This is a genomic window from Maricaulis maris (assembly GCF_003634045.1).
GTDB classification, from domain to species: domain Bacteria; phylum Pseudomonadota; class Alphaproteobacteria; order Caulobacterales; family Maricaulaceae; genus Maricaulis; species Maricaulis maris.
In genome coordinates this window covers 566,467-621,359 of sequence record NZ_RBIM01000001.1, presented here as the reverse complement: position 1 = coordinate 621,359, position 54,893 = coordinate 566,467, and the positions used below count along the sequence as shown (strand labels likewise).

The 54,893-nt window shown below is 63.9% G+C and carries 61 protein-coding genes (2 of these 61 only partly in view); 32 read left to right on the top strand and 29 right to left on the bottom strand.

The window, feature by feature from the left end; translation table 11 throughout:
- From C7435_RS03035 to nadC, 5 genes are all read left to right on the top strand, one after another.
- Positions 1-456, top strand: the 3' portion of a protein-coding gene (locus tag C7435_RS03035) for an RluA family pseudouridine synthase (RefSeq protein ID WP_121209963.1). The gene continues 216 nt to the left of window position 1, outside the view; the window shows 456 of its 672 coding nt (coding positions 217-672); its start codon lies beyond the left edge, outside the window; it ends in the stop codon at positions 454-456.
- 82 nt (positions 457-538) lie between these two features.
- On the top strand, positions 539-790 hold the full coding sequence (locus C7435_RS03030; protein WP_147422615.1) for a hypothetical protein: 252 nt from the start codon (positions 539-541) through the stop codon (positions 788-790).
- Positions 791-907: 117 nt separating this feature from the next.
- Positions 908-2,047: a quinolinate synthase NadA gene (gene nadA, locus C7435_RS03025; protein ID WP_170150323.1), complete on the top strand. Its 1,140-nt coding sequence runs from the start codon at positions 908-910 to the stop codon at positions 2,045-2,047.
- A gap of 4 nt (positions 2,048-2,051) precedes the next feature.
- Positions 2,052-3,689 (top strand): L-aspartate oxidase, encoded by a 1,638-nt coding sequence (locus tag C7435_RS03020; protein WP_121209961.1) that lies wholly within the window; start codon positions 2,052-2,054, stop codon positions 3,687-3,689.
- Positions 3,690-3,699: 10 nt separating this feature from the next.
- Positions 3,700-4,551, top strand: a complete 852-nt coding sequence (gene nadC / locus C7435_RS03015; protein WP_121209960.1) for a carboxylating nicotinate-nucleotide diphosphorylase — start codon at positions 3,700-3,702, stop codon at positions 4,549-4,551.
- Between the two features lie 21 nt (positions 4,552-4,572).
- On the opposite strand, the gene C7435_RS03010 is transcribed toward nadC, so the two are convergent.
- Together C7435_RS03010 and C7435_RS03005 are read right to left on the bottom strand one after the other, a co-directional pair.
- Positions 4,573-4,986 (bottom strand): hypothetical protein, encoded by a 414-nt coding sequence (locus tag C7435_RS03010; protein WP_147422614.1) that lies wholly within the window; start codon positions 4,984-4,986, stop codon positions 4,573-4,575.
- Positions 4,987-4,992: 6 nt separating this feature from the next.
- Positions 4,993-5,574, bottom strand: coding sequence for a phosphoribosyltransferase (locus tag C7435_RS03005; protein WP_075189250.1), 582 nt, complete (start codon positions 5,572-5,574; stop codon positions 4,993-4,995).
- Between the two features lie 94 nt (positions 5,575-5,668).
- Between C7435_RS03005 and C7435_RS03000 the strand changes: the two genes are divergently transcribed.
- Entirely contained in the window at positions 5,669-6,685 is a 1,017-nt protein-coding gene (locus C7435_RS03000; RefSeq protein WP_121209958.1) for an alpha/beta hydrolase, read from the top strand.
- 12 nt (positions 6,686-6,697) lie between these two features.
- On the opposite strand, the gene C7435_RS02995 is transcribed toward C7435_RS03000, so the two are convergent.
- The 7 genes from C7435_RS02995 to C7435_RS02965 all read right to left on the bottom strand — a co-directional run bounded on the left by C7435_RS02995 (position 6,698) and on the right by C7435_RS02965 (position 13,085).
- Entirely contained in the window at positions 6,698-7,189 is a 492-nt protein-coding gene (locus C7435_RS02995; protein ID WP_121209957.1) for a hypothetical protein, read from the bottom strand.
- A gap of 114 nt (positions 7,190-7,303) precedes the next feature.
- Positions 7,304-7,966, bottom strand: coding sequence for a hypothetical protein (locus C7435_RS02990; protein ID WP_075189247.1), 663 nt, complete (start codon positions 7,964-7,966; stop codon positions 7,304-7,306).
- 148 nt (positions 7,967-8,114) lie between these two features.
- The gene (locus C7435_RS02985) at positions 8,115-8,453 is read right to left on the bottom strand and encodes a hypothetical protein (RefSeq protein WP_121209956.1); all 339 of its coding nucleotides are present in this window, start codon (positions 8,451-8,453) and stop codon (positions 8,115-8,117) included.
- Between the two features lie 98 nt (positions 8,454-8,551).
- Positions 8,552-9,031 carry a response regulator gene (locus C7435_RS02980; RefSeq protein WP_075189245.1) on the bottom strand — a complete coding sequence of 160 codons (480 nt, stop codon included), beginning with the start codon at positions 9,029-9,031 and terminating at the stop codon, positions 8,552-8,554.
- A 46-nt stretch (positions 9,032-9,077) separates the two neighbouring features.
- Positions 9,078-9,986, bottom strand: coding sequence for a sensor histidine kinase (locus C7435_RS02975; protein ID WP_170150322.1), 909 nt, complete (start codon positions 9,984-9,986; stop codon positions 9,078-9,080).
- A gap of 48 nt (positions 9,987-10,034) precedes the next feature.
- A complete protein-coding gene (locus tag C7435_RS02970) occupies positions 10,035-12,362 on the bottom strand; it encodes a sensor histidine kinase (protein ID WP_121209954.1) in 2,328 nt (775 codons plus the stop codon).
- Positions 12,363-12,614: 252 nt separating this feature from the next.
- Positions 12,615-13,085 carry an NUDIX domain-containing protein gene (locus tag C7435_RS02965; protein WP_121209953.1) on the bottom strand — a complete coding sequence of 157 codons (471 nt, stop codon included), beginning with the start codon at positions 13,083-13,085 and terminating at the stop codon, positions 12,615-12,617.
- A 186-nt stretch (positions 13,086-13,271) separates the two neighbouring features.
- Between C7435_RS02965 and C7435_RS02960 the strand changes: the two genes are divergently transcribed.
- On the top strand, positions 13,272-14,261 hold the full coding sequence (locus tag C7435_RS02960; protein WP_121209952.1) for a calcium/sodium antiporter: 990 nt from the start codon (positions 13,272-13,274) through the stop codon (positions 14,259-14,261).
- Here the strand turns inward: C7435_RS02960 and C7435_RS02955 are convergent.
- Positions 14,258-14,971, bottom strand: a complete 714-nt coding sequence (locus tag C7435_RS02955) for a DUF4197 domain-containing protein (RefSeq protein WP_158025556.1) — start codon at positions 14,969-14,971, stop codon at positions 14,258-14,260. The genes C7435_RS02960 and C7435_RS02955 overlap by 4 nt on opposite strands.
- A 168-nt stretch (positions 14,972-15,139) precedes the next feature.
- On the opposite strand from C7435_RS02955, the gene C7435_RS02950 reads away from it, so the two are divergent.
- The gene (locus C7435_RS02950; protein WP_121209950.1) at positions 15,140-16,342 is read left to right on the top strand and encodes a DUF418 domain-containing protein; all 1,203 of its coding nucleotides are present in this window, start codon (positions 15,140-15,142) and stop codon (positions 16,340-16,342) included.
- A 94-nt stretch (positions 16,343-16,436) separates the two neighbouring features.
- On the opposite strand, the gene C7435_RS02945 is transcribed toward C7435_RS02950, so the two are convergent.
- Positions 16,437-17,348, bottom strand: a complete 912-nt coding sequence (locus C7435_RS02945) for a LysR family transcriptional regulator (protein WP_121209949.1) — start codon at positions 17,346-17,348, stop codon at positions 16,437-16,439.
- 88 nt (positions 17,349-17,436) lie between these two features.
- On the opposite strand from C7435_RS02945, the gene C7435_RS02940 reads away from it, so the two are divergent.
- The gene (locus C7435_RS02940; protein ID WP_121209948.1) at positions 17,437-18,033 is read left to right on the top strand and encodes a LysE family translocator; all 597 of its coding nucleotides are present in this window, start codon (positions 17,437-17,439) and stop codon (positions 18,031-18,033) included.
- A gap of 512 nt (positions 18,034-18,545) precedes the next feature.
- Here the strand turns inward: C7435_RS02940 and C7435_RS02935 are convergent.
- Both C7435_RS02935 and C7435_RS02930 read right to left on the bottom strand, forming a co-directional pair.
- The gene (locus C7435_RS02935) at positions 18,546-18,947 is read right to left on the bottom strand and encodes a dihydroneopterin aldolase (RefSeq protein ID WP_121209947.1); all 402 of its coding nucleotides are present in this window, start codon (positions 18,945-18,947) and stop codon (positions 18,546-18,548) included.
- Positions 18,944-19,711, bottom strand: a complete 768-nt coding sequence (locus tag C7435_RS02930) for an SDR family oxidoreductase (RefSeq protein ID WP_121209946.1) — start codon at positions 19,709-19,711, stop codon at positions 18,944-18,946. The genes C7435_RS02935 and C7435_RS02930 overlap by 4 nt, the downstream gene beginning before the upstream one ends.
- Here C7435_RS02930 and uvrC point away from each other — a divergent pair.
- The 8 genes from uvrC (at position 19,710) to C7435_RS02890 (ending at position 27,242) form a co-directional block, all read left to right on the top strand.
- The gene (gene uvrC, locus C7435_RS02925; protein WP_121209945.1) at positions 19,710-21,611 is read left to right on the top strand and encodes an excinuclease ABC subunit UvrC; all 1,902 of its coding nucleotides are present in this window, start codon (positions 19,710-19,712) and stop codon (positions 21,609-21,611) included. The two genes, C7435_RS02930 and uvrC, sit on opposite strands and share 2 nt — an antisense overlap.
- 13 nt (positions 21,612-21,624) lie before the next feature.
- Positions 21,625-22,176: a hypothetical protein gene (locus C7435_RS02920; RefSeq protein WP_121209944.1), complete on the top strand. Its 552-nt coding sequence runs from the start codon at positions 21,625-21,627 to the stop codon at positions 22,174-22,176.
- A gap of 61 nt (positions 22,177-22,237) precedes the next feature.
- Positions 22,238-23,041 (top strand): hypothetical protein, encoded by an 804-nt coding sequence (locus C7435_RS02915; protein WP_147422613.1) that lies wholly within the window; start codon positions 22,238-22,240, stop codon positions 23,039-23,041.
- Positions 23,034-23,816 (top strand): HAD-IIB family hydrolase, encoded by a 783-nt coding sequence (locus tag C7435_RS02910; RefSeq protein ID WP_158025555.1) that lies wholly within the window; start codon positions 23,034-23,036, stop codon positions 23,814-23,816. The genes C7435_RS02915 and C7435_RS02910 overlap by 8 nt, the downstream gene beginning before the upstream one ends.
- A complete protein-coding gene (pgsA, locus tag C7435_RS02905; protein WP_121209942.1) occupies positions 23,813-24,373 on the top strand; it encodes a CDP-diacylglycerol--glycerol-3-phosphate 3-phosphatidyltransferase in 561 nt (186 codons plus the stop codon). Before C7435_RS02910 ends, pgsA begins: the two co-directional genes overlap by 4 nt.
- A 7-nt stretch (positions 24,374-24,380) precedes the next feature.
- On the top strand, positions 24,381-25,166 hold the full coding sequence (locus C7435_RS02900; protein ID WP_121209941.1) for a PI-PLC domain-containing protein: 786 nt from the start codon (positions 24,381-24,383) through the stop codon (positions 25,164-25,166).
- Between the two features lie 51 nt (positions 25,167-25,217).
- Positions 25,218-25,919, top strand: a complete 702-nt coding sequence (locus tag C7435_RS02895; RefSeq protein WP_121209940.1) for a response regulator transcription factor — start codon at positions 25,218-25,220, stop codon at positions 25,917-25,919.
- Positions 25,920-25,925: 6 nt separating this feature from the next.
- Positions 25,926-27,242: an ATP-binding protein gene (locus tag C7435_RS02890; RefSeq protein ID WP_121209939.1), complete on the top strand. Its 1,317-nt coding sequence runs from the start codon at positions 25,926-25,928 to the stop codon at positions 27,240-27,242.
- Positions 27,243-27,398: 156 nt separating this feature from the next.
- Here C7435_RS02890 and proC read toward each other — a convergent pair whose 3' ends face one another.
- From proC to C7435_RS02875, 3 genes are all read right to left on the bottom strand, one after another.
- Entirely contained in the window at positions 27,399-28,241 is an 843-nt protein-coding gene (gene proC / locus C7435_RS02885; protein WP_121209938.1) for a pyrroline-5-carboxylate reductase, read from the bottom strand.
- Between the two features lie 8 nt (positions 28,242-28,249).
- A complete protein-coding gene (locus C7435_RS02880) occupies positions 28,250-28,753 on the bottom strand; it encodes a type III secretion system chaperone family protein (protein ID WP_075189224.1) in 504 nt (167 codons plus the stop codon).
- Positions 28,754-28,857: 104 nt separating this feature from the next.
- Positions 28,858-29,163 carry an accessory factor UbiK family protein gene (locus tag C7435_RS02875; protein ID WP_121209937.1) on the bottom strand — a complete coding sequence of 102 codons (306 nt, stop codon included), beginning with the start codon at positions 29,161-29,163 and terminating at the stop codon, positions 28,858-28,860.
- Between the two features lie 112 nt (positions 29,164-29,275).
- Here C7435_RS02875 and lgt point away from each other — a divergent pair, with 112 nt between their 5' ends.
- From lgt to C7435_RS02825, 10 genes are all read left to right on the top strand, one after another.
- Positions 29,276-30,157 carry a prolipoprotein diacylglyceryl transferase gene (gene lgt, locus C7435_RS02870; RefSeq protein WP_121209936.1) on the top strand — a complete coding sequence of 294 codons (882 nt, stop codon included), beginning with the start codon at positions 29,276-29,278 and terminating at the stop codon, positions 30,155-30,157.
- Entirely contained in the window at positions 30,154-31,248 is a 1,095-nt protein-coding gene (locus tag C7435_RS02865; protein WP_121209935.1) for a class I SAM-dependent methyltransferase, read from the top strand. Before lgt ends, C7435_RS02865 begins: the two co-directional genes overlap by 4 nt.
- A gap of 73 nt (positions 31,249-31,321) precedes the next feature.
- Complete coding sequence (locus C7435_RS02860) at positions 31,322-32,254, top strand: ribose-phosphate pyrophosphokinase (RefSeq protein ID WP_075189220.1); 933 nt, start codon at positions 31,322-31,324, stop codon at positions 32,252-32,254.
- A 184-nt stretch (positions 32,255-32,438) separates the two neighbouring features.
- Positions 32,439-33,086: a 50S ribosomal protein L25/general stress protein Ctc gene (locus C7435_RS02855; RefSeq protein ID WP_075189219.1), complete on the top strand. Its 648-nt coding sequence runs from the start codon at positions 32,439-32,441 to the stop codon at positions 33,084-33,086.
- A gap of 97 nt (positions 33,087-33,183) precedes the next feature.
- On the top strand, positions 33,184-33,786 hold the full coding sequence (gene pth / locus C7435_RS02850; RefSeq protein WP_121209934.1) for an aminoacyl-tRNA hydrolase: 603 nt from the start codon (positions 33,184-33,186) through the stop codon (positions 33,784-33,786).
- An 81-nt stretch (positions 33,787-33,867) separates the two neighbouring features.
- Positions 33,868-34,965, top strand: coding sequence for a redox-regulated ATPase YchF (gene ychF / locus C7435_RS02845; RefSeq protein ID WP_121209933.1), 1,098 nt, complete (start codon positions 33,868-33,870; stop codon positions 34,963-34,965).
- 74 nt (positions 34,966-35,039) lie between these two features.
- Positions 35,040-35,483 (top strand): group III truncated hemoglobin, encoded by a 444-nt coding sequence (locus tag C7435_RS02840; protein WP_121209932.1) that lies wholly within the window; start codon positions 35,040-35,042, stop codon positions 35,481-35,483.
- A gap of 91 nt (positions 35,484-35,574) precedes the next feature.
- Positions 35,575-36,810, top strand: coding sequence for a multidrug effflux MFS transporter (locus C7435_RS02835; protein WP_121209931.1), 1,236 nt, complete (start codon positions 35,575-35,577; stop codon positions 36,808-36,810).
- Between the two features lie 110 nt (positions 36,811-36,920).
- Positions 36,921-37,802 (top strand): crotonase/enoyl-CoA hydratase family protein, encoded by an 882-nt coding sequence (locus C7435_RS02830; protein WP_121209930.1) that lies wholly within the window; start codon positions 36,921-36,923, stop codon positions 37,800-37,802.
- A 47-nt stretch (positions 37,803-37,849) separates the two neighbouring features.
- Positions 37,850-39,328: an esterase/lipase family protein gene (locus tag C7435_RS02825; protein WP_121209929.1), complete on the top strand. Its 1,479-nt coding sequence runs from the start codon at positions 37,850-37,852 to the stop codon at positions 39,326-39,328.
- Here the strand turns inward: C7435_RS02825 and C7435_RS02820 are convergent.
- The 4 genes from C7435_RS02820 to C7435_RS02805 all read right to left on the bottom strand — a co-directional run bounded on the left by C7435_RS02820 (position 39,325) and on the right by C7435_RS02805 (position 43,185).
- Complete coding sequence (locus tag C7435_RS02820) at positions 39,325-40,245, bottom strand: PhzF family protein (RefSeq protein WP_121209928.1); 921 nt, start codon at positions 40,243-40,245, stop codon at positions 39,325-39,327. The two genes, C7435_RS02825 and C7435_RS02820, sit on opposite strands and share 4 nt — an antisense overlap.
- Before the next feature lie 10 nt (positions 40,246-40,255).
- A complete protein-coding gene (locus tag C7435_RS02815; protein WP_121209927.1) occupies positions 40,256-41,017 on the bottom strand; it encodes an ABC transporter permease in 762 nt (253 codons plus the stop codon).
- Positions 41,014-41,970 (bottom strand): ABC transporter ATP-binding protein, encoded by a 957-nt coding sequence (locus C7435_RS02810; protein ID WP_121209926.1) that lies wholly within the window; start codon positions 41,968-41,970, stop codon positions 41,014-41,016. Before C7435_RS02810 ends, C7435_RS02815 begins: the two co-directional genes overlap by 4 nt.
- Positions 41,971-42,255: 285 nt before the next feature.
- Positions 42,256-43,185, bottom strand: coding sequence for a 23S rRNA (adenine(2030)-N(6))-methyltransferase RlmJ (locus C7435_RS02805; RefSeq protein ID WP_233128256.1), 930 nt, complete (start codon positions 43,183-43,185; stop codon positions 42,256-42,258).
- Positions 43,186-43,265: 80 nt separating this feature from the next.
- Here C7435_RS02805 and C7435_RS02800 point away from each other — a divergent pair, with 80 nt between their 5' ends.
- Entirely contained in the window at positions 43,266-44,048 is a 783-nt protein-coding gene (locus C7435_RS02800) for a hypothetical protein (RefSeq protein WP_121209925.1), read from the top strand.
- A gap of 101 nt (positions 44,049-44,149) precedes the next feature.
- The gene (locus C7435_RS02795; RefSeq protein ID WP_075189368.1) at positions 44,150-45,628 is read left to right on the top strand and encodes a S10 family peptidase; all 1,479 of its coding nucleotides are present in this window, start codon (positions 44,150-44,152) and stop codon (positions 45,626-45,628) included.
- Between the two features lie 82 nt (positions 45,629-45,710).
- On the opposite strand, the gene C7435_RS02790 is transcribed toward C7435_RS02795, so the two are convergent.
- From C7435_RS02790 to petA, 9 genes are all read right to left on the bottom strand, one after another.
- Positions 45,711-46,367, bottom strand: coding sequence for a metal-dependent hydrolase (locus C7435_RS02790; RefSeq protein ID WP_121209924.1), 657 nt, complete (start codon positions 46,365-46,367; stop codon positions 45,711-45,713).
- A 29-nt stretch (positions 46,368-46,396) separates the two neighbouring features.
- On the bottom strand, positions 46,397-46,924 hold the full coding sequence (locus tag C7435_RS02785; protein WP_075189366.1) for an adenine phosphoribosyltransferase: 528 nt from the start codon (positions 46,922-46,924) through the stop codon (positions 46,397-46,399).
- Positions 46,925-46,945: 21 nt separating this feature from the next.
- Complete coding sequence (locus C7435_RS02780) at positions 46,946-47,584, bottom strand: glutathione S-transferase family protein (protein WP_075189365.1); 639 nt, start codon at positions 47,582-47,584, stop codon at positions 46,946-46,948.
- Positions 47,585-47,588: 4 nt separating this feature from the next.
- On the bottom strand, positions 47,589-47,987 hold the full coding sequence (locus C7435_RS02775) for a lysozyme inhibitor LprI family protein (RefSeq protein ID WP_121209923.1): 399 nt from the start codon (positions 47,985-47,987) through the stop codon (positions 47,589-47,591).
- Between the two features lie 63 nt (positions 47,988-48,050).
- A complete protein-coding gene (locus C7435_RS02770; RefSeq protein ID WP_075189363.1) occupies positions 48,051-48,794 on the bottom strand; it encodes a trypsin-like serine peptidase in 744 nt (247 codons plus the stop codon).
- Between the two features lie 59 nt (positions 48,795-48,853).
- Complete coding sequence (locus tag C7435_RS02765) at positions 48,854-49,726, bottom strand: S-methyl-5'-thioadenosine phosphorylase (protein ID WP_121209922.1); 873 nt, start codon at positions 49,724-49,726, stop codon at positions 48,854-48,856.
- A 162-nt stretch (positions 49,727-49,888) separates the two neighbouring features.
- The gene (locus tag C7435_RS02760) at positions 49,889-50,698 is read right to left on the bottom strand and encodes a cytochrome c1 (protein WP_121209921.1); all 810 of its coding nucleotides are present in this window, start codon (positions 50,696-50,698) and stop codon (positions 49,889-49,891) included.
- A gap of 14 nt (positions 50,699-50,712) precedes the next feature.
- Positions 50,713-51,987, bottom strand: a complete 1,275-nt coding sequence (locus C7435_RS02755) for a cytochrome b (RefSeq protein ID WP_075189360.1) — start codon at positions 51,985-51,987, stop codon at positions 50,713-50,715.
- A complete protein-coding gene (petA, locus tag C7435_RS02750; protein ID WP_075189359.1) occupies positions 51,984-52,607 on the bottom strand; it encodes a ubiquinol-cytochrome c reductase iron-sulfur subunit in 624 nt (207 codons plus the stop codon). Before petA ends, C7435_RS02755 begins: the two co-directional genes overlap by 4 nt.
- A gap of 188 nt (positions 52,608-52,795) precedes the next feature.
- Here petA and C7435_RS02745 point away from each other — a divergent pair, with 188 nt between their 5' ends.
- The 3 genes from C7435_RS02745 to C7435_RS02735 form a co-directional block, all read left to right on the top strand.
- The gene (locus C7435_RS02745) at positions 52,796-53,248 is read left to right on the top strand and encodes a tRNA (cytidine(34)-2'-O)-methyltransferase (protein ID WP_075189358.1); all 453 of its coding nucleotides are present in this window, start codon (positions 52,796-52,798) and stop codon (positions 53,246-53,248) included.
- Between the two features lie 458 nt (positions 53,249-53,706).
- Positions 53,707-54,606 (top strand): oxygen-dependent coproporphyrinogen oxidase, encoded by a 900-nt coding sequence (gene hemF / locus C7435_RS02740; protein ID WP_121209920.1) that lies wholly within the window; start codon positions 53,707-53,709, stop codon positions 54,604-54,606.
- 163 nt (positions 54,607-54,769) lie between these two features.
- A protein-coding gene (locus tag C7435_RS02735) for a hypothetical protein (protein WP_121209919.1) crosses the window boundary here: on the top strand, positions 54,770-54,893 show its beginning. It continues 329 nt past the right edge of the window; only the first 124 of its 453 coding nucleotides appear in the window; it begins with the start codon at positions 54,770-54,772; its stop codon lies off the right edge, out of view.

Sequence of the window (54,893 nt, the reverse complement as noted above, 5' to 3'; positions counted from 1 at the left end):
TCTGGCGTCATCGTCCTGGCCCTGACCGCACACGCCCAGGCGCATATCGGCAAGCAGTTCGAGAAGCGTCAGACAAGCAAGTCGTACATCGCGCGGGTCCAGGGCGAGATGACGCAGTCATCCGGTCGCGTCGACCAGCCGCTCATTACCGATTGGCCCAACCGTCCACGGCAGATGATCTGCCATGAGCGCGGGCGCCGTGCGGTGACCGATTGGGAGGTGCTGGACATTGCCGATGGCGTCAGCCGGGTTCGCCTCAGCCCGCTGACCGGACGCAGCCACCAGCTGCGCGTCCACATGCTGCATCTGGGCCATCCGATCCTGGGCGACAATCTCTACGCGCCACCCGAGGCACTGGCCGCCAGCGACCGCCTGTGCCTGCACGCGCAGGAGCTGGGCTTTCGCCACCCGGACGGGGGTGCGCCGGTCAGTTTCGAGAGCCGGCCCCCGTTCTGATCTCCACATCAGATATTGTCGCTTGAGGTGTGGTGATATATCTGACCATCTGTGATTGGAGCTTGTGTTGTTGGGGGACAACGTGTCTGAGCGTTTGAGTTTTTCAGATTTTGTTCGCGCAGCCGCCCTGTGCACCGTGGTCGCGCTCGCCCTCCTGGCCATCAAATTTTCAGTGTTCGGCTGGATGGGGGCCGTTGCGGCCATACTGCTCATGGTCACCCTGTTCAGTGCCGGCCAACAGCGGGTACGTTGGCGCCTGATTGTTCCGGCCCTTGCACTTGGTGCCGCCGGTTACAGCGCTGCCTCGGCCACTGTTGCGACCAGTTTGCTCTGACCCCTTGCGCAATGCTCACTGTGAGCATATATCTCACTCACGGTTAAGCTCATTTCGAGCATAAGCCGCGTTTCCGGTGATGGCCCTTCAGCCATCGCCTCTTTTCAGACCCCAGATATGCTCGAATTGAGCAAAAGTGAGGGAAAAATGGACCGGATGAACATGGACGGCACGCTTGCGGGCTTTGATCAGGATCGGCCCGAACTCGCCTATACGGACGAGGTCAAAGCCGCGACGGACCATCTTTACGCCAAGGTCAGCCATGTCGTGACACCGATGGAATGGCCTGCCAAGGCCCCCCTCATCCACGCCATCAACCAGCTGAAAAAAGAAAAGAACGCGGTCATCCTCGCGCACAATTACATGACGGCGGACATTTTCCACTGCGTCGGCGACCTGATGGGCGACAGCCTCGCCCTCGCCCGCATGGCGGCGGAAAGCGAAGCCGATATCATCGTCCAGGCTGGCGTCCACTTCATGGCCGAGACCGCCAAGGTGCTCGCCCCGGAAAAGACCGTCCTCATCCCCGACACCCGCGCCGGCTGTTCGCTGGCCTCATCGATCACGGGCGAGGATGTGCGCCGCATCAAGGCCGCCTATCCCGGCATCCCGGTCGTAACCTATGTGAACACCTCGGCGGACGTCAAAGCCGAGTGCGATATCTGCTGCACCAGCTCCAACGCGGTGCAAGTGGTCGAGAGCCTTGGCAGCGATACCGTCATCCTCCTGCCCGACCAGTATCTCGCCAAGAATGTCGCCGCCCAGACCGATGTCAAAATCCTGACCTGGGCGGGGGCTTGTGAAGTCCACGAGCAATTCACGGCGCAGGACATCCAGGACCTGCGCGATGCCCATCCCGGCGTGGTCATCATCACCCATCCGGAAAGCCCGCTGGAGGTGGTCCAAGCCGCCGATTTCGCCGGCTCGACCGCCGCCATGGCCGACTGGGCCAAGGATTCAGGCGCCAAGAAGGCCGTCCTCCTCACCGAATGCTCAATGAGCGACAATGTCGCCGCCGACGTGCCGGAGGTCGAGTTCATCCGCCCCTGCAATCTGTGCCCGCACATGAAGCGGATCACGCTGGAAAACATCTATGACTGCCTGCGTCTGGGACAGCATGAAGTGACCGTCCCCGACGCCGTCATCGAAGGCGCCCGCCGTTCGGTCCAGGCCATGCTCGACCTGCCCAAGCCGGCCAAGCCCGCCAGCTTTGATCCGACCAAGCCGGAGAAGCGTGTGGATCTGGTTGTGATTTGATCCCATGACCCGCCCCACCCTTATTTGCGGCGCTGGCATCGCCGGACTCTGGGCGGCGTTGAAGCTCGCGCCGCGGCCGGTGATCCTTCTTACCGGCGCACCGCTGGGTGACGGAGCCGCGTCCGGCTGGGCGCAGGGCGGAGTGTCGGCGGCACTGGCCGCGAATGACAGTGCGGCGCTGCATGCCCGCGACACGGTCGCGGCGGGTGCCGGTCTGGTTGATCAAGACGCGGCCTTTGCCCTTGCCGAGGGCGCGGCGGCGGAAGTTGCGGCACTGGCGGCACTCGGTGCGCCGTTTGAGCGCGAGGGCGAGGGCTGGTCCCTCTCCCGCGAAGCGGCGCATTCGCGGCCGCGGGTCGCAAGGGTGAAGGGCGATGGGGCCGGCGCGGCGATCATGGCAACCCTGATCGAGGCGGTTCGCGCGGCCGCTCATATCGAGATCCGCGATGGCTGGAGAGCGGTCTCCCTGCTGGGTGACGCGAACGCCTGCAGGGGTGCCATTGCGCAAGGCCCGAACGGCGAGATCGAGGCCCTTGACGCCGACACAACCCTGCTTGCCATGGGCGGCGCAGGTGGCCTGTTCGCGCTGACCACCACTCCGGCGATCGCCCAGGGCCAGGCCATGGCCATGGCAGCCCGTCTGGGTGCGGAAATCCGTGACCCGGAATTCGTGCAATTCCACCCGACCGCGCTCAATGCCGGCCTCGATCCGGCGCCCCTGTGCACCGAAGCCCTGCGCGGTGAGGGGGCGATCCTGGTCGACCAGACCGGTCACCGCTTCATGAAGGCGATCCACGACGATGCGGAGCTGGCTCCGCGCGATGTCGTCGCCCGCGCCGTGCACCGCCAGAATGCATCGGGAAAAGGCGCTTTCCTCGATTGCCGTGAGGCTGTCGGCGAGGCGTTCCCGGAGCGATTCCCGGCGGTCTTCGCAGCCTGCCAGCGCGCCGGCATCGATCCGCGTATCGAGCCGATCCCGGTTGCCCCGACGGCGCATTACCATATGGGCGGTGTTGCCACCGATATCGACGGACGAACCTCGGTCCCCGGCCTGTTTGCGATCGGCGAATGCGCCGCCACCGGCCTGCACGGCGCCAATCGCCTGGCCTCGAATTCGCTGGCCGAGGGGCTGGTGTCAGCGGCGCGGTTTGCGCGTGTAGCGGCGTTTCTTCCCCACACCGTGGGGAAGTGGGCCGCGGCAAAGCCGCGGGTCGATGGAGCCGCGGCCGCAGGCCGCCGTGAGCCACTTGGGATCGACATCGGCGTGCTTGCGCACACCGACCCCTCCACCGCTTCGCGATCCCCCTCCCCAGCAAGCTGGGGAGGAAACCTCCCTCCCCTCGCCCTCCTGCGACTGCGTCAGGCCATGTCGCGCCATTGCGGGGTCGAGCGTAGCGAGGCCGGGCTGAGTGAACTGGCGGCGCTGATCGATGCGATGCGATCCGAGCATGGCGAGGCGGATGCGCTGATCGCAGCGCGCTTCATCGTGACGGGCGCGCTGAACCGGCGTGAAAGCCGGGGTGGTCATTTCCGCACTGATTGCCCACAAACACTCAAGGAGGCGCGCCATAGCGCGCTGCGCCTCGACGATCTTGCCGCGCCGGAACTGGCGCCCGCGGCCCTCAACGGTCCGGCTGAATAGGACGACCGCCATGCCCGCCATCCTGCCCCTGCCCCGCCAAGTCGTCCGCGATGCGGTCGCCCGCGCCATTGCCGAGGACCAGGGCGGTCGCGGTGATGTCACCTCCCTGGCCTGCATTCCAGCCAAGGCCGAAGCAAAATTCTACGTCAATGCGCGCGAGGCCGGCGTGGTCTGTGGTTTCCAGCCGGCGCTGGAAGCGATCTGGCAATGTGATCCGGAAGCCCTGGTCAGCCCGCAAATGGAAGACGGCGATAAGGTGAAACCCGGCGATGTGCTGATCTCGGTGACCGGACGCGCCCGCGGCCTGTTGGCAGCCGAACGGATCCTCTTGAACTTCATGGGACGGATGAGCGGGATTGCGACCTTCACGCGGGCTTATGTCGATGCGGTCAAGGGCACCGGCGCCCGGATCGCCCACACCCGCAAGACCACACCGGGTTTCCGCGCCTTCGAGCTGCAGGCCGTCCAGGCCGGCGGCGGGGCGCTGCACCGTTTCGGGCTCGATGACGCCATCCTGATCAAGGACAATCATGTCGCTGTCTGCGGCGGGGTCGCCGAGGCTGTCAAAGCCGCGCGCTCAAACGCCGGTCACATGACCCGCATTGCCGTCGAAGTGGACCGGCTCGACCAGCTCGACGCTGCGATCTCCGCTGGCGCGGAGAGCGTACTGCTGGACAATTTTTCGCTGGATGACCTCAATGCCGCCGTCGCGGCGGCCAAGGGCAAGGTGACGCTGGAAGCCTCTGGGGGGGTCAATCTGACGACCGTGCGCGGCATTGCCGAAACCGGCGTCGATGTGATCTCGGTCGGGGCGCTGACCCATTCAGCGCCCAATTTTGATATTGGCTTGGACGAGGGCTGAGATGTTGCTGGGTCCGCGCGGTCAATCCAGTTTTCCCAGGAATGACAACCACACCAACACCCCCATCACGACTGTCTGATAGATGAGGCTGACATAGCCGTTCAGGGCAAAAAGCTCGACACCGTTGAAGCCGGAGATCAACCAGTCGGCCTTGGTCAGGAAAACACCCGCAGCATAGGTTGCCAACACCCAGATCGAGCGCTGCAGCATCAGGTAAACGCTGACACAGGTCGCCGCCACGGCTGAAAAGAAGACCAGTTCCTGCAGCCAGCTGACGGACAGGATGAACGCCACCTCGGCCGGATTCATATAGGCGTGGCTGCCCGGCAGGAAACGGATGATCAGATCCTTGCCAGCGTTGAAGAGCGCATAGCCCGCTTCCAGGATGATCAGGCCGAAGGCCAACCAGAAAATTCGCGGTGTTTGTGACGTCATGCGCGCCTACGCTCCGTCCTTGGTCACCACATCGTTCGGCGGAAGCAGGTCTGCCGGCAGACCTTTCGCGGCCAGCTCATCAGCGCCCAAACCGCAAATCTCGTGCGGGAAGACAAGCCAGTCGTCGCTTTCATGGACGAAATAATCCGGCGTCAACTCGGTCGTGTTGCGCAGCGGCTTGTAATAGACGGTCGCGATCCGGGCTTCGGCCGGGAAGTTGCGACGACATTTGGCGCGAAGCGTCTCCAGCACTGCGGCAATCGACCGACCGCTGTCATAGACATCATCGACAATCAGCAGCCGGTCCTCGGCCTCCAGCGTGTCGACGAGATACCCCTCGCCATAGACGCGGACATTGCGGTCCTGCTGGTCGATCCCGGTATAGGAGGCGGTGCGGATGGCGATATGATCCGTTTCCAGCCCGCAATGGGCCAGCCATTCCTGGACCGCAATGCCAACCGGCGCGCCGCCACGCCAGACACCGACGATATGAGTTGGCCGGTAGTCGCTGTCGAGAATCTGCCGGGCGAGGCGAAAACTGTCCTCCAGCAAGGCATTGGCGGTGATGTAGTGTTTGGTGCTGCTCATGCAGAAGACTTGCCCGCTTTGTCGCCGCAGCTCAACCATTTGCGCTGGCGACGGCGCAGCCTAGTGTGCCGTGACCACAACCGGGGGAAAGATCATGCGCCGCGACCACAGCCTGCCGGAGGGCCGGATCCACACGCTTTTCATCGACAGCCAGGCCGTGGCCTGCAACCGGCTCGGCGACCCGACCCGGCGCCGCGTCGATGTCTATGTGCCGCATGGTCATGACGGGACGGACCTGCCGCTGCTGGTCGACCTGGCCGGTTTTACCGGCTCGGGTCTGGGCCATGTGAACTGGAAAAACTTCGGCGAGAATGTTCCCGAACGCGCTGACCGCCTGATCGCCAGCGGCGTCATGAAGCCGGCCGTGATCGCCTTTCCCGACTGCTTTACCCGGTTGGGCGGCAACCAGTATGTCAACTCGCCGGCCATGGGGATGTGGGAGGATTTCCTGATCGCCGAAATGCTGCCGGTGATCGAAGGCAAGTTCGGCTGCGGCGGCACCGGCAAGCGGGCCGTGTTCGGCAAATCGTCAGGCGGTTATGGCGCCATGGTACATGCCCTCAAATATCCCGATGTCTGGGCCGGGGCGGTGTGCCATTCCGGCGATATGGGCTTCGAGCTGGCATTCGCGACCGATTTCGCCCTGGCCCTGCGGCGTATCGGCAAGCATGGCGGCACGATCACCAGCTTTATCGAGGCTTTCGAAGCCGCCCTGAAACCGGCCGGCGAAGACATGCATACGCTGATGACCCTGGCCATGGCGGCCACCTATGACCCTGACCCCGATCCGAGCGTGCTGATGGGCATCCGCCTGCCGGTGACGATGGACACTTGCGAGCTGATCCCGGAGCGCTGGGCTGAATGGATGAAATGGGACCCGCTGGAACTGGTCGACAGCCATGGCGAAGGACTGAAACAGCTCAAGGCGCTGATGATCGATTGCGGCGATATCGACCAGTACAACCTGCTCTACGGCGCCCGCCGCATGACCCGAAAGCTGGCCGCCCTGGGCGTCAAGCACCGCTATGAGGAATTCCCCGACACCCATTCCTCGATCGATTACCGGATGGACGTCTCCCTGCCCTTCCTCGCCGAAGCACTGAGCGCGTGATAGCCACCTGGATCAGGCGATGAGGCGATCGCAGCGGGCCCGCTCGGGACCCTGCTCGTTTTCCACGACCAGTATCCGGTCAGGACGGGTCAGACGCATCTGGGTCTGGTGATAGACGTGAACGACCACGCCATCAGCGTCACGAACCTGGATCGGAACCTGTCGGACCGCCCCAAAGACCAGCACACGCCGCCCCAGATAATGGTCCACCGGATCCTGGCCGTTAAGCGCGGCCAGCGCTGAACGAAGTGCCGGCACCAGCTCGACATTCAGGGAGCGCGGGTCGCGGTAATTGTCATAGCTGTTGAGAAAGGCGCTGCCGTTGGCCGCGCCGGACCCGCAAACATCCAGGCGGACCCACATGTCCTCAAGTGGCCGGAACGGTTGCGCGCGCGAGGCCGCGACCACGTCATCCGCGCTCGCCGCCTCTTGGGCCTGGGCCGACGCCATGCTGACCAGACACCAGGCCAGCAAGCCCGGCAGTATTGCTCGATTGCCCCACATGACACCCACTCCCGCTGCTGGGCGCTTGATGCCGAAGCGGGCGGTGGCACGCAACACAAGCTTTCATGTCAGGACTGACCGGGCCGACGGCTGACCAGACACGCCTGGGAACCGTCAGCTGTTGGCGTTGGCCTTCGCCTTCGGCGCAATGATCTCCGGCTTGTCGCCGCCACCAACCGCGCGCGTAACGGCCGTCGCGACCAGCGCGATCAACAGGCGGGCGATGATGGTGAAGAACAAAAGCACGATCTTGTCGTCGGAGACCGCAAAGCGGACCCCGGCGCGCCAGCGTCCGCCGATCGGCAGATGGGCAATCTGGTCTTCGACCCAGTCGGCGGCGTCCAGCAGGCTGTGCAAGACGCCTTCCGCCGCGATCGAGATCACCGCCAGCATGATGATGGCCACGATGAAGGACAGGAAAAGCGTCGCCATCATCGACGAAACCTGGCTGATCAGCCCCGGTTCCTTGACCCTGTAGCGATCATGGCCACCGGTCAGGGCGGTAAAACTGCTGCCGACGAGGGCCAGCAGGATGCGGGCGATGATGGTGAAGATCAAAAGCACGATCTTGTCGTCGCTCGCGAAGAGGCGGACGAAATTATTGTAGCGGTCTTCCAGCGGGATGGAGGCGATCATGTCCTCGATCAGGTCGGCGCCGTCCTGCACCCAGCTCAGCCAGTCGGCGGCGTAATACCACAGGCCGACCAGCATGATCATGGCCAGGATCATCGACACGAAGAGCGTGGCGGAAATCTTCGACAGACGCGCTAACAACATGATCTTCCCCTTGCCGCCGGAACTGGCCAGCGTGCCCGATCCGGATACTAGCGCCTATCTGTGGCGCCGTCCCGCCTGGACACGCGCGGCGCGAAAGCGTGACGGGCACACACCGCACAAGGCGACCGGCGCCCGTCACGAGATCGTATCAGCCGGCGATGATTTGAACGGTCAGCTGCGAGCCGTCAGCCGACCAGCCATCCGTCACCCAGCTTTCACCCGGCGCCAGGGTTTCATTCCAGGGCCCGCAGTTTTCGTCGGGACCGGCTTCGGTGGTGACCTGGATGCAGAGCTGGCCCTCATAGGTCCAGGTCCCGGTGAGACCACGACTGTCACTATAGCGGCCATCGGCACTGAACCAGGCGTCGAAGCTTTGCTCGCCCATGCTGACACGCACGGCATTCCCGAACGCATTCGACATGCCCTCGGCCAAGGCCGGCGTGGCCAGACAAGCAGCGGCCAAGCCGGCCGCAATCAGATGTTTCATGAGTTACTCCCCGATAAGCAGACCCCACGGGTCCGCAAGCGCCCCCTTGCGCGAGGGGAGGCTAGCAAACTCGCCTGATCGGGGAAACCGGAATCGGATCAGATATCGTCGACCGGTTCGGCTTCGCTCTCGGTCGACGGCACTTCGACGATCTGGACCCAGTATTCGCCGATCGAATTGACCACCCGCATCAGACGATCCAGCGAGATCGGCTTGACGATATAGGAAGACGCGCCCAGCCCGTAGGAGGAAAGAATGTCGTCCTCGTCCTTGGACGTGGTCAGCACAATGATCGGGATGTGCCGCAGCTGGGCATCAGCCTTGATCTCCTCAAGCGCCTCGCGGCCATCCTTGAGCGGCATGTTGAGATCAAGCAGGATGATGCCCGGAAAGGGCGTTCCGTCGAGATCGGCATATTGCCCGCGGCGTTTGAGATAATCGACCAGCTGTTCGCCATTCTCGAGGAAATCGAGCGGATTGCGCAGCCGCACTTCCTCACACGCTTCCTTGAACAGCAGCCGGTCGTCCGGATCATCGTCGACCATCAGAATGGTGAAAAGCCGGTTTTCGTCGCTCATGATGACAGCCTCAACCCGGTTAGAGCCTTGATTTGGGTTCGTCTTGTTACAAACTCGCCTTTTGGCGCGGCAAGATCAAGGTGAAGACGGCGCCAATTCCCATTTCTCCACGCGCCAGCAGTTGTCCGCCGTGTCGTTCCGCGATTTTGCGGGCGGTGGCGAGGCCGATTCCGGTGCCTGGATAGGCGTCCCGCGCATGCAGTCGCTCAAAAGGCAGGAAGATGCGTTCCGCCTTGTCGTCATCAAAGCCGATCCCGTTGTCGGCGAAGCGGATGACGACGCCCCCGTCGGCAGCGACCTCGCCGGCAACCGACACGACCAGCGGGCGTCCGTCAGACGCATACTGGATGGCATTTGCCAGCAAGATTTCGAACAGGATCTTGCATTGACGGCGGTCGGCGTGAATATCGGGCAATTCACCAAGTTCGACCCGGCCGCCGCACGCCGCCAATGGTTCGCTCGCACCGGCAACAAGCGGCTCCAGGACCTCGCGCACAGCGACAGGCTCCATCGTCGTACTGGTGTCATTGACGCCCGCCCAGATCGTCAATTCATCGAGCAGGCCCCGCATGCGCCCGGCCGCATCGGACATCCGCTCCGCATAGCGCGCCACTTGCGGATCGTCTGGCAGCGGACCGAGCCGTTCGGTCAGCCGGTCACCAAATGCGATGATCTTGCGCAGCGGCTCACGCAGGTCATGGCGCGCGGCGCTGGCGAATATCCCGACGTCCTCGACACGGCGCCGCAGGGCCTCGGCCTCGCGCCGGGCCAGACCCGCCTGCCGCAGGCCGTGCCCCGCCAGCCAAGCCAGTCCGGCAGCGGCGACCGCGCCCAGCGTGATCAGAACGGTCTCGGCGGCGCCTGGCCACGGCCGAGACAGGAAGGGCAGGGCCAAGACGAGGGCCAACACGCCAACCGCGGCGCCGATGAAGATCGGCGCAAATCGATGCAGCACTTGCCCAGCTTGCCTCATGCCTGTCCTTCGCCCTGCGCGTTAAGCGGGCTACATCACATTGCCCTGCCGGACCGGCAGGAGCAGTGTGAAGACTGCGCCGGCATCGGGTTCGCCCCAGGCTGTCAACTCGCCGGCATGCCGCTCGGCGATCTTGCGGCACGTGGCCAGGCCAACGCCGGTCCCGTCAAACTCGTCACGCCCGTGCAGACGCTCGAACATGCCGAAAATTCGCTCCGCATGACGCGGCTCGAAACCGACGCCATTGTCGGCCACGGCAATGCGCGCCATGGCACCGTTCTCGCCCACCTCGACACTGCCCTCGATGGAAATCGACGGCTGGACACCAGGACGGCGGAATTTCAAGGCGTTGGCCAACAGGTTGAGGAAGAGCTGGTGCATCTGCCCCGGATCGGCTTCGATCGCCGGCAATTCGCCGACCCGGATCTTGGCATCCTCGGCATTGATGCGCGGCTCCAGATCAGACAGGACATCCGCCACCACTGCCGACATGTCGACCGGCAGGAAGCTGGTGGTTTTGGAATTGACCCGCGAATAGCTCAGCAAGTCGTCAATCAGGCGCCGCATCCGGGTCGAGGCGTCGACCATGCGCTCGAGATAATGGCGACCGGTGTCATCGAGCGCGTCATAACATTTATTGTTCAGGCGCTCACCGAATGCCTGGATCTTGCGCAAGGGTTCCTGCAAGTCATGCGAGGCCGCGTAGGCGAATTCCTGCAATTCCGAGTTCGAGCGCTTGAGCTCCTGGGCATAGCGGCGCAGGGCCAACTCGTCGCGTTTGCGGTTGGTGACATCGCGGAAGGTGACCACCGCCCCCACCGACTTGTCGAGCGGGTCGATCGGCGACGATGCGGACTCGATCGGAATCGGTTGGCCGTTCTTGGTCCAGAACACGTCGCCATCCGGCGATTCCGCCGGTACGCCGGCACAATGGATCGGACATTCCTCGCGCGGATAGATCGAGCCGTCGCGCCGCGAATGGTGCACCACGGCGTGCATGTTTTTGCCGATCAGCTCATCCTCGTGATAGCCCAGCATCGCGCAAGCGCGCGGATTGATGAAGGTGACAACACCATCGCCATCAATGCCGTAAATCCCCTCGGCCGCTGTCATCAGGATCTGCGACAGACGCTGATTGGCCTCATGGGTCGCCTGGGCGCGGCGACGGGTGATCGAACGGTGGGCCGAGAAGAGGACCGCCAGCAGGATGAAAGACAGCGCCATCGCCACGGCAAAGACACGCAGCACGGCACGGGCATTGTTGGCGCCCGCCATCGCCTCGCCAAGCTCGACCTCGGTGATGATGCCGATATCGCGGGCCGGATCCCAGTCCCAAGCCCCCATCACCAGTACGCCGCGAACATCGCGATAGCCTTGCAAGTTATGCCCCTGCCCGTCGGCAATCACACCGCGCGCGGCTTCGGTGAGCGGCCACTCGGCATAGGGCCGCGAAGGGATGCCGCCCATGGTCACATCGACACCCGGGTCGCGCACTTCGACATGCAGGATCGAGGGATGCCCCTCGACCAACAGATCCGCCGCCACCAATTCTTCGCCATAACGGGTCTCGGTCAGCAGGCGACCGTCACGATCAATCGCAAAAGTCTCGCCGGACACCCCGGTCCGGCCGACCCGGAATGTCGCCGTATATTCAGACAGCGGGTCGATCCGCAGCGCGAGATAGCCCAGTAATTCACCACCGTCGCGAATGGCCGCGACCGCGTACATCAGGATTTCCTCGTCGACCGAATCAACGCCGTTGGCATCAGTGATGTCCACGAGATCGACGATATGCGGCCGGGTCAGCACGACACCCGTGGTGGCGAGCCGATCAGCATTCACCAAGTCGAGCACGAGCGAGGGCTGTCCCAGATCATTGTCGCGCATCGCCCCCAGCGTGGTGCCGTTCGGCGCCAGCAACAAGAATCCGCGATAGCCGTATTCAGTCAGCCACGGCCCCAGCGTCTCGCGCAGCCATTGCTGTTCCGGCGAGGATGCCAGCGCCGCCGGAACCGGCATGTCGACCAGCCCCTCAACCGCGGCCTGCAAACGGCTGTTTTCGGCCCAGACGCGGGCATCATTCTCACGCGATTGCGCCCATAATTCGAAACGCTGACGGGTGTTGCTGCGAACGGTTTCTAGCGTGCGAAGATTGGTTTCACGCGCCGAGGACATCAGCCTCCCCTCGCCGGCCATGACCGCGAGCGCGACGATGAAAATACAGGTGACCGCAACCAGTCCGGGCAGGACCTGACCGATCCAGCCATCGGTGTCGGTCAGCCGCTGGAGCGCTGATTTCGGTTCGTCGGCGTCCGAGGACGTCCGCAAATAGGTATCGCCGCTCGGCGTCGTGGACATTCGAATCGATCCCGATCCATCACCGCATCTGAGGCCATCCTAGTGATTTTGCCGCACTTGTCCCCACTTGAAGCCACATTCAGGGCAAAAATGGGTCATCGCCTGTCAGCTCGGGTTCAGACCGGCCCGCCTAATGTCGTCAGCGTGCGCCCCGCGGTGTACCGGATGGGTTGGCCCGATATCCCTCGCTTCGTGTCAGCTTCGTCCGGTACACCGCAACTTCCCAGGAGCGGTTTCTTGCCGCCGGCAAGCCTACCAAAGGTCGGACACCGGCGACCGGCCGAGGAACTCCGTAATCCGCGCCCGCGTCGCATCCGTGGTACCATCGGGCAGATGTTCCGGATCGAACCAGTCCACCGCCTCGATCTCGCCAGCCGCACCGCGTTCACAAGGTTGCCAGTCGCGAACCACACACACCACGACATGATCACCGCGAAAGCGTCGGTGATTGGCATGCACGCCCTGGACAGGTGTCTCGCCGCTGATATCGACACCGGCCTCGTCACGCAATTCATGGGCAAGGGCATCCCGCACGGTCTCGCCTTTTTCAACGCCGCCGCCGGGCAAATGCCAACCGCCAACATAGGTGTGGCGCACCAGAACGATGTGTCCGTCGGCGCGTATGACGATGCCGCGAACACCCAGCGTCGTACCCCGTGAGAGGCGCCAGAATGCCTGCAGGAGCGGCCGGACAAGCGGTTCGACACTTTGCCGCCAGTTCATGCCGCATCCCCGGCTAGCCAGTGCCGCGCGGGCAGGTTATGTACGGGCGAATTGTACGCCGTTTTGGGGATATCTCTCATGTACGCTCTGGTTGCCATCGGCTCGGTTGCCGTCATTTTCGGGCTTCTCAATCTCATCGAATACCGCCGCCTCGACTAGTCCGCAAACCATCCGGACGGCCCTGAAATGGCAGCTCCCGCCTATATCGCCCTGATTCTTGTCGGCATTATCATCCTGCTGTTCGGCGGGGATTTGCTGGTGCGTGGCGGCGCCGCCCTGGCCAAAGTCTGGCGCCTTCCCCCGTTGCTGGTCGGCCTGACGATCATTGCGTTTGGAACGTCGGCACCGGAACTCGTGGTCTCGATCCAGTCGGCCCTGACCGGCGCGCCGGGCCTCGCCCTGGGCAATATCGTCGGTTCGAACACCGCCAATTTCCTCCTGATTCTCGGCCTTCCGGCCGTTTTCGGTGCCATCGCGACGACCACGCCAGGCGTGCGTCGCAATGCCATCTTCGCCTTGGGCGCGGCGGTCATCCTCATCGCCGTGAGCTGGGACCGGCTGATCTCGCCGGTCGAGAGCTATGTCCTGTTCGCGCTGATCATCGCCTATGTGCTGCTGCTGGCTTTCCTGGCGCGCGGCAAGACCGACGACCCGTCGATTGCCGAGCTGACCGATCTCGAGCACATGGACGGCCTGCCCAAATCCATGCCCACCATCCTCGGCGCGCTGCTGATTGGTCTCGTCGGCCTTCCGATCGGCGCCCACATGATCGTCACCGGCGGTACGGCTGCTGCTGCAGACCTGGGTGTTGACGATGCCCTGATCGGTCTGACCGCCGTCGCTTTCGGCACGTCGCTGCCGGAGCTGGCAACCGTCGTCATGGCGTCGGTCCGGCGACAGGCGGAACTCGCCATCGGCAATGTGCTTGGCTCCAACATCTTCAACGTCTTTGCCGTCGGCGGTGCCACCGGCTTGGCAGCCTCGGCGATCGGTGTCGACCTGCCGGTTCCGGAGTCCTTCTTCGGTCTCGACCTGTGGGTCATGCTCGGCGCCAGCATCATCATCGCCGGCGTCATCATGGCCAAACAGCCGATCAGCCGCCTTCTCGGCGGCCTGCTCTTCGCCAGCTATATCGGCTATATCGTCATTCTGGCCCGCAGCGCGGTCGGCGGCTAGCCAAACACCCGGCGCAAGATGTCGGTGGTCCGGTTAACCGGGTCGCGGCGGATCGCCCGCTCCTCCTCACCGACATAGTGGAAGACGCCGGCCATGGCCCGGCGCGAGGCGTCGTCAGTCAGTTGGTCCTGCAGGGACCCGCCGCTGGAACGACCGCGCAGGAACCGGCCCAGCATGCCGCCCTGATTGTTCAGCCGCTGTTCGATCGGCTGCAGTGTGCGATAGGCACCGGACGCTTCCAGCGTGCTCGCCATGCGTGGCCGGATCAGCGCGAAAAGCGGGTCGGATGTCCGCCGTTCGAGATAATCCGTGGCCGAGCGGTCGCCACCACGGACAATGCCGACTGCATCTTCCAGCGTGATCGAGCGAACCGCGTTGACGAAAATGGTCTGCACCGCCGGCATCGCCGCTTCGGCGGCCCGATTGAGCTGGCGTTCGAGATCGTCGAGCTGTTGCGACATCCCCACCCGACGGAGCATCGACTGGACGTCGCGGACCCGCGAAGGCAGCGGAATGCGAACCTGCGGATCACCATAAAAGCCGTTGGTTTGACCAAGCCGGGTGGTCGCCAGTCGGGCTGCCTGGCTGAGCGCCGAGCGGATACCGTCGCGGGCCTGGTTTTCGGACAGACCAAACTGGACAGCCGAGACCGGTGCGGTGATGGCCAGGGCGCTGGCGCCAAGGCCGAGCATGACAGAACGACGGTGCATGGAAGTCTCCGGACAATGATTTCCTGAGTTTCGCACAAGCCACCGCGCACGGACACACCTGATCACCCCGGTCAACATCAAAAGGGGGAATTGGCGACGGCAATGTCCCGGCGACATTCCGTTCCGGCATGCCTATAGTTTCGCCGGACGACAATTGGGGGGAGCACCATGTCTGCACCAAGGACCGATCGCCTGGTCTCGATCGACGCGCTGCGCGGCATCGCCGTGCTGGGCATTTTGATGATGAATGTCCAAGGCTTCGCGATGACGCCGATGGCCTATGACAATCCGACCATGCAGATCGAGGCGGGTGCGGCAGGCCTGTCAGTCTGGGCTTTCGCCCACACCTTCTTCGCCTACAAATTCATCACGATTTTCTCGACCCTGTTCGGGGCCGGCATCGTCCTCATGGCGGGAGACGGGCCGGACAAGGGACCGCACACCCGGCGCATGCTGTGGCTGCTCGCGATCGGCGCCATCCACGCCTACCTCTTCTGGTGGGGTGACATCCTGGTTCACTACGCCCTGCTCGGACTGATCGTGGTCGGGGCGCGGCGATGGTCGGTGCCACGCCTGGTGTTGACCGCCCTTCCCCTGCTCGCGCTCGGCGCACTGTTGTGGGTCGGCGGCAAATATATGGGCGCCGCCTTCGCGAGCCCGGAGAGCGCGGCCCAGGAAGCCGAGATGATGGCCGGATTGATGACCGGCATGACCGAGGCCTACCGGGCCGGCTTCCTCAACCACATTCCCTGGAATGCCGGCTTCGCCGTCTTCGGCCAGGTTTTCAGCTTCCTCATGCTCGGACCGCGGACGGCCGGCCTGATGCTGCTTGGCATGGCGCTCTACAAGAGTGGCTTCCTGTCCGCCAGTTGGGGCCATCTGCGCTACGCCATTCTCGCCGTCATCGGCATCGGGCTGGGCTATTATCTCTGCCAAGCCTCAACCAATACGCTGATTGCCGGCGAGTTCGAACCGGGCGCGCTGGCTGACGGCAATGCCTACATGTATGGCGGCAGCATCCTCATGTCCTTCGGCTACGCCTCGGCCGTGATGTTGCTCTCGAAGATCGGCCTCTTCAGCCTGATCATCAAACTCTTCGCCGCAACCGGGCGGATGGCCTTCACGAATTATCTCAGCCAGACCCTGATCATGACCTTCATCTTTGTCGGCGCGCCGGGCCTCGGCCTGTTCGGCACGGTGGAACGGGTCGACCAGGCCAAGCTGGTGGTGATGGTCTGGGCCATCCAGCTGATCTGGTCACCGATCTGGCTCCACTTCTTCCGCTTCGGCCCGCTGGAATGGGTCTGGCGTTCGCTGACCTATGGCAAGGCGCAGCCGCTGCTCAAGGGCAAGCCAGCCGAGGCGGCGTAGCAGGACGAAACAACGGATCGGCGATTGCGCGTTGCAGACCGCAATCATCGATCCGGCCTGCTGACGCTTGCGATCGACCCGCCCTGTACCGCCTCTATCGTGCTCGAGCCGGGCCATTGAGTGTCGGCGCCCACACGTCCAGCAAGTGATCCACAAAGGCCCGCCGCAGCGGTGAGTCGGTGCGTGATGCCGGCCAGACCGCCTGCAATTCGATCGGCGGCGCCTGCCAGCCCGGTGCGAGCTCGACCAAGGCACCGGTCGCGAGATGGGCACCGACCAGATGCGCCGGCGGCGTTGCCACGCCCATACCGGCCAGGGCGAGTTCGATCATCGCCTCGATACTGCCGACCTCGGCATGGGTCGGCGTCGCCAGTTCGACCATGTCGCCATCGGGTGCCACCAGCTGCCGTCGCGACGACATGCTGGACAGGCGTATCCAGCGCAACCCGACCAGGTCATTGGCATCGCGGATCGGCCCATCCGACTGAAGCAATGTCGGTGCACAGACCAGGGCACGGCGGATGGCGCCAATCCGGCGACGCTTCATGGCGCTGTCTGCAAACCGGCCGGCGCGAATGCCCAGATCGAAACGGCCGGAGATCAGGTCGGCGGCGGAGTCGGAAACATCAAGACGCAGTGTGATGTCCGCATGGCGGCGGGTGAACAGGGCGACGACCTCGCCAAAACCGGCACCGATGACGGCGGATGTACAGGTCACGGACAACAAGCCGCGCAGCAGTCCGGTCTGTTCATCCACCAGTCGCAATGCGCCATCGACCGAGGCGAGCATGGCTTCAGCCTGGATACCCAGCGTCTCGCCCAGGGATGTGGGAGAGAGCCGCCGTGTCGAGCGGTTCAGGAGTGGGGCGCCAATGAATTCCTCAAGCACTGTCACGTGATAGCTGACCGTTGACGGCGCCATGCCAAGGCGCTCAGCCGCGCCGCGAAACGACCCGGCGCGCAGGACCATGCCGAAAGTGGCCAGGGATTTGAGATGCTCAAGCATTCATCAGAATTTTCGAATAATGAAATTTAATTGTGCAATCTAATAAAAACCGGCTGGCAAAGCTACCTCTCCGTCAAAGGAGACTGCGATGGGAAATCTGTTGGCCATGGGGGCATTTGCCCTGACCATGTCGATCTCGCCGGGGCCGGTGAACATGATGACACTGTCCGCCGGCCTGCATCACGGGCCGGTTCGGGCTTTGCCGTTTGTGGTCGGTTCGACGGCCGGATTCACAGCCCTGCTGGTGACCGTGGGACTCGCCGCCAACCTGGTCGCTGCGCTGGGCGGCTACTGGATGCAGGCGCTGTCAGTGATCGGCGCTGCCGTGATTATCTGGTTTGGTATCAGGATCGCCCTCGCTCCGACCGGTCTTGCCGAGACTGACATGCCGGACCTGCCACGGGCGTGGCAGGGCGCCCTGATGCAGTGGGTCAATCCCAAGGCTTGGGCGGCTTGTCTGGCCGCGGTCTCGCTGTTCGAGCTGGCCGGTCCCAGCCGCGAGTTGGCCGTGTTCGCCAGCTTGTACTTCGCGCTTTGCCTGATCGGGGTGGGCAGCTGGGCGGTGCTCGGCAGCGGCATCCGCCGCTTCCTTGCCGACCCGATCCGCATGCAGCTGTTCAACATCGCGGTCGGCGGCACGCTGATCCTGCTGGCGCTGGGTCTGGCGGTGGATAGCCTGGTCTAGGCTAGCGTCGACCGCGCTCACACACGCTTTCCCGGTACATTCTGAACGTGAGTGCGCGACGCGCGGACTGGTCCATACATCACTTGGCAGCCAGCAGGCCGTATCCGGTTTTCCAGCTCAAGGGTGAAACCGCGCAGCGGCGCCTGTGGCGCCCTTGACCTGGAAAACCGGATACGGCGACGTCTCGGCAAGGGATGAATGGGGCATTGTGCGCCGATGGCGCGTCTCACCCCTTCCGCCCCTTCGGGGCACCTTCCCCATCAAGGGGAAGGACCCTATTGCGCTCGAACCCCTCCCCCTCCCACTCCGTCATCCCACGGGGAGCGCACAGCGCTCATCCGGGGGACCTCGTCCCGGACGGCTGGCGGATGGGTGAGGTCCCCCGGACAAGCCGGGGGATGACGGTGGATAAGTAGAAAGAGGGTTATGTCCCAGCCCTCGACGAGCTTGCCGCCATAGGGACAGGCATAATTAGCGACGCGCGTTAATTGTACCTGTCGCAGATTCCCGCCCTAAACCTTGCGCCGAAACCGCGTCAGTCCCACGGCCGCCGCATCGGCATAGGCATCGACCTTGCGTGTCGTGACCTGGGCGGCGGTGACGACGGCGGGTTCAAGGGCGATATCCAGGACCGTCCCGCACAGGGTTTCCTGGAGGTCGAACTGGCGGGTTTCCAGCGCCTTGATGCCGTGCAGGATGTAGTCGTAATCGACCACGGTGCCGATATCATCCGAGCCGCACCATTGCTTGGACACCAGGGTGATGACGTCGATCAGGACACGCTGTTTGACGCCGCGCTCATAGTCATGGATGCCGATCTCGACATCCAGCTTCACGCCTTCCAGCCGGTAGATGAAGACATCCTCGCCGGACGCGCTGGCGAGGGCGTTCTCGATCACATTGTCCAGTCTCATGAGGCATCGTCCTGCGGCGGGTTGGCGGCATACATGACGTCGCGATTGCGGGCGTCGAGATGCTGGCCACCATCAATGGTGATGGTCTCACCCGTCATTGAGGGCGTCGCAAGGATGAAGCGCACCGCGCGGATGATGTCGTCCGGCGTCGAGCCGCCACGCATCGGGTTCATTGTATGGGCGCGCTGGAACTCGTCCTCGCTCTGACCGCCCGAAGGCAGGGTGATGCCCGGCGCGATGGCATTGACGCGGACGGCCGGCGCGAAGGCCATTGCCATCGTGGTCGTCGCGCCGAGAAGGGCGTGCTTGGACAGGGTGTAGGCAAAGAAATCCGGATTGAGGTTGAAGAGTTTCTGGTCGAGCAGATTGATCACACAGCCCGAGGCGCGCTCGCTATGACCGGTCGCCATGGCCTTGGCCAGCAGGACCGGCGCGGCGGTATTGATGCGCCAGTGCGCTTCCAGCGATTGCGGACTGACGTCTTCGGGTCGATCCATCTCGAAAATGGAGGCCGAGTTGATCAGAACGTCGACCCGCCCCACATCAGCCATGAAGGCCTCGACAGAACCGGTATCGGCAAGGTCAAACTGAACGCACCGGGCCGAGCCTCCTGCCGCAACGATGTCAGCAGCAACGGCCTGTGCGTCGTCTGCCGAAGCATTGTAATGAACGATCACATGCCAGCCGTCCGCACCCAGGGCGCTGGCGATTTTGGCACCCAGGCGCTTGCCGCCGCCGGTTACGAGCGCAATCCTGTCCGACATGACTTCGCAAACTCCTCAATCCGGTGAGATAGATGACGCTTCCGCCGCGTCGGCGCAATCTTTGGCGGGTGCGAAACTCATCGCGGACTATGTCCGCAACCTGCCGCCCAAGCCCGGCGTCTATCGGATGTTCGGCGAGGATGGGGCGGTCTTGTATGTCGGCAAGGCCCGAAACCTGAAGAACCGGGTCTCCAACTATGCCAATGGCCGCGGCCATTCCAACCGCATCGCCCTGATGATCGGCCTGACCCGCAAAATGGAATTCGTGGTCACCCAGACCGAGACCGAAGCCCTGCTGCTGGAAGCCAATTTGATCAAGTCGCTGAAGCCGCGCTTCAATATCCTGCTGCGCGACGACAAGAGCTTCCCCTATATCCTGATCCGCAAGGACCATCCCGCCGCCCAGCTGACCAAGCATCGCGGCGCGCGCAAGGCCAAAGGCGATTATTTCGGCCCCTTCGCCTCGGTCGGGGCGGTCAACCAGACCCTCAATACGCTGCAGAAAGCCTTCCTGATCCGCACCTGTAGCGACAGCGTTTATGAGGGCCGCTCGCGCGCTTGCATGCTGCACCAGATCAAGCGCTGCGCCGGCCCCTGTGTCGATCTGATCGAACCCGCCGCCTATGACGAGCTGGTCAAGGAGGCCACCGACTTCCTGCGCGGCCGCTCGAACGCCCTGCGCCAGGACTTGCAGGCGCGCATGGCCGAGGCCGCCGAGGCGATGGACTTTGAAAGCGCCGCCAAGCTGCGTGACCGGATCCGTGCCATCGCCGCCGTCACCACCGACCAGGGCATCAATCCGGATGGTGTCGAGGAAGCCGATGTCGTCGCTGTGCACACCGATGGCGGCAAGTCCTGCGTCCAGGTCTTCTTCTTTCGGGCCGGCCAAAACTGGGGCAACCAGTCCTTCTTCCCGCGCCATGACAGCGAGGCCGAGCCCGCCGAGGTGCTGGCTGCCTTCGTGGCGCAATTTTATGACGACAAGCCGGCGCCGGCCCTGATCCTGCTGTCGCACGAGATCGAGGAGGCCGACCTGCTGGGCGAGGCGCTGAGCCTGCGTACCGAGCGCAAGGTCACGCTGCACACACCGCGACGCGGCGAGAAGCGTAAGCTGGTTGAGCGCACCCTGACCAATGCCCGCGAGAGCCTGGCCCGGCGTCTGTCGGAAAGTGCCACGCAGACGCAATTGCTCAAGGGCGTGCAGCGCGTCTTCGACCTGCCCGACCTGCCCCAGCGTATCGAGGTCTATGACAACTCGCACATCCAGGGCACCAATGCGTTGGGCGCGATGATTGTCGCCGGACCAGAAGGCTTCGAGAAAAACCATTATCGTCGCTTCAACATGAAGGGCGATGACGCCGCCACCAATGATGATTTTGCGATGATGAAAGCGATGCTCAAACGCCGCTTCGCCCGCCTGCTGAAAGAGCGTGATGACGGCGCGCCGGTGCCGGATCTCGTACTGATCGATGGCGGCAAGGGGCAATTATCCTCGGTCATGGAGATCGCCGAGGAGTTGGGCATCACGGCAGAGACCGGCATCACCATCGCCGCCATTGCCAAGGGACCGGAACGCGATGCCGGCCGGGAAGCCTTTTACCTGCCCGGAAAACCACCCTTCAAACTGCCGATGAAGGACCCGGTCCTCTACTATCTCCAGCGCCTGCGCGACGAGGCCCACCGCTTCGCCATTGGCGGCCACCGGGCCAAGCGCAAGAAGCAGATGACCGACAATCCGCTCGACGGGATCGACGGGATCGGTCCGTCACGAAAGAAGGCGCTGCTGGCCCATTTCGGATCCGCCAAGGCAGTGCGCAATGCGGCCCTGGCCGATCTGGAAGCGGTTGACGGCATCTCCAAAGCCATGGCCAAAAAGATCCATGACTGGTTCCAGAAGTGACGGACTGCCAACAATGACATTCGCCGCTGCCCTCCTCCGCCTGATCCTGTGTGTACTCGGTCCGGTCGCAATCTGGTTTTCCTGGCGCTGGACCGGTTCCGCCGACGGGCCGGTCGCATTTGCCGGCTTCATCGAGGCCGCGCGGGCCTTGGCCGCCTTTGGCGCCGCAGCTTTTTTGATCGCCAGTACAATTGCCGCCTTCCGGCTCGGCGGTGACGGGCTGATCGCCCGGCTCGCCCGCGCCGCCCATGCCAGCGCTTGGCTCATCCTGTTCGTGGTGATGATCGGCCCGAACGCTTATCTGATCGCGCCGATGCTGGGCATCCTCGTCACCGACATCCATGACCTGCTCCGCCCCAAGCCGCACGATGGCCTGTCGGCTCACGGTAAGCCGATGGCCGTGATCGGGCAGGTTCTGGCCCTCGCCGCCGGCGGCCTGCCCCTGCTCGCGGCACTGTTGGACTGGACCGGCAGCGAGATCGCCCTGACGGTCTGGATCGCCCTTCTGTGGCTCGCGGCGGCCTTCAAACTCCATCGCTTCCTGCCGCGCCGATTGACCGATTGAGTCTTTCCGCGCCCGGCGAGACTTGTATTATCCACCGGTTGCATCGGGGGAGCGTCGCGTCGTGTTCAAGAATTTCATCCAACTCGCCTTCACGATCGCCATCGGCGCGATCTGGGTCTATCTGGCCGGCGCCACCGCACCGGAGGGGACCTGCGAAGCGGCCCGCAACGGTCTGCAATGCATGGTCCTGGAAGTCAGCGCTGTGCCCAAGCTGATCACCATGCTGGGCATTTACGCGCTGGCCGTCCTCTTTTTCGTGATCACCGCCCTGCGTCAGAACCGCAAGGTCGGGCACAGCAAAAAAGGGCGCATCCGGCGCTATCGCCATGCCGAGGAATACCTGGTCGAGAAGGGCAAGCTCTCGCACGAGGCGCTGATCGAGTATCACCGCGAATACAAGTGGGAAGCCTATTCCGGTATCGCCCTGTCGGCAGCCATGGTCGTCGCCGCCCTCGTCATCCAGGGCGATGCCACCGGCGTCGCCCCCTTTGCCGAAGCCGAACTGGCATTGTGGAATGCCGGCATACTGGCGATTGCCGGCGCCATGATGGCTGCGGCCGAGATCGTCCACACCAACACACTCTCACCCATGGTGCCGATCCGGACCCGGCTGAAAGTGGTCGGTCGCTCGATCGTGGTGGCCGGGATCGGGGTCAGCCTGGCGGTATCCTCGGTCTTCGCCTTCATCGGCCTGGCCGCCCCCTTCATCGCTGTTCTGGGGACGCTGCTCTTCTTTTTCCTCGGCCTGTGGCTGCAATCGGCCCGCTCCATTCCGCGCGACGAAATGCTAGAGCAGTTCCAGCTTGATGAGGATGAATGGAATGAACTCGTCAAACGGGTCGATACCGGCAAGCGGAGTGACTGACGACGCCCTCGCCGGGGTCAAGGCCTTCCTGTTCGACCTCGACGGCACGGTGACGCAGGACGGCCGTGTCCCGGCCTCCAGCCTCGCGGCAATGGAGTTGCTGCAGGCGGCCGGCATTCTCACCCTGGCTGTCACCGGGCGCCCGGCTGGCTGGTGCGACCTGATCGCGCGCTGGTGGCCGGTCGATGCGGTGATCGGCGAGAATGGCGCCTTCTGCTTTGCCCGCCGGGGCGACGGACGGATTACCCGCGACTGGTTCTGCGAGACCTCGGATGACGGCCGCGCCCGTCTCACCGCCATCGCCGACGATACACTCTCGCTGGCGCCGAACCTGGCCCATGCCGCCGACAATGCCTGGCGCGCCTGCGATATCGCGGTCGATTTCGCCGAAGATGTCGACGGTCCGACGCTGGATGATGCCGAACGCGTCCGCGCCCGTTTCGCGGAAGCCGGCGCGATCGCCAAGACCAGCTCGATCCACGTCAATGCCTGGTTTGGCGACCACGACAAGAAAACCACGGCCTGCCAGGTCCTCGCCACGCGATTCGGTATCGCCGAACCCGATCAGGCGGCCCAGATCGCCTATATTGGCGATGCACCGAATGACGAACCGATGTTCGCCGCCTTTCCGTTGAGCTTCGGCGTCGCCGGCGTGCGTCGCTTCCTGCCGGTCATGACCGCGCATCCGGCCGAGATCGCCAAGGGCGATGAAGCCGCCGGCTTTGCCGAGATCGCCAACCGTTTGCTCGCCGCACGAAAGATCCGACCGGCATGATGACCTGGCCCAACCTGCTCACCGCCTGCCGCATTGCCCTGGTGCCCTTCCTGTTTCTGGCGTTGTCCATGGACAGCACGGCCGGACTGGTCTTCGCACTGGCACTCGCGATCACGGCCGAGGTCACCGACATGCTGGACGGCTGGGTCGCCCGCCGCTTCAACCAGCAATCGGATTTCGGCGCCCAGTTCGACCCGTTGGCCGACAGCCTGTACCGGATCGGCGCCTTCACGGCACTGGCAGCCGGCGGGCTGATCCCGGTATGGACGATCATCGTCTTCGCCTGGCGCGATGTGCTGGTCAGCTATGCCCGCCTGATGATGCAGTCAAAAGGCCGCGCCGTCGGTGCCCGCCTGTCCGGCAAGTTGAAAGCGATCGTCCAGGGCGTTGCCATCATCGCCCTGCTCGCAGTGCCGCTGGTGCCGGCATCCCTGGTCGACCCGGCACTCGTGGCCAGCCTCGCCCAAGCCAGTTTCTGGTTGGCGGTCGCGGTGACAGTCTGGTCCTGTGTGGACTACCTGCTTGCGGGCTTGCGAGCCGGGCCCGACAAGGCTTGAATGCGGCATGTCATTACCGCCACAAGCGCTTGAAATTCTTCACCATCGGTCCCTGAACTCGCCGCGCGCCTTTGACCGCGGCCTGACACTGGCCGGACGGCTGCCGGAAGCCCGCCACGCCCATGAGGCCGATATCTGCTGGGTCGCCGATGGCGAGGGGCCGCCCCTGCTGTACACCCGCCATCCCGCGATGATGCTCGACCGGCTCGGCCGACGCGCGATCGCGGATGGCTGTGCCAACGGCACACTCTGGCGGCTCGAAGACGCGCTGGCGGCGGCGCGCGGCCATGCCGTGGTACTGGAAATGAAGATCGGCATCGGCGACCGCGAGGCGGCGCTGGCCGAACTGGTCCGCCTGGCAGACTTGCACGACGCACCGGTACTGATCGACGCCTTCTCGCTCGACCTGCTGGACATCGTGCGCGGGCTGGCGCCGGCAGCGCGGCTGAGTGTGCACACCGGCCGTTACACCGCTGATCGCACCACGATTACCGCGCCCGGCTGGCCGCCGGTTCATAATGTCGCCAGCGCCCGCCTGCCGGTCAATGTGATCTCGCTGCGCCTCTATGGCGGCTGGCATCGCATGTGGCCGCAGATCGAGGCCGTGCAGGCGGCTGGCCTGACGCCGCACATGTCGCGTCTTTTGACACCGGAGGAGCTGGTCGAGGGCGCCCGCGCGCCCCTCGCCGCCATCTATGCCGATCCGGAACCTTATGAAGCCGGGCTCGACGTCCTACGCGCCGCCTGCGCCGAACGGCTTGGGCCGGCTGCGGCCTCCGACAAAGCACCTTGAGCCGACTTGCACTGCGGTTCATGATCACGGCTCGCAATTTGGCAGGACCAGATGGCCCAGACGCAAGGCGATGACGCGCACATTCTCGTCGTCGATGATGATGACCGTATCCGCAACCTGCTCAAACGCTTCCTGCAGGAGCGCGGCTATCGCGTGTCGACGGCGCCGAATGCCGACAAAGCCCTGTCGACCCTGAACTCCCTGGCCTTCGACCTGCTGGTGCTCGACGTGATGATGCCTGGCATGAACGGGTTCGAGTTGACCGAGGCGGTCCGCAAGCGCGGCGAGACGCCGATCCTACTGCTGACCGCGCGCGGCGATGCAGAAGACCGGATCAAGGGCCTGTCCCTGGGCGCCGACGATTATCTGCCCAAGCCTTTCGAGCCGGAAGAACTGGTGCTGCGCATCAATGCCATCCTGCGCCGCGCCAAGCCGGCCCAAGCCGCCATCCAGCGTGTCAGTTTCGGCGATTGGAGTTTCGACATTGCCCGCGAGAGCCTGACCCAGAACGGCAGCCCGGTGCGCCTGACCGGCGGTGAAGCGGCGCTTCTGGGCGCGCTGGCGGCCTCGGCCGGCCAGACCGTCTCCCGTCTGACCCTGTCGGAACGCACGGGCGGCGGCGAACGCGCCGTCGATGTCCAGGTCACACGCCTGCGCCGCAAGCTGGAGACCGACCCGAAGGAACCGATGCACCTGCAGACCGTGCGCGGTGAAGGTTATCGCCTGCTCGCCGATCCGGTTTTCGAGGACTGATCCGGCGTGTCGGTTCTCAAACGCTTCCTGCCCAAGGGCCTGTTCTGGCGGACGCTGCTGATCATCGTCCTGCCGGTCGGGCTGATGCAGGTCGCCGTTGCGTGGTCCTTCTTCGAGGAACACTGGGAGACCGTCACCAGCCGCCTGTCCGAGGGCGTGGCCGGCGAGATTGCCATGGCAACCCGGCTCTATGAGGAGGAAGGCGGCGAAACCCCGGCCTTCCAGCGCCATATCGAGACCGCGCTGGGCACGACGCGCCTGTCGATCGATTTCCGGCCCGGCGACACCTTGCCGACCTCGCGCCGCTCCTCCTTCTTCCGCACGCTCGACATCACCCTGCGCGAGGCCTTGTCGCAACAGCTCGACAATACGGTCTGGTTCGATACCACCCGCTATCCCAGCTATGTCGATGTCCGCGTCCAGGTCGAGGGCGGCGTGTTGCGCTTCATCACCCCGCGCGACCGGGTGTTTGCCACGACGGGCCATATCTTCCTGTTGTGGATCATTGGCGCGACCACCTTGCTGACCGCCGTCTCGGTCGTCTTCATCCGCAACCAGGTCAAACCGATCCGCCGCCTCGCCGATGCCGCCGAGCAATTCGGTCGCGGCCAGGATGTCGCCCATTTCCGCCCCGCCGGCGCCACCGAAGTGCGCCAGGCTGCTCATGCCTTCCTGGAAATGCGGGCAAGGATCAAACGCCATCTCGAACAACGCACCGCCCTCCTCGCCGGGGTCAGCCATGACCTGCGAACGCCGCTGACGCGCCTGAAACTCCAGCTCGCCCTGATGCCGCAGACCGGGGAGACCGCCGATGCCCGCCGCGATCTCGACGAGATGGAAGCCATGCTGGACGAATATCTCGATTTTGCCCGCGGCGAGGCCAATGAGGACACCCAGCGCGTCGATCTGGTCGCCCTGACCCGTGACGCCGTGGAAGATGCCCGTCGTCATGGTGGTGAGGTCCGTTTCGACGATGCCGGTGAACTTGATGCCGAGATCCGTCCCGGTGCCGTCCGCCGTGCCCTCGCCAACCTGATCGGCAATGCGCAAAGTTTCGGCGACCTGGTCGAGGTCGCTGTCACCCGGGTCGGCTCACGGGTCGAAATCCGGGTCGAGGACGACGGCCCCGGCATTCCGGAAGACCAGTATGACGAGGCCCTGAAGCCCTTCAATCGCCTTGATGAAAGCCGCAACCAGAACCGCAAGGGCGTCGGCCTCGGCCTCGCCCTCGCCCGCGACGTCGCCCGCAATCACGGCGGCGACATCAAGCTGGGGCGGTCAGAGCTGGGTGGTCTGCGAGCGGTGATCAGCTTGCCGCAGTAACGGGGATGCAGTGCCGCAGCCGGCACGGCGCTTCCTCGCTTCCATCCCCCTACATTTTTCCCGGAGGCGCGCAGCGCCAGCCGGGAAAAATATGTTTGGGTTCGCGGGGTATGGAGGGGAATGGCTGACAGGTCCTCGCCCAGACGCGGGAAGGACTTAGCGCTTGCCGGGCTCTTGGCCCATCTGCCTTGACCGGCGCTCGGCGGCGGCGACGGCCTGTCGGACCAGTTCGGGCAGTCCGCCGCCAGCGCCCATCAGGACATCGACAGCGGCTTGGGTGGTGCCACCCGGAGACGTCACGGCACGGCGTAACTCTTGGGGAGTTTTGCCGGATTTGGCGAGCAGGGCCCCGGCACCGATGATGGTTTCGCGGGCCAGCTTGTCGGCGAGGTCGCGCGGCAGGCCTTCAGCGAAGGCGGCACCGGCCAGGGCTTCTGCGAGCAGGAAAACATAGGCCGGGCCGGAACCTGAGACGGCGGTCACGGCGCCGATCATGCGCTCGTCGCCGACCCATTCGACCGTACCGGCGACCTTGAGCAGGCGGGTCACGGTCTTTTCCAGCGCTTCGCCGGCATCATTGGCGACGCAGACAGTGACGCCGGCCCCGACCGCGGCAGCGGTGTTGGGCATGGCCCGGACCATCGGTCGCTCACCGAGGGCCATGACCATGCGATTGATGGTGACGCCGGCCATGATCGAGATCACCCCGGCATTGTCGGGCAACAGGTCGGCAATCGTGGCCGAGACCTGTTCAAACATTTGCGGTTTGACCGCAAATACAATGAGGTCGAGCGCCGCCGCGGCGTCGGCGGTCAACTCGGGCAGGAGGGTGACACCGGACTTGTCGGCCAGGTCCTGGACGACATCGCCGGGTGCCGGATCGATGACGACGAGTTCGTCAGCAGCCACAGTGCCGCGTTTGGTCCGCAGCCAGCCAGCCGCCAGGGCGCCGCCCATATTGCCGCCGCCAATGAGTGCAATCCGAAAATTTTGTGCCATGGGAGGTGTCAGGCCTCGCCCGCAGTTTCAAACATCGCCGCCGCCGCCGCTTCTTCCACACCCTTGCCACCCCAGACCAGGAAGTGGAAAGCCGGATAGAAGCGCTCGCCGGCTTCACGCGCGGCCGAGATCATGGCCGCTGCCTGGGACGGGGACACAGCCTCGCCATTGGGCAGGGACAGGGCGTGGCGATAGACGATCGAACCGTCCTCGGCCCAGATGTCGAAATGGCCGAGCCAGAGCTTCTCGTTGAGCCGGGCGACCAGCTCGCAGACATCGCGGAAACGATTGGCCGGAACTTTCAGGTCCAGGCTGCCGCAAATGTGCAACGCCTCGAGATCGGGGCGCCACGCAAACCAGATCTGGTGATCACGCCAAGCGCCTGTGGCGGTCAGGTGGATTTCACCATTCTCGTCACGGTCATAAGGATATTGCTCGGCGATGACCGCCTGTTCGACCGCATCAAGCGGATCGGTCACAGTCGGTGAAAACTCGTCTGACAGCAGGTCCATCGAAGTGGCTCCATCGTCTGCGCGGCGACTCACACCGTCCGGTGACGGTATGTCTGCGCCGCGTCAGGCGCAATAAAAAGCGCGTTGTGCGCGTGATTTCAGGATCAGGCCTTGGTCGTCTTGGCCTTGCTCGCCGGCGCTTTGGCCCGGCTTGTGGTTTTCGGCTTGGCGACCGCGGCTTCCAGCGCCTCGATACGGCGGGTCAGCGCGGCGACCTCGTCCTGGGAGGCGTCGAGCGCTGCCTTGACGGCATCGAATTCCTCGCGCGTGACCAGGTCCATCTCGGCGACCATGCGGTCGGCCCGGGCGCGAAACACCGAACGCGCCTCTTCGCCCATCGCCTGCGCCGCGCCGAAGGCGTCGGTCATGAGATCAGCAAAATCATTCAGAAGCGGGTTGCGCGTTTGCATCAAAGAAAGCCATTAGTGGGTTCAACATCGCCTATATGCGGCTCCAGCCAGAAAAGCGCAACGCGCCGTTCCGTCACAGCTGCACCTCGCCGAAGAATGAGCCGAATACATCATGGAATACTGCCCGCCAAGCTTTGACCTGATCGACCCCATCCTGTTCACGATCGGTCCGTTCGACCTGTTCGGCATGGATTTCCGCTTCGACCTGCGCTGGTACGCCCTCGCCTATATCGCCGGATTGATGCTGGGCTGGCGCTATATGGTCGCCCTGGCCCGCCGCCCGGCGCTGTGGTCGCCGTCGGGCACCAAGAAGCCGAAAGCGCCCTTCACCGAGCCGCAAGTCGACGATCTCCTGCTGTGGGCGACGCTGGGTGTGATCGGCGGCGGACGGCTGGGCTTCGTGCTCTTCTACATGCCCGACATGATCTGGACCCGGCCGCAGGACATCATCCTGGGCATTACTGATGGCGGCATGTCATTTCATGGCGGACTGATCGGCGTGTCGCTGGCGTTGTGGTGGTTTGCCCGCGGCCAGAAGCTGGACCTGATGCGGATCGGCGATGCCGCCGCGGTGGTGACCCCGATCGGCCTGCTGTTTGGCCGGCTGGCCAATTTCATCAATGGCGAGCTGTGGGGCCGCCCGACCGATGTGCCATGGGCGATGCGCTTTGCCGGTGATCCGGAATGCGCCCTGCGCCATCCCAGCCAGCTCTATGAGGCCGCGCTTGAAGGCCTGGCCCTGTTTGCCATCATCAATATCGCGACCTGGAAATTCCGCTCGCTGGAAAAACCCGGCCTCAATACCGGCCTCTTCCTGCTGTTCTACGGCCTGTTCCGGACCTCGCTGGAGCAGGTGCGCGAACCGGACCTCTACATGCCGGAAGCGCTGCGCGGCTATATCACCATGGGCATGATCCTGTCGGTCCCGATGATCCTCGCGGGTGCCTGGCTGATCCACCGTGCCCTGAAGACGGACGCGCCTGCCAAACCATGATTGCCGACACGCTTCGCGACCGGATCCGGACCGGCGGGCCGATCTCGATCGCCGCCTTCATGACCGAGGCCCTGTTCGATCCGCGCCACGGATTTTACGCCACCAAGGACCCGATCGGCGCCGGTGCCGATTTCATCACGGCGCCGGAAATCAGCCAGATGTTCGGTGAGCTGGTCGGTCTCGTGGCCGCCCAGACCTGGCTCGACATGGGCCGGCCGGGGGCCGTCAAGCTGATCGAGATGGGGCCGGGGCGCGGCACGATGATGAGCGACGCCCTGCGCGCCGCCCGGACCGTGCCCGGCTTCATGGACGCCGCCGAGATCGTGCTGATCGAAGCCAGTGCCGCACTCAAGGCCGTGCAGGCCCAGACCCTGGGTCCCAGTGGTGCCCAGATCCGCTGGATCGACCGGCTGGAAGCTGTTGCGCCAGGCCCGTCGATCATCCTGGGCAATGAGTTCCTCGACTGCCTGCCGGTGCGCCAGGCCGTCCGCCATCAGGGACAATGGCATGAGCGCTTGGTCGGGCTGGACCCACAGGACGAGACCGGCGAAGCCTTCGCCTTCGTGCTCGGGCCGCCGCTGGCCGGCGACAGCGACCTCATTCCGGCACGCCTGCGCGACGCCGACGACGGTGCCCTGGTCGAGCTGCGTCCGGGTGACCGCCAGGTCATCGACCAGCTCGCCGCCCGCTTCGCCGACCAGCCGGGCCGGGCCCTCTTCATCGATTACGGGCCGGCGCAAAGTGAGATCGGTGACACGCTGCAAGCGATCCGCGCTCATAAGAAACAACCGCCGCTCGAGGCACCGGGCACGGCCGACCTGACGGCGCGCGTCGACTTTGAATCCCTAATCATGGCAGGCAAGTCCGCCGGTCTGACCTGTTACGGCCCGGAACCGCAGGGCGCTTGGCTGACGGGCCTCGGCCTGGAGGCGCGGGCGGCCGCGCTGAGCCAGTCTCAACCCGGCAAGCGTTCGGAAATCGCCCGACAAATCTGGCGCTTGACCGACAAGGAACAGATGGGCGAGCTGTTCAAACTGGTCTGTTTCGACAGTGCCGATTTACCACCGCCACCGGGATTCTCCGCAGGCTGATCATTTCAGCTTCAATCCCCGGCGAGGCTCTGTTAAGCAGCCCGCGGTTTCTTGAGACTCGGGGGTCGAAACAATGAAGCTGATGTCAGGCACTGCCAATCCGGAGCTGTCGCGGTCCATTGCGGACTATCTGGACGCTCCGTTGACAGCGACCGAGATCGAACGTTTCGCCGATGGCGAGATCTTTGTGCGGATCGACGAGAATGTGCGTGGTGAGGATGTCTTCATCCTGCAATCAACCTCCTCGCCGGCCAATGACCATCTGATGGAATTGCTGATCTGCATTGATGCCCTGGTCCGCGCCAGCGCCCGCCGGATCACCGCCGTCATCCCCTATTTCGGCTATGCCCGACAGGATCGCAAAACCGGCGGCCGGACCCCGATCTCGGCCAAGCTGGTGGCCAATCTGATCGCCAAGGCCGGCGCCGACCGGGTTCTCACGGTCGACCTGCATGCCGGCCAGATCCAGGGCTTCTTCGACATTCCGACCGATAATCTCTTCGCCACCAAGGTGATGGAAGACGACATCCGCCGGAACTACCAGACCGACAATCTGCTGATCGTCTCGCCGGATGTCGGCGGCGTGGTGCGGGCCCGCGCCCTGGCCAAGCTGCTCGATGCCGAGATCGCCATCGTCGACAAACGTCGCCCGAAAGCCGGTGTGGCTGAGGTCATGAACATCATCGGTGAAGTCGAAGGCCGTCGCTGCATCCTTTTTGACGATATGTGCGACAGTGGCGGCACGCTGGTGAATGCGGCTGACGCCTTGCTGGAAAAGGGTGCTGTCGAGGTCTCCGCCTATGTCACCCACGGCGTGCTCTCGAATGACGCCCAGGGCCGCATCGCCAAGTCGAAACTGCGCGAGCTGGTGGTCACCGATTCGATCGTGCCGCCGCCGGGCTCGACCGAGACACCGAAAGTGCGCCGCCTCTCCGTCGCGCCGCTGCTCGGCGAAGCCGTCCGCCGCATCGCCAATGACGAGTCGGTGTCGAAACTGTTCGACTAGGTTGAGCAACGGACGACATGTGGCCAATCGCTGCGACTTCCCGTGCAGCGCTGTTGCGTGGGGCGAATGGATCGGCTATAGCCCGCCGCTCGAAATAACACTGTAGGCATGACGCCTGGATAGATCGCCGCCCGCCGGGGCTGAACCGGCTGGAGGCGGCGTTTGCATTTAAGGATCTGGACCGATGAGCTCCAACATCGTTCTCACCGTTGACGTTCGTGAAGGCACTGGCAAGGGCGCGGCTCGCGCTGCCCGCCGTGAAGACCTGGTCCCGGGCGTCGTTTATGGCGGCAAGCTCGGCCCGGTTTCGGTGAACCTGCGCGGCAATGAAATCCGCAAGGCCCTGCTGGGCGGTCACTTCCTGTCGAACATGATCGAGCTCGATCACGAAGGTAAGCGCCAAACGGTCATCGCCCGGGACATCCAGTTCCACCCGGTGTCCGACAAGGCCATGCATATCGACCTGTTCCGCGTCGACGAAGACACCAAGATCAATGTCGATGTGCCGGTCCACTTCATCAATGAAGACGCCTGCCCGGCCCTGAAGCGCGGCGGCGTGCTGAACATCGTGCGTCACGACGTCGAGCTGCTCTGCCCGGCCGGCTCGATCCCGGAAGCGGTCGAAGCCGACCTGACCGGCCTCGATATTGGTGATTCGATCCACATCTCGGCGGTCACCCTGCCGAAGGGCGTGAAGCCGACCATCGCCGACCGTGACTTCACCATCGCGACCCTGCAGGGTTCGCGCGCCGTCCTGACCGACGCCGAAGAAGAGACGGACGAGGCTCCGGCAGAACCGGAAGCCATCAAGCAGAAGGGCGACGAGGAATAATCCTCACCGCTTTTCAGCACTGGAAATGCAATCAGCGAAGCCACACCATGGCTTCGCTGATTTCGTATCTGGCACTTGTTTTGGGAAAGCCCGCGCGATGAAAATCCTGGCCGGTCTCGGCAATTATGAAGCGAAATACCTGCGCAACCGCCACAATGTCGGCTTCATGGCGCTCGACATCATCGCCCAGGCGTGGCGCGCCGGCCCCTGGCGTAAACGCTTCCAGGGCCTGGCGAGCGAGCTGACCATCGGGTCCAACAAGCTGCTCCTGCTCAAACCGACCACCTTCTACAACAATGCTGGCCATTCGGTCGGCGCCGCGGCGGCCTTCTACCGGGTCAAGCCGGAGGACATCATCGTCTTCCATGACGAGCTTGACCTGGCGCCGGGCAAGTTCCGCATGAAAATGGGCGGCGGCGCGGCCGGCAATAACGGCATCAAGTCGATCACCAGCCAGCTCGGCCCGGACTTCCGCCGCGCCCGCATCGGCATCGGTCATCCCGGCGACCGCAATCGCGTTACCGGCTATGTCCTGTCCGACTTCGCCAAGGCCGAGGAAGACTGGCTGATCGACCTGCTGGATGCGGTCGCCGGCAGCCTCGATCTGCTCGCGGCCGATGATTACGACGCCTTCCAGACGAAAGTGACGCACAAGGCGCCGGCGCCGGACGTGGTAAAGCGCGGGCCGGACGTTGATTAAGCCGTCCCCACTGACTCCATAGTCGACCCCGCGCTGCATTCTTCTTATAAGGCGCGCTCGAACCAGTGAGGATATTTCGCCATGGGATTCAAATGCGGCATTGTCGGGCTTCCGAACGTCGGCAAGTCGACCCTGTTCAACGCCCTGACCCAGACGGCAGCGGCGCAGGCGGCGAATTATCCCTTCTGCACGATCGAACCGAATGTCGGTGATGTTGCCGTGCCCGAACCGCGCCTTGCCAAGCTGGCCGAGATCGCCGGCTCGAAGGAAATCTTGCCGGCGCGGATGAATTTCGTCGACATTGCCGGCCTGGTTGAAGGTGCATCCAAGGGCGAAGGCCTGGGCAATCAGTTCCTCGCCACCATCCGCGAGACCGACGCCATCGCCTATGTGCTGCGCTGTTTCGACGATGACGACATCACCCATGTGAACAACAGGATCGACCCGCTCGCCGACCTCGAAACCGTCGAAACCGAGCTGATGCTAGCTGATCTGGAAAGCCTGGAAAAGCGCAAGTCCGGCCTCGAGAAGAAAGCCAAGTCCGGCGACAAGGAAGCCAAGGCCACCCTCGTCCTGATCGACATCGCCCTCGCCCAGCTCAATGACGGCAAGCCGGCCCGTTTTGCCGACGTGCCCAAGGATGATCGCAAGGCCTGGCGCGGCCTGCAGCTTCTGACCACCAAGCCGGTCCTCTTCATCGCCAATGTCGATGAGGGCAGCGCCGGCACCGGCAATGCCTATTCCGAAATCGTGCTCAACCGCGCCAAGGAAGAAGGCGCCGAAGCTGTCGTCATCTCGGCCAAGATCGAAAGCGAGCTGGCGCTGCTGGAAAACGAGGAGCGCGACGAATACATGGAAGCGATCGGCCTGACCGAGCCCGGCCTCGATCGCCTGATCCACACCGGCTATTCGCTCTTGGGCCTGCAGACCTATTTCACCGCCGGCCCGAAAGAGGCCCGCGCCTGGACGATCCGCGAAGGCTGGACCGCGCCGCAAGCCGCCGGCGTCATCCATGGTGATTTCGAAAAAGGTTTCATCCGCGCCGAAACCATCGCCTATGACGATTATGTCGCCTGTGGCGGTGAAGGTCCGGCCAAGGAGGCGGGCAAGATGCGCGCCGAGGGCAAGGAATATATCGTCAAGGATGGCGACGTGCTGCACTTCCGCTTCAACGTTTAAGTCAGGACAGGTCCGCGCCACCTGCGCCAACCCGCCACATTGCGACGGGCAGCCACGCATCCTACATCGCGGCCATGTCATCACCGAACCAAGTCCGCGTCACCGAAGCCCGTCTCGCTGCCCGCTCCGAAGCCGCGGCGATGGGCATTACCGCTGAGCTGATCTCCGATCTCGTCGAGACCTTCTACGGCCATATCCGGAGCGACGAGATGCTGGGGCCGGTCTTCGCCGGCGCCATTCCCGGCGAGTGGGGTCCGCACCTGGCGACCATGAAGTCCTTCTGGTCGGCGATCATGTTTCACGATGGTGGTTATGCTGGGCGGCCGATGCCGGCGCATGTGAAGCTGAAAGCGCAGATTTCACCGGACCATTTCGACCGCTGGCTGTCGCTGTTCGGGCAGGCCCTCGACGAGATCGGTGCCACACCCGCTGCCAAAGCGGCCTTCCAAGAGCGTGCCAACCGCATTGCCGCCAGCTTCCAGGCCCATCTCTTCTACGATCCATACGAAAACAGCTGATACCGCATTCGCCTGTGGGGTTGCACTTCGCGCCTTGAAGTCGCATTTGGAAACTCCGGCATGGGCCCATGCCGCATTCCCGGAGCAGGTCATGAAACAGCCACAGCAGGCGACCGGCACAGCCATGCCGATTTCGCTCACGGAACTCGTTGCATTGCTTGTCGCGATGACCGCCGTCGTGGCGCTGGCAATCGACATGATGTTGCCGGCGCTGGACGACATTGCCGGGGATCTCGGGGTTGCCAACGAAAATGACCAGCAATTCGTCATCGCGGTCTACCTGACCGGATTCGGCGCCGCGCAATTGCTCTATGGCCCGTTATCGGACCGTTTCGGGCGCAAGATCGTCATCCAGTGCGCCCTTGCCTTCTTCATCGCAACCAGCCTCGTCTGCACCCTGACACCGACCTTCGAGATGCTGCTGGTCGCCCGTTTCTTCCAGGGCGCCGCGGCGGCCGCCTGCCGCGTCATCGCGACCGCAATTGCCCGCGACCTGACGTCGGGCCGACGCATGGCCGAGGTCATGTCGATGGTGATGACCGCCTTCATGGCCGTGCCGGTGCTGGCGCCGATCTTCGGCCAATTGATCCTGACCGTGGCACCCTGGCGCTGGATTTTTGCCTTCCTGGTCCTGTTCGGCCTCGGCCTGATGGCGTGGCTGCAATTGCGTCTGCCGGAAACCCTGCACCCGGAATTCCGTGTCCCGCTGCGGGTGAAACCATTGATGGCGGCCTTCCGCGAGACCGTGAAACACCGGCTGATGCTGGGCTATACCCTTGCCGGCGCGCCCTTCTTCGGCGGCCTGTATGGATTCCTGGGCAGTTCACAGCAGATCTTCGTCGGCCATTTCGGCCTGTCCGACGACGCCTTTCCCTTTGCCTTTGCGGCCATTGCCGGCGGCATCGGGGTGTCGAGCTATGCCAATTCGCGCCTGGTCATGCGACTGGGCCAGCGGCGCCTGTCACACGGCGCGCTGATCGCCTTCACCGCGATCTCGGCGGTGCACGCAGTGATACTGTCCAGCGGCGTCGACAATTTCGCGCTCTTCCTCGTCCTGCTCGCCGCCGCCATGGCCTTCCTCGGACTGATCGCCGCCAATTTCTCGGCCCTGGCGCTGGAACCGGTCGGCCATATCGCCGGTACCGCTTCGGCGGTCTATGGCTTCGTGACCGGAGTGATCGGGGCGGCCATCGGCTCCTATGTGGGCCAACTCTATGACGGCACCGCGACGCCGCTGATCGTCAGCCAGGCCCTGATGGCAGCCACAGCACTGGCGATCGTATTCTGGACCGAACGCGGCAAGCTGTTTCAGACCGGCGAGGATTAGCCCGGGGGAATCTTTCCACCAAACAGGATCGGCCAGGAACATGCCGACTGGCCCGTTTGTCCAATCCATCCCATCATGGCGGACACGCACCGCGCCTGAGGGGACATGCCTTGCCGTACGAGACCATTACCTACGCCGTCGAAGACCAGGTCGCGACGATCACGCTGAACCGGCCGCACCGGCTCAACGCCTTCACCTATGAGATGGGCGATGAGATCATCGCGGCGCTCGACGAGGCCGATCGCGATGACAATGTCCGCGCCATCATTTTCACCGGCGAGAAGCCGGCTTTTTGCGCCGGAGCAGACCTGTCGACCGGAGCCGAAACCTTCAACATGGTCGCGCAAGCGCGTGAGAGCGGAGCGTTCGACGAGAGCGATCCGAAATGGCGTGACAAGGGCGGCGTCCTCAATCTGCGCATCTGGAACACGCTGAAACCGGTGATCGGCGCCATCAATGGCGCGGCGGTCGGGATCGGCGCGACGATGATTCTGCCAATGGATATCCGCCTCGCCTCGATGGACGCCAAATTCGCCTACCCCTTCGCCAAGCGCGGCATTGTCTGGGATGGCTGTGCCAGCTGGTTCCTGCCGCGCGTCGTCGGCATTTCCACGGCGATGGATTGGGGGCTGACGGGGCGGACCTTCTCGGCGGCGGAGGCGTTTGAGTCCGGTCTGGTCGCCCGTGTTGTCCCGGCCGATGACCTGATGGCCGAAGCGCGCGAGCGAGCCCGCCTGATCGCCGAACGCTGCGCCCCGGTCTCGGTCGCGATGATGCGACGCATGGCCTGGCGCATGCAGGGCGCGGCCGATCCGATGGAAGCGCACCGTGTGGAAAGCCTCGGCATCCTGCACGCCGGCATGGGGCCGGACGCCAAGGAGGGCGTGATGTCCTTCCTGGAAAAACGCGCACCGGATTTCCCGATGAAAGTCTCCAGTGACTTGCCACCCTGGCATCCCTGGTGGGATGCGGAGGAAGACGAGTACTGTTGAATTCGCGCAACAGGTGATAGCCTGCCGGGAATTCTCCGGAGGTTGCAATGACTGAACATGTCCTTCTGATCCATGGCTGGAGTGCCAGCGACAAGTCGATGGCCAAGGTCGGCGAGCTGCTCGCCGCGCATGGATACCAGACCCAGGACGTCTATCTGGGCGGCTATCCCTCGATGGATGATGATGTCCGTATCGAGGACTCGGGCCGTCGCCTGAACGCGATTGTCACCGATATGCAGGCGGCCGGCACGCTGCCAGGCAAATTCCATGTCGTGGTGCACTCGACCGGCGCACTGGTCGCGCGCTGGTGGATAGCGGAGTATTTCCCGCGCGGCGGAGCGCCGGTCACCAACTTCCTGATGCTCGCCCCGGCCAATTTCGGCTCGCCATTGGCAACCATCGGCAAATCCACTCTCGGGCGCCTGACCAAGGGATTTTCAACCGGTTTCCAGACCGGCACGCATTTCCTGAATGCGCTCGAACTGGCCTCCAAATTCCAGGAAGACCTCGCCCTGCGTGACAGGTTGAGCGAGGACGGCACGACCGACAGCCCGTTCTCGGAAGACGGCACCCGCCCCTTTGTCATCGTCGGTGCTGACCCGATATTCGGGACCGCCATACTGGGCGAAAAGGCATGGGATGGGACGGTCCGCATCGCGACTGCCAATATCGATCCGCGCGGCGTCACGGTGGACTTCACCAAGGGGTCGATCCTGGAGCCGGAATTTCGCGCCTGGACCCGCCGCGGCCCCGAGGACACGCCGTTCGCCGTCATTCCCGACCGCAGCCATTTGAGCATTCTCAAGCCCGCGCCGAAAGACAGCGCGTCCAAGGACCCGGTTGTGTCACAGCGGCTGGAAAAGCTGATCCTGCAGGCGCTGTCCACGAAGACCGCCGCCGACTATCGCGCAGTTGCCGCGGACTGGACCGATATCTGCCTGGAAACCCGCCAGCTGGCCCAGGACGGGCCGGAGGCCGACGCCCTGCGCGAACGCGTACTGGGCAAGGCCGGCGCAGATGCCAGCCGCTTCCGCGAATTCTACCAAATCGTGGTCGAAGCGGTCGATCACACCGGCCTGCCCGTCGATGATTTCACGCTCTGGCTGACGGCCCCGAAGGCGGTCAAGGAGACCCAGTTCAAGGCCGGCACCACGGTCACCAAGGTCGAAATCGACGCCCAGCTCTCACTGATCCAGGACGAGCACACCAATACCCGCAACAAAAACCGCCTGTCCCTGCACATTGATCGCCGCGAACTACTGGCCAATTTCCTGCGGGACCGGATACCCCGTGGTTATGAAGCCTCGTTGGCGGCGGGCATCACGGCGGCCTCGCCGGGCAAGCGGATCGGATATTTCGATGTTGACGGCAAGGAGCATAGCGCCCTCATCCGACTGCGCGCCCTGGATCCGGGCGACGAGGAAAAGGGCAAGCGCTTCCTGCGCCGCTACACGACGCATTTCCTGCGCGTGATCCTGCCGCGCGTCGCCAGCGACGACGTCTTCACGGTGCGCAAGCTCGGCTAGCGAAGCGACTGCGAGAAGAGTTCACCCTCGGCAATCTTGACCGCATCGCCGCCCAGCATGAGATCGGTCAGCTTACCGTTTTCATGCTTGAGGCGCAGGCGGATCAGGCTGGGCCGCCCCATCTCGACACCCTGATAAATGTCAACGCCATGCTCGCCCTCACCGAGACCGGCCTGCTGGCTGATCAGACCAGCAAAGGCCGCCGCTGCACCGCCCGTCGCCGGGTCCTCGGTGATACCCAGATGCGGACCGAACATGCGGACCCGCCAATCGGTGGTGTGTTCCGTCAGGGTCGCCTTGGCGACCACGAGAGCACAGACCGGATCATCGCCGCCGAACACGTCTTCGAACGCAGACAGGTCGAGCTTGATCGCCGAGAGCCGGGCCGGATCGCGAACCGGAATGACGGCAAAGGGCACACCGGCCGACCAGATGCCGCCGGTGATCGGCGTGTCGAGCAGATCGCCCGTCTGCAGCCCCAGCGCTGACGCGATGGCGGCATAGTCCGGCAGCTCACCAACCTGTTCAGGAAGCTTGGGCGCGAAAAAGCGGGCCGAGCCATGGCGCGGGCCATTGACGCGGCCATCGGCCGTGACGTCGCCCACGGTCTCTTCCAGCACGAAGCGCTTGCGCGTGCCCTCGGCTGCGCCGCTGGCCAGGGTCAGCGCGACCGTGGCACCGATGGTGGGGTGACCGGCAAACGGCAATTCCTCGCGCGGGGTGAAAATGCGCAAGCCGTAATCGGCGTCGCGGCCCCTCGGCTCGGTGATGAAGACCGTTTCCGACAGGTTGAACTCGCCCGCGATCGCCTGCATGGCGACATCGTCCAGATCATCGGCCCCGAACACCACGGCGAGTGGATTGCCGGCCAGCGCCTGGTCAGTGAAAACGTCGAAGATCGCATAGCGATGGGTCACGGGATTGTCCTTACGTCTTCAGCCGATAGCCGGTTTTGAACATGCGCCAGACGATGACAACACACAGCGCGAAAAAGCCGGCGATAGCGGCCAGGGAGATGCCGATATCAACATCCGACACGCCGTAAAAACTCCAGCGGAAGCCGGAGATCAGATAGACGACCGGATTGAACAGGGTGACCGTCTGCCAGAAGGGCGGCAGGACGGAAATCGAATAGAAACTGCCGCCCAGGAAAGTCAGCGGCGTCACGATCAGCATCGGCACGATGTTGAGCTGTTCGAAATTGTCGGCCCAGATGCCGATGATGAAGCCGAACAGGGAGAAGGTCACCGAGGTCATGACCAGGAAGGCGATCATGGCCAGCGGGTGCTGTATTTCCATCGGCACAAAGAAAGCCGCCGTGACCATGACCAGCGCGCCGAGGATCAAGGACTTGGTCGCCGCCGCGCCGACAAAGCCGATCACGATCTCCAACGCCGAGATCGGCGCCGAAAGCAGTTCATAGACCGTGCCGTTGAATTTCGGAAAATAGATGCCGATGGCCGCGTTCGAGACCGACTGCATCAGGATCATCATCATCACCAGGCCGGGCACGATGAAGGCGCCATAGCCCACCCCGTCGATCGATTCCATGCGCGAGCCGATGGCCGCTCCGAAAACGACAAAATACAGCGAGGTTGAAATGACCGGGGCGAGGACGGACTGCATCAGCGTGCGACCGGTGCGGGCCATTTCCGCCTTGTAGATGGTGACTGCGCCGCGCCAGTTCATGATGCACCTCCCACGAGGTCGACAAAGATTTCTTCCAGCGAGCTTTGCCGGGTCTCGAGATCGCGCACCGACACGCCGGCGGCATTGAGATTGGCCAGCAGCGTGGTGATGCCGGTGCGGTCGGCCCGTGTGTCGTAATCAAAATGCAGGGCATCGCCGCTCTCGGACAGGGTCAGCCCCTCGACCGCGAGCGCTTCGGGCACCGCGTCGAGCCGCTCGGCAAGTTGCAGGGTGAGCTGTTTGCGGCCCAGCTTGGCCATCAGCGTGGCCGTCTCCTCGACCAGCACGATCTCGCCCTGGCGGATCACACCGACCCGGTCAGCCATTTCCTCGGCTTCCTGGATGTAGTGCGTGGTCAGGATGATGGTCTTGCCGCGCTGGCGCAGTTTTTCGACCACTTGCCACATGCCCTGGCGCAGTTCGACATCAACGCCGGCGGTCGGCTCATCAAGGAAGAGAATGTCGGGATCATGCGACAACGCCTTGGCGATCATCACCCGACGCTTCATGCCACCCGACAGGGTGCGCAATTGTTCATTCCGCTTGTCCCACAGGGAGAGATCCCTGAGCACTTTTTCGACCCAGGCCGGATCGGACGGCTTGCCGAACAGGCCGCGTGCATAGGCCACCGCGTCAGCGACCTTGGTGAACATGTCGATCGACATTTCCTGCGGCACCAGACCGATGCGCGAACGGGTCAGGCGGTAATCGCCGTCAATGTCATGTCCGAAAACCGCGACCTTGCCGGTTGTGGCCTTCACCAGCCCGCAGACAATGCCGATCAGCGTCGTCTTGCCGGCACCATTCGGGCCCAACAGGGCAAAGATTTCGCCCTTTTTGATGTCCAGATCGACCGATTTGAGTGCGGTAAAACCGCCGGCATAGGTCTTGGACACGCCCTTGATTGTCAGGACTGCCGGCTCGGCGGCGCCTGACGGCGTTTCATGCGTCATGGAGTTCCAGCCTCTTACGAGTGTCAGGCACGCTGCCCCGCGCGAAGCGCCAAAGGTGGGTATTTGTGCGCGAAATTCAACCCGTGCTCGAGGTGCTTGGGTGCGATGGAACCATCACCAAGGTCTCCAACGCCCCCCTTTGTCATCCCTGGTGGACGCCCGGCGCAGGCCGGGCGAAAGTCAGGGACCTACCTGATTGCAGGCATATCGGTCCCCGCCCTGCGTCCCGCGTTCGCGGGACATCCGGCAGGGATGACAACACGTGGTGTGAGCGGCCAGGCGCCCCTACCCCTCGTCCTCGTCCAGATCATCCTCGGTCAGTCCGCCATCGACGCGCCAGCCATAGCCATCGCCCTGGGCCAGGGTTTCCGCCAGCCAGGGCATGGCGTTGACCAGCTTGTCTTCCAGCGTGAAGGGCGGGTTGATGATAACCACGCCGGCGCCGGCCAGCTTGCCTTCGGACGCCAGGTCGCGGATCCAGAGGTCAGCGCGGAGGATTTTCTCCGGCTCGAAATCCTTCTCCGAGATCAACCATTCAGCGAGGCCATTGTCGAAACGGTCGGCGGCCCAGAGGTTTTTCAGGGAACGCCAGAAGATGAAGGTGCCGGTCGGCCATTTCGCCAGCGCGCCCATCACGGCTTCGGCCATATGCGCCAGCTCGTCGCGGTCCTCGAAGGGCGGGTCGATCAGCACCAGGCCGCGCTTTTCCTTTGGCGGCACCAGGCTTTTCAGCGCCTTGTAGCCATCGCGGCGCTCGACCTTGACGCGGGCATCGCGGCGATAGCGATTATCCAGCGTCTGACTGTCCGCCTCGTGCAGTTCGCACAGATGGACCCGGTCATCCTCGCGGGTCAGGCGGGCGGCAATCTCCGGCGAGCCGGGATAGGCCTTGATACCATCCGGATTCATGTCCCGCACAATGTCGAGCCAGGGACCGAGCATGGCCTGGACCGGCTCGGGCAGGTCGGCATCGATCAGGCGAGCAATCCCGTCTTTCCATTCCGGCGAGCGCTCCGCTTCGGAGGAGGCGAGATCATAGCCGCCAATCCCGGCATGGGTGTCGATCACCCGATAGGGTTTCGGCTTGGCGTTGAGATGTTCAAGGCACAGGGCGAGCACCGAGTGCTTGAGCACATCGGCGAAGTTTCCGGCATGGAAGGCGTGGCGGTAATTCATGGCGGCGCTATAGCGCGGCGCGGCGCCGGACGCCACCACCTGCAAAACCGCCCTCGCCTCGAAGCCAGGCTTGTCCTAGCTTTCGCGGGGCTCAGGACAGCATTGAGGGACGCCGCACCATGTTCGTGAAACTCTATCGCCGGATGCAAGACGAGGCTGCTCATGGCGAGCGGCGGGTGATGAAGGCGGGCTGGTTTCTCAAGGACGAGAAGTCGAGCCTGATCTGGGACGCGCCCAAGCCGGTCAGCTTTTCCCATGACAAGCCGGCGACGTCGAAATCGGCGGTGTCCTGCCCGGCCGCGATCGAATTTGACCGGCGCCACTATGCCATTCCCTGCCCGATCGACCTGCACCTCCGCTTGGTCAAGAACGCGCAGGGCCAGCTCCAGCTGACCAATATCGAGGGGCCACAGGCCTCGACGCGGCCGGCCGGTCTGCAGCAAATCCTGATGATGTCACCGCAGAATGAATGGCGTCATCCGGGCCGGCCGATGCTGCAACTGGTAACACCCTATGTCTTCGTGTCCGACGACCCGCTCTATGTGAACCAGTTCCCGCCCTTCCTTCACTATGAGGCCTGCCAGCGACCCGGTGTAATGATGTGCGGACGTTTTCCGGCCGATATCTGGCCGCGCGCCCATATGTGGGCCTTCGAATGGCATGACACCACGAAGGATCTGATCCTGAAGCGCGGCGAACCCTTGTTCTATGTGCGCTTTGAAGGCGGCGATCCGGCCGCCCCTTTGCGCCTGGTCGAAGCGGAGAAGACCGAAGAGCTGGTGAGTTTCATGCGCTCGCTCACCGACGTCACCAATTTCGTCAATCAGAGCTTCCAGCTGTTCAAGACGGCCCGGGAGCGCCGGCCGAAGACCCTCCTCGTCGAGAAGAAGCGCGCCCGCTGAAAGCCGGTCCGCACTGGTTGCAAAACCGGACATCATGCGGCCTTTGCGCAGCGCCGCTTGCGCCCTAGTCTCCCCGGCAAATGCAATCGGGGAGATCCTTCATGATCCGTCTACTCACGGCCGCGCTCGCGGTCGCCACCCTCGCCCTGCCGGCGCTCGCGCAGGAAGCCGGTGACACGCCGGAACCGCGCGTCTGGGAGAGTCGCGGCCAGGTCACCGTCGGTGACCAGCGCATCCGCTATACCGCCACCGCTGGCGAGACCTTCCTGCGTGACGCCGACGGCAATGCGACCGCCGCCATTTTCGCGACCAGCTATGTCGCCGACGGCACCAGCGATCCGCGCACCCGCCCGGTCGCCTTCGTGTTCAATGGCGGTCCCGGTTCGGCCAGCCTGTGGCTGCACATGGGCGTGTTCGGGCCGCAACGCCTGGTCCTGCCCGATGCGATGGATGACGGCGCTGCGCCGTTTGACGTGGTCGAGAACGCCTACTCGATCCTCGACGTCGCCGATCTTGTCTTCGTCGATCCGGTCGGCACCGGCTGGTCGCGGGCGCTGGGCGACAGCGACGGCAGCGATTTCTGGGGCGTCAATGAGGATGGCGAGAGCCTGGCCCAGTTCATCCGTATCTGGCTGTCGGAAAACCAGCGCTGGAATTCGCCGAAATACCTCCTGGGCGAGAGCTATGGCACGCTGCGCATCGGCTCGCTGCTGAACCAGTTGGAAGGCAGCTATACCGACGTCTCGATCAATGGCGTTGCCCTGATCTCGACCGTGCTGGATTTCCGCTATGATGACACGTCCGACGGCAATGATGTCGGCTATGTCGGCCTGATGCCCGGCTATGCGGCAACGGCCTGGTATCACGGCAAGGTCGACCGCTCGGCCTGGGGTGGCGATATCGAAGCCTTCCTCGCCGATGCCCGCGAATTCGCCATCGAGGACTACATGCCGGCCCTGCTGCGCGGTGTCTCGCTGGATCCGGCGCGTGAAGCCGAGGTGATTGCCCGCTTGTCGGACTTCACCGGCCTGTCCGAGGGCTTCCTCGATCGCGCCAATATGCGCGTCTCCCTGCAGCGCTTCCAGCGCGAACTGCGCCGTGATGAGGGCCTGTCGGTCGGACGTCTGGACAGCCGCTATACCGGCGTCGAGGTCGACGGGGTCGGCGAACGTCCCGAGACCGATCCCAGCTTCTACGGCATTGATGGCAGTTTCACCGCCTCCATGCTCGACTATTTCGGCCGCACACTGGGCGTCGACCTGACCGAGTATTACTCGACCATTGGCGGCGTGCGGGGCTGGAATTGGGATGCTGGTCGCTCCGGCAACAACAACTACATCAATGTCGCGCCGTGGATCGCCCGCGCACTGCGCCAGAACTCCGATCTCGAAGTGCTGGTGCAGCAGGGTTATTACGACCTGGCGACCCCCTTCTTCGCAGCCGAACTGATGTTCAACCAGCCCGGCTTCGACCAGGATCGTGTCCACTTCCGCTATTATGAAGCCGGCCACATGATGTATATTCACCAGCCCTCACTGCTGACGATGACCGATGATGTGCGGGCGCTGATCGCCGACTGATCAAGCGCTCCTGACACGGACAAGGCCCGGTGCCATGCGCCGGGCCTTTTTCATGAGCGGAGCCTGTCATGTGCGGAGTTGGTCAGCGCGTCCGCCGGGTCAGGTCACAGATCGCCGCCAGCGCGGCGATGACCAGGAAGGTGATGGTGCCCATATAGCCAGCGGTCGTGAAATCATCGGGAACCGGTGTTGTGTGGTTGGCGTATTCCGCCAGCGCCAGAAGTGCCATGAAGACCCAGGGCCAGATCCGGCCGATCAGCCCCTTCGCTTCGGTCACCCGCAGATAGAGCGCGAAACCGGCCAGCAGGACCCCGAATTCGACCGCAAGGGCGACGGGGTAGTTGTTCCACAACCCGAACCCGACCCGCAGGCCGCCGGGCCACAGCTCAAGGTCGGGGACGTGAACGATCAGATCCAGGATCCAGTGCGAGAACACCGCCAGCGCGATGGCGATGCCGCCGATCCGCTTCTGCTTCGGCGATACCAGCGCCCAGACCAGACCTGCCAGCACCGACCAGCCCAGCGCTCCGGGCAGGGAGTGCGTGATCGGCATGTCATAGAGGTCGAGCGGATTAGCCTCGGTGAAACCCGGCACGATGCGGACATGCTCGATCCCGTTGGCGACAAAGACGCCCCACAACACATCGACAAACTGCACCGCCAGGAAATAAACCCAGAGCGGCACCGCCTTCGCGATGGTTTTTCCGGCAAGGGCCGGACCGTAATGACCTATGAACATGGCGCTGCCCCCCGCTCGACTCCCGTCACCTATTCCCCGTCAAACGCGACCAGCGCCGACACCGGCACCCCCAACGCTTCGATGCGTTTGGCGCCGCCGAGATCCGGCAGGTCGATGACGAAGGCGGCGCCCACCACTGTGGCGCCGGCCCGTTGCAGGAGTTTGATCGAGGCTTCCGCTGTGCCGCCGGTCGCGATGAGATCATCGACCAACAGAACCCGGTCTCCCTCGCGAATGGCATCGACATGGATCTCGATCGCGTCCTGGCCGTATTCCAGCTCGTACTCCTCGACCAGCGTGCGCCAGGGCAGCTTGCCACGCTTGCGCACGGGTACGAAGCCGACCGAAAGCTGATGCGCGACGGCGCCGCCCAGGATGAAGCCGCGCGCCTCGGTGCCGGCCACCGTGTCGATCTTGGCACCGGCCCAGGGCTGGACCATTTGATCAACCGCGATGCGGAAGGCGCGGGCATCGCCGATCAGCGTGGTGACGTCGCGGAACAGGATGCCGGGCTTGGGATAGTCCGGAATGGTGCGGATGGCGGATTTCAGGTCCATCAATCTCGTCTCGTCAGCCAGCTAGATCTGGGTTTCATACGGATTCGCGAAGGTCTCGGCCCGGGCGGCCTCATGCCATTCCCGATAATGTCCATCGGCCAGCAAGGTGTCGCAATAGGCCTGTGCCTCGGCGTGCAGCGGGATGTCATAGGCATGAAAGCGGGCGGCCACCGGCGTGAAGAAGGCGTCCGCGATCGACCAGTCACCAAACAGCCAGTCGCCATCGACGCTTTTGACCTCATGCCACAGCGCCTGGACCGCCGCGATATCGGTCCGGGTCGGGTCGTTGAGGCTGATCGGTGACGGGCGGCGGGCGAGGTCCATGGGGCAGGCCTGACGCAAGGCGAGAAAGCCGGAATGCATCATCGACACGGCAGCCCGGGCGCGACCTCGCTTGCCTTCATGGGCCGGCCAAAGCTCAGGCACTTGCTCGGCGGCCCATTCACTGATCGCCAGCGAGTCCCAGATCACGGCATTGCGCGTGTGCAGGGCCGGCACGGTGCCGCCCGGAGAGATCGCCGAGACCGCCTTGCGGGTTTCGCGCTCATTGAGCGGGATCAGCGTGTCATCAAAGGCAATGCCGGCCCGTTTGAGCACCAGCCAGGCGCGCAGCGACCAACTCGAGAAGCGCCGATTGCCGATATAGAGAACGGGTGTCATGGGTTCAGCGCTCCGCCAGCTCGCGAGCCCGCGCCCGGGTCAGGTCGATCTGGCAGTCCAGCGTGATCTCCTCACGCGATTCCTCGGACAGGAACATGGCGGCGGCACGGCGTGTACATTCAGCGTCGCGATAGACGGTCCAAGCCGTCTGGGCGGCATCCAGTGCCCGACGCGCCCCGAACCGACCGGCGGAATCGGCATCAATCTCATCGGCCTCCTCGCGCGCCGCATCGGTCGCGGTCTCCAACCCGTCCTCGGCCGTGCCCAGCAAATCGCGTAGGCAATTGCGGCGAGCCCGCCAATCGGTCAGATGCTCGGAACACTCCACCGCCGGACGCGGCGCGGGAAAGGCCAAATCCTGACCCGCCAGGGCCGCCACAAACAAACCTGCAATCACCAACATGTCCCACTCCCCGATACGCGCCCTTTATGGACGAGCCCCGCGGACGGGGAAAGGGGGCTTGGGTCAGGGCACTGCGTCGGTTTCCAGATAGGCGATCAGCGTGTCCAGGAAGCTGTCCGACAGCCGCCGGGCGACACCGAGGCGACGACCGTCCTCATCGAGCAGGATGTACTGGCCGACATGCAGGCCAACGACATGGGGGACGCCCTTGATCAGTGTCACCATCGGCGAGCCGGACAGGCCCGGCCGTGCCGGGCAATCATGGACAATGAGCCGGTCATCGGCCCAATACTCCATCTCCTCGACACGACAGGCACGATTATCGTTCACCCGGTTGAGCATGGTCAGTCGCCCGGCCCCGCCGGGTCCGGACCCAGCCGCCGGCAAGCGCGCGATATCGTCCGGCAAGCGTCCGGCCGTGCGCAGGATCGCCCAGTCTTCGCCAAACTCATTATCCTCACGCGGATCCTGCGGCGCGATGACCATGTCGATGATCCGCGCGGCCGCGCCATCATGGCCATGGACATGGCAGGTGCGCGGGCCATCACCCCCGACCACACCATGACGCGCTGCCAGCAGGACATCATGGTCGGCGCCCTCGCCGGTCACCGCCAGCAGGACGGCGCGGCTGAGATAGGATCGACCATTGGCGCTGTCCTCGCACAGGATGCGGACCACGCCATTGCGGTTGTCGTCGAAACTGTCCGGGTCCAGCGGCATGAAGCTCAGCCGGTCAGCGGCTTGAGCGGCAGACGCGGTCAACAGGGCGAGGCCGAGGCCGACAAGGCGCGACGCGGTGTGTCTCATCCCGCCATCCAAACACCCGGCCCCGGAACCGTCCAGTTAAAACCCGCTCATCCTGGTGCTCACAGGACGCGGCCGGCGACCCCTTTCAACCGGGTGACCAGCGCCGGGTCACGGGCAGTCGACGGGGTGATGATGGCGTTGTCTAGGCAGGTTTCGATACCGTCCGGCGATGACGTGCGTGGCAATGTCGAAAGGGTTTGCGTGAGCCGGTCGAGCAGGCGCTTGGCCGCCCCTGTATTCGACTGCATCACGGCCAGCACTGAAGCAACATCAACGCTGTCGCCGTCATCGCGCCAGCAATCATAATCGGTGACCATGGCAATCGAGGCGTAGGGCAGCTCGGCTTCGCGGGCGAGGCGCGCCTCGGGCATGTTGGTCATGCCGATCACATCCATTCCCCATTGCCGGTAGAGCTCGCTCTCGGCGCGGGTTGAAAATTGCGGCCCTTCCATCGCCAGGTAAGTGCCGCCACGGGTGACCGGGATGCCCTCGGCCTCGCCGGCGTCCGCCGCCAGGGTGGCCAGACGCGAGCAGACCGGCTGCGCCAGCGGGACATGGGCGACACAGCCCGTCCCGAAAAAGGAGCGCTCCCGACCGACCGTGCGGTCGACATACTGGTCGACCATGACGAAATGCCCCGGCGGCAAGTCTTCACGCAGCGAGCCACAGGCCGAGACGGAGAGGATATCGGTACAGCCGGCCAGTTTCAGCGCCGCGATATTGGCGCGGTAGGGAATGTCCGACGGCGGGATGGCATGGCCGGCGCCATGGCGCGGCAGGAAGACCAGCTCGACGCCGTTCAGCCGCCCGCGGGTGAGCGGCGCAGACGGCGCGCCCCAGGGGGTCTCGATCACCTGTTCACGGACGTCCGCGAGCCCGTCCAGCGCATAAAGGCCGGAGCCGCCGACAATCCCCAGTGTCCATGTCGTCATGGCTCAATTCCTGTCTGCCCCCGCCTGCTGGGGACGTGGCCCTGCGCAGCGTCAGCGAAGCAGGGACGAAGGGGGCCGAGCGCAGCGAGGGGCCGGCGCGGAAAGAAAAGGGCCACGAACTTAGTCCGCGGCCCTCTTCAAACTGGTGCCTGATTGCGAAGCCTAGTGCTTCACATTGGCCCAGACCTGGCGGTAGGCCAGATAGACCAGGATGGCGAAGATCAGCAGGTAGATGAGAACCATCACACCCAACTGCTTGCGCTTCTCCATGTGCGGGTCGCCGGCCCAGCTGAGGAAGGTGGTGACGTCCTCGGCCATCTGCTCGACCGTGGCTTCCGTGCCGTCAGCGTATTCGATGATGCCCTCGGCGAGCGGCGGTGCCATGGCGATGGCGCCCCCGGCGAAGTAGGGATTGTAGTACTGGCCGGCCGCGAGATGGCTGTCTTCCGGTGCGTCTTCATAGCCGGTGAGCAGCGAGTAGATGTAGTTTTCGCCACCGGTCCGGGCCTTGACGATCAGCGACAGGTCCGGCGGGTAGGCACCGCCATTGGAGGCGCGGGCCATCTGCTGGTTGGCGAAGGGCGCCGGAAAGGTATCCGACGGCAGGCCGGCGCGTTCGACCGGATCGCCATCATCATTGACCTCGTCCTGGTCCCAGACGCGCGTATAGCTGGCCGCGATCTGCATCACGATCGGGTTGTCATTCGGGTTCGGGAACATGTCCGACGCGAACGGGCCACCTTGCTGTCCCAGATTGCGGAAACGCATCAGGTCCATCGAGTGACAGGAGGCGCAGACTTCCTGGTAGATCTGGTAGCCACGCTGCACGGCGCTGGTGTCATAGGTGCCGAACGGGCCGTCATGATGCCAGTGGTGCTCGTGCGGCGCGTGCTGGTCACCCTCGAGAGCGGCAGCACTACCGGCGAAACCAAGGGCCGCGATGGCGGCGGCGAAAATGCGGGTCATCTTCATGATCGTCGCTCCCCTCAGGCCTTGTCCGTTCCAAGAACCGCGGCTTCGATCGAGGCCGGACGCTCCTTGGGTTTTTCGATGATGCCCAACACCGGCAGGATGACGATGAAGTAGCCGAAATAGTAGGCGGTCAGGAATTTCGCCAGATATATGAATTTGAAGCCTTCGATCCCGAGCACGAAATCGTCGGGGTTCTTCGCGCCACACCAGCCAAGGCCGAGCGCCGCAACAACAAAGAAGATGAAGAACCAGCGCGTCAGCGGCCGATACCGCATCGAGCGCACCTTCGACGTGTCCAGCCAGGGCAGGACGAACAGGATGCCGATGGCACCGAACATGGCCAGCACGCCGCCCAGCTTGGCGTCGATCGGACCGATGCCGAAATCGATCGCGCGCAGGATCGCGTAGAAGGGCAGGTAATACCATTCCGGCACGATGTGCGCCGGGGTTACCAGCGGGTCGGCCGGGATGAAGTTGTCGGCATGGCCCAGCACGTTCGGCATGAAGAAGACGAAGACCGCGAAGATCATCAGATAGACGATGATCGCGAAGCCGTCCTTGACCGTATAATACGGGTGGAAGGGCAGCGTATCCTTCTTGGATTTCACTTCCAGACCAACCGGATTGCCATTGCCCGGCACATGCAGCGCCCAGATGTGCAGACCGACGACGGCGGCAATCACAAACGGCAGCAGATAGTGCAGCGAGAAGAAGCGGTTGAGCGTCGCCTGGCCGACCGAGAAGCCGCCCCACAACCATTCACGGATCGCTTCACCGACGAACGGCAAGGCGCCAATGAGGTTGGTGATGACCATCGCGCCCCAATAGGACATCTGCCCCCAGGGCAGGACATAGCCCATGAAACCGGTCGCCATCATCAGCAGATAGATCACGACACCGAGGATCCACAGGATCTCGCGCGGCGCCTTGTAGGAACCGTAATACAGGCCCCGGAACATGTGCAGATAGACCGCCACGAAGAAGAAGCTGGCGCCATTGGCGTGCATCGACTGGATCAGCCAGCCGAAGGGCACGTCACGGGTGATGCGCTGGACGCTCTCAAACGCGTAATCCTCGTGCGCCACATAGTGCATGGCCAGCACGATGCCGGAGACGATCTGGATCATCAGGAAGATGGCGAGGATACCGCCGAAGGTCCACCAGTAGTTCAAATTCCGCGGCGTCGGGAAGTCGACGAAGCTGTCATAGCCGAGGCGGATGATCGGGAGACGCTCATCGAGCCATTTCTCGATCCCGGTCGACGGATTGTAGGTCGAAGGTCCGCTCATGATACAGCCCACCCGGAGTTATCAGCTTCTTCAGGCGACAGACCGATCTTCACGGTCGTCTCGGTCTCGAAGTAGTAGTCGGGAACCGGGAGATTTTCCGGTGCCGGTCCGCGACGAATGCGGGCCGAAGTGTCGTAGTGCGACCCGTGGCACGGGCAGTACCAGCCGTCATAATCGCCGGTATTGGCAGCCAGACCCAGCGGCACACAGCCCAGATGGGTGCAATTGCCCTTCACGATCAGGAATTCCGGACGCAGGACGCGATTGGCATCCGTGCCCGGCGTGCCGGCCGGCAGATTGTCATTGCGGGCTTCCTCGTCCGGCAGAGCACCAAGCTCGACCGCACGGGCCTCGGCAATCTCTGCCTCGGTCCGGTGACGGATGAAGACAGGTCCACCGCGCCACATGACAGTGATCTCCGATCCGACCGCCACGGTCGACACATCAACGCGGATGGACCCCAGCGCCAGCGTATCCGCTGCGGGGTTCATCTGGTCGATGAACGGCCAGGCCACGAGACCGCCGCCAACAGCGGCCACACCGCCAGCAGCGATATAGATGAAGTCGCGGCGGGACGGTTCCTGACCGTCTGCACCGGGCGCGCCGTTCTCTTCCGTCACGAGCCGACCTCTTCTCTTATCTAATCGGGACCGCGGGATGCGGGCCCTGCCCCAGAAAAACCACGTCACACTTGACGTCCCCGCACGCGCGGGGTTTGACGCGGTATAAACTACTCCCGGACGCACTGACCAGTAGGTGGCGCAATGCCGCATGCAGACAGTTGGGTCCAGTCTCAGCGCGGCTTAGAATGCGGATCGTATTTTTTCAACCGGATATTCCGCAAAACCTGGGGGCGGCGATGCGAGTCGCCGCCTGTTTCGGGGCGGAACTCGACATCATCGAACCCTGCGCCTTTCCCCTGACAGACAAGGGGATCAGGCGCGCTGCCATGGACTACCAGGCCGCCATAACGCCCCTGCGCCATGCCTCGTGGACCGCCTATCAGGCAAGTGCGCAGGCGGCAGTCGGCCGCCTCGTCCTGTTCACGACCAAGGGTGCGGAAGGGCTGTGGAATTTTTCATTCAGACCCGATGACCGGCTGCTGTTCGGCCGCGAAAGCGTCGGGGTACCGGACGATGTTCATGACGCGGCGGAATGTCGCGTCAAAATTCCGATTCGCGACGGGATGCGTTCGTTGAATGTGACGGTGAGCGCGGGAATCGCCCTGGCGGAAGCCAGTCGGCAGTTTGCGGTGGGGTAGGTAGCGGCACCCTCACTCCCCTTCTGCCCCCGCAAAGCGGGGAAAGTGGCCCGAGGCGCAGCCTCGGGTCGAAGGGGGCCGAGCGAAGCGAGGGAGGAGCCGCCTGCTGCGATTCACCTCCCGCCAATAGCAGGACGCCCTCCAGCGCGACGGTTCGGGTCGGAGGAGGTGCGTCGCTCGGACCGCACCATAAATCTCTTGACAGCCAGCAGGCCGCATCCGGTTTTCCAGCTCAAGGGTAAAACCGCGGAGCGGCCGCTATGCGGCCCTTGACCTGGAAAACCGGATGCGGCGACATCCCGGCAAGCGATGTATGGACCGGTACGCGCAGACGCGCCCTCACCGACGAGCACACGTCCTGTCAGACTTGGTATCCACAGGCAGGCCGAACGCTTCTCGCCCCCCCTGCGACACCCCGTTCACTTGCCCTCACCCGCCAAGGCGCTAAACATCGCGGCATGACGAATACCACCTCCCCCGCCGCCGCAGCCTCCGACATCCAACGCGAATCGGCCAAGGCCTGGTTCGAGGAGCTGCGCGACCAGATCTGCGGCGAGTTCGAGGCCCTCGAGCGCGAGGCGCCGGACGCGCTCTACCCGCGTGACCCCGGCACATTCGAGCGCGAAGACTGGCGCCGCGGTGACGGGTCTGCCGATGAAGGCGGCGGCACGATGGCGATCATGCGCGGTCGCCTGTTCGAGAAGGTCGGCGTGCATGTCTCGGCCGTGAAGGGCGAGTTCTCGGAGCAATTCCGCCAGCAGATTCCCGGCGCCGCCGAGGATCCGCGCTTCTACGCCACCGGCGTCTCGCTGATCGCCCATATGTGGTCACCCAAAGTGCCGGCCGTGCATATGAATACCCGTTTCATTACCACGACCGAGTGGTGGTTTGGCGGCGGCATGGACCTGACCCCGGTGCTCGACCGGGCCCGCAACCAGGACCATCCCGATGCCGTCGACTTTCACGCCGCCTGCCAGGCCGCCTGCGACAAGCATGGCGGGGATTTCCATGCCCGTTTCAAAAAGTGGTGCGACGAATATTTCTACCTGCCGCATCGTGACGAGCCGCGCGGCATTGGCGGCATATTCTACGACCGCCACAATACCGGCGACTGGGACACCGATTTCGCCTTCACCCGCGATGTCGGCCTCGCCTTTCTCGACATCTATCCGAAGATTGTCCGTCGCCGCATGGGCGAGAGCTGGACGGCGGAGGATCGCGAGGAACAGCTGATCCGCCGCGGCCGCTATGCCGAGTTCAACCTGCTGCACGACCGGGGCACCAAATTCGGCCTCGAGACCGGCGGCAATGTGAAATCGATCCTGTCGTCCATGCCGCCGGAAGCGAAGTGGCCGTAAGCCGGACGGGCCGGGAAATTCCTGCCCGGCAAGGCTGAGCCCCCGGCAAATACCGCCTGGAGCCCGCCCGGACACATCACGAAATAGCAGGCGATCTCAGCAAGTTGAGCTGGCATCCGGGTTGCAAACTCCTGGCGGTGAGTTTGTAGCAAGGCGTCAGACAATGAGTGTTTCCGGTATCGGCCCGACGGCTGTGAACCCGTTTCTCACCGCGACATCCCGCCCCGAAACTGCCCGCACCGAAGAGGTTCGGACAGCCACGACGGCCACGAGCCAGTATCCGGCAG

Excerpts from the sequence above, each read along its gene's own strand:
- C7435_RS02935 (WP_121209947.1), bottom strand. The coding sequence starts at position 18,947 with ATGAGACTGGACAATGTGATCGAGAACGCCCTCGCCAGCGCGTCCGGC.
- C7435_RS02795 (WP_075189368.1), top strand. The coding sequence starts at position 44,150 with ATGATCCGTCTACTCACGGCCGCGCTCGCGGTCGCCACCCTCGCCCTG.
- C7435_RS02760 (WP_121209921.1), bottom strand. The coding sequence starts at position 50,698 with ATGAAGATGACCCGCATTTTCGCCGCCGCCATCGCGGCCCTTGGTTTC.
- proC (WP_121209938.1), bottom strand. The coding sequence starts at position 28,241 with ATGGCACAAAATTTTCGGATTGCACTCATTGGCGGCGGCAATATGGGC.
- uvrC (WP_121209945.1), top strand. The coding sequence starts at position 19,710 with ATGACTTCGCAAACTCCTCAATCCGGTGAGATAGATGACGCTTCCGCC.
- ychF (WP_121209933.1), top strand. The coding sequence starts at position 33,868 with ATGGGATTCAAATGCGGCATTGTCGGGCTTCCGAACGTCGGCAAGTCG.
- C7435_RS02780 (WP_075189365.1), bottom strand. The coding sequence starts at position 47,584 with ATGACACCCGTTCTCTATATCGGCAATCGGCGCTTCTCGAGTTGGTCG.
- C7435_RS02785 (WP_075189366.1), bottom strand. The coding sequence starts at position 46,924 with ATGGACCTGAAATCCGCCATCCGCACCATTCCGGACTATCCCAAGCCC.
- C7435_RS03000 (WP_121209958.1), top strand. The coding sequence starts at position 5,669 with ATGCGCCGCGACCACAGCCTGCCGGAGGGCCGGATCCACACGCTTTTC.
- C7435_RS02840 (WP_121209932.1), top strand. The coding sequence starts at position 35,040 with ATGTCATCACCGAACCAAGTCCGCGTCACCGAAGCCCGTCTCGCTGCC.
- C7435_RS02965 (WP_121209953.1), bottom strand. The coding sequence starts at position 13,085 with ATGAACTGGCGGCAAAGTGTCGAACCGCTTGTCCGGCCGCTCCTGCAG.
- C7435_RS02955 (WP_158025556.1), bottom strand. The coding sequence starts at position 14,971 with ATGCACCGTCGTTCTGTCATGCTCGGCCTTGGCGCCAGCGCCCTGGCC.
- C7435_RS02970 (WP_121209954.1), bottom strand. The coding sequence starts at position 12,362 with ATGTCCACGACGCCGAGCGGCGATACCTATTTGCGGACGTCCTCGGAC.
- nadC (WP_121209960.1), top strand. The coding sequence starts at position 3,700 with ATGCCCGCCATCCTGCCCCTGCCCCGCCAAGTCGTCCGCGATGCGGTC.
- C7435_RS02895 (WP_121209940.1), top strand. The coding sequence starts at position 25,218 with ATGGCCCAGACGCAAGGCGATGACGCGCACATTCTCGTCGTCGATGAT.
- C7435_RS02855 (WP_075189219.1), top strand. The coding sequence starts at position 32,439 with ATGAGCTCCAACATCGTTCTCACCGTTGACGTTCGTGAAGGCACTGGC.
- C7435_RS02875 (WP_121209937.1), bottom strand. The coding sequence starts at position 29,163 with ATGCAAACGCGCAACCCGCTTCTGAATGATTTTGCTGATCTCATGACC.
- C7435_RS02950 (WP_121209950.1), top strand. The coding sequence starts at position 15,140 with ATGTCTGCACCAAGGACCGATCGCCTGGTCTCGATCGACGCGCTGCGC.
- C7435_RS02985 (WP_121209956.1), bottom strand. The coding sequence starts at position 8,453 with ATGAAACATCTGATTGCGGCCGGCTTGGCCGCTGCTTGTCTGGCCACG.
- C7435_RS02815 (WP_121209927.1), bottom strand. The coding sequence starts at position 41,017 with ATGAACTGGCGCGGCGCAGTCACCATCTACAAGGCGGAAATGGCCCGC.
- C7435_RS02765 (WP_121209922.1), bottom strand. The coding sequence starts at position 49,726 with ATGACGACATGGACACTGGGGATTGTCGGCGGCTCCGGCCTTTATGCG.
- C7435_RS03020 (WP_121209961.1), top strand. The coding sequence starts at position 2,052 with ATGACCCGCCCCACCCTTATTTGCGGCGCTGGCATCGCCGGACTCTGG.
- C7435_RS02770 (WP_075189363.1), bottom strand. The coding sequence starts at position 48,794 with ATGAGACACACCGCGTCGCGCCTTGTCGGCCTCGGCCTCGCCCTGTTG.
- C7435_RS02930 (WP_121209946.1), bottom strand. The coding sequence starts at position 19,711 with ATGTCGGACAGGATTGCGCTCGTAACCGGCGGCGGCAAGCGCCTGGGT.
- C7435_RS02755 (WP_075189360.1), bottom strand. The coding sequence starts at position 51,987 with ATGAGCGGACCTTCGACCTACAATCCGTCGACCGGGATCGAGAAATGG.
- C7435_RS02865 (WP_121209935.1), top strand. The coding sequence starts at position 30,154 with ATGATTGCCGACACGCTTCGCGACCGGATCCGGACCGGCGGGCCGATC.
- C7435_RS03005 (WP_075189250.1), bottom strand. The coding sequence starts at position 5,574 with ATGAGCAGCACCAAACACTACATCACCGCCAATGCCTTGCTGGAGGAC.
- pgsA (WP_121209942.1), top strand. The coding sequence starts at position 23,813 with ATGATGACCTGGCCCAACCTGCTCACCGCCTGCCGCATTGCCCTGGTG.
- nadA (WP_170150323.1), top strand. The coding sequence starts at position 908 with ATGCTCGAATTGAGCAAAAGTGAGGGAAAAATGGACCGGATGAACATG.
- hemF (WP_121209920.1), top strand. The coding sequence starts at position 53,707 with ATGACGAATACCACCTCCCCCGCCGCCGCAGCCTCCGACATCCAACGC.
- C7435_RS02745 (WP_075189358.1), top strand. The coding sequence starts at position 52,796 with ATGCGGATCGTATTTTTTCAACCGGATATTCCGCAAAACCTGGGGGCG.
- C7435_RS02825 (WP_121209929.1), top strand. The coding sequence starts at position 37,850 with ATGACTGAACATGTCCTTCTGATCCATGGCTGGAGTGCCAGCGACAAG.
- pth (WP_121209934.1), top strand. The coding sequence starts at position 33,184 with ATGAAAATCCTGGCCGGTCTCGGCAATTATGAAGCGAAATACCTGCGC.
- C7435_RS02790 (WP_121209924.1), bottom strand. The coding sequence starts at position 46,367 with ATGTTCATAGGTCATTACGGTCCGGCCCTTGCCGGAAAAACCATCGCG.
- lgt (WP_121209936.1), top strand. The coding sequence starts at position 29,276 with ATGGAATACTGCCCGCCAAGCTTTGACCTGATCGACCCCATCCTGTTC.
- C7435_RS02990 (WP_075189247.1), bottom strand. The coding sequence starts at position 7,966 with ATGTTGTTAGCGCGTCTGTCGAAGATTTCCGCCACGCTCTTCGTGTCG.
- C7435_RS02810 (WP_121209926.1), bottom strand. The coding sequence starts at position 41,970 with ATGACGCATGAAACGCCGTCAGGCGCCGCCGAGCCGGCAGTCCTGACA.
- C7435_RS02920 (WP_121209944.1), top strand. The coding sequence starts at position 21,625 with ATGACATTCGCCGCTGCCCTCCTCCGCCTGATCCTGTGTGTACTCGGT.
- C7435_RS02775 (WP_121209923.1), bottom strand. The coding sequence starts at position 47,987 with ATGTTGGTGATTGCAGGTTTGTTTGTGGCGGCCCTGGCGGGTCAGGAT.
- C7435_RS02940 (WP_121209948.1), top strand. The coding sequence starts at position 17,437 with ATGGGAAATCTGTTGGCCATGGGGGCATTTGCCCTGACCATGTCGATC.
- C7435_RS02960 (WP_121209952.1), top strand. The coding sequence starts at position 13,272 with ATGGCAGCTCCCGCCTATATCGCCCTGATTCTTGTCGGCATTATCATC.
- C7435_RS02800 (WP_121209925.1), top strand. The coding sequence starts at position 43,266 with ATGTTCGTGAAACTCTATCGCCGGATGCAAGACGAGGCTGCTCATGGC.
- C7435_RS02995 (WP_121209957.1), bottom strand. The coding sequence starts at position 7,189 with ATGTGGGGCAATCGAGCAATACTGCCGGGCTTGCTGGCCTGGTGTCTG.
- C7435_RS03010 (WP_147422614.1), bottom strand. The coding sequence starts at position 4,986 with ATGACGTCACAAACACCGCGAATTTTCTGGTTGGCCTTCGGCCTGATC.
- C7435_RS02880 (WP_075189224.1), bottom strand. The coding sequence starts at position 28,753 with ATGGACCTGCTGTCAGACGAGTTTTCACCGACTGTGACCGATCCGCTT.
- C7435_RS02980 (WP_075189245.1), bottom strand. The coding sequence starts at position 9,031 with ATGAGCGACGAAAACCGGCTTTTCACCATTCTGATGGTCGACGATGAT.
- C7435_RS02900 (WP_121209941.1), top strand. The coding sequence starts at position 24,381 with ATGTCATTACCGCCACAAGCGCTTGAAATTCTTCACCATCGGTCCCTG.
- C7435_RS02860 (WP_075189220.1), top strand. The coding sequence starts at position 31,322 with ATGAAGCTGATGTCAGGCACTGCCAATCCGGAGCTGTCGCGGTCCATT.
- C7435_RS02945 (WP_121209949.1), bottom strand. The coding sequence starts at position 17,348 with ATGCTTGAGCATCTCAAATCCCTGGCCACTTTCGGCATGGTCCTGCGC.
- C7435_RS02835 (WP_121209931.1), top strand. The coding sequence starts at position 35,575 with ATGAAACAGCCACAGCAGGCGACCGGCACAGCCATGCCGATTTCGCTC.